Source organism: Bacillus sp. MUM 13, from assembly GCF_001866725.1.
Taxonomy (GTDB): Bacteria; Bacillota; Bacilli; order Bacillales; family DSM-1321; genus Peribacillus.
Genome location: NZ_MLYQ01000003.1, coordinates 57672 through 115342, shown reverse-complemented (window position 1 = coordinate 115342; position 57671 = coordinate 57672). Strand labels below are relative to the sequence as shown.

Genomic DNA, 57671 nt, shown 5'->3' with positions numbered 1-57671 from the left:
TCTTTTGCACTACTAAAAAATGAAGCAGGAGGAGATCGAAATGGTAAATCTGCTGTTGGCCGGTGCATGGCATGTGCACACAAAGGGCTTTGTCAAAGAAGCTCTGCAAACAGGAAAAGCTGAACTCAAAGCCGTCTGGGATAATGATGAAGTAAGGGGAAGGGCGGCGGCAGAGGAATTTGGTGTTCCCTTTGAAAGAAATTTGGCAGAAGTTCTGAAAAGACAGGATATAGAGGCAGTAATGGTTGAATGTGCTACCGCTATGCATAAAGAAGTGATCTTAATGGCCGCCCGCGCTAAAAAACATATTTTTACTGATAAAGCACTTGCCCTCACAGTAGAAGACTGTTTAGAAATACAAACTGCCATTGAAGAAAATGGCGTAAAATTTATGATTTCCCTTGAATCAAAAACAATAGGTGCCTACAGATATGCTAAAAAGCTCGTTGATGAGGGAATGCTCGGCAAAGTGACATCTGTTTATTTCAGGCGGGCCCATCAAGCTGCCATCGATAAAAACATGCTCCCTTCCTACTGGTTTGATTCTTCGGAGACAGGCGGAGGAGTTACCCTCGATTTAGGATGCCATGGTCTTTACCTTCTTCCCTATTTTTGCGGGGATCCGGTTAAAATCACTTGCCTAATGAACGAACTTTATGGGACTGGCAGCGATGAAATATCCACGACTGTAATCGAATTTGCAGGAGGAGCAATTGGTACGGCCCACACCTCTTTCGCTTCATACCGTCTGGATAATATGCTGGAAATCATTGGCACAGAGGGTATTTTAGTCATATCCGGCCATAATGAAACCAGTATGCGAGTGTTCCTGCAGTCCAAATCACTGCCTGGACACGAAAATCTTTCGCCTGTTGACACAGCTAGCCTTTTAAGAGATGCTCCTCTTCCGAGCGCTCAGTTCATCGACTTTGTTATAAATGAAAAAAAAGCACCTGAGTATGATATGGTTCAGGCAATTATGCTGACACGTCTGATAGAATGCGCCTATGAATCCGCTGAAAAACAAAAAACAGTTTTATATTAAGGCTAAAAATAAAGCAGAGCAAGGAATCTATTACAGGATTCCTTTTTTCCTGTTTTATTTGTTTACATAATCATATTATCGAACCTTATAGCATAACGGAATTTCAAAGTCTGCTTAAAAGCCGTTATGATGAACATAGCCTGATATCATTCATATACTGAAACCAAAAGGCGGTTTTCGGGGGGGATAGGTTCTATGATTACAGTAAGGATCGGAGAAAAGGAGTGTTTGTATTATGGAAATCTTGAAAGTTATTTTGAAAAATTCCGCAGACACATCATAGGAAATAATAAATTGATAAACACTCCTTATGGAAAGAAAAAACTAATCTATTCCGATTGGACCGCAAGCGGAAGGTTATATCGGCCGATTGAAAAAACAGTAAGCGAAAGATTCGGCCCCTTTATGGCAAACACCCACACAGAATCAAATTCTACTAGTTCAGTCATGACCCTGGCATATAAAGAGGCTCAAACTATCATCAAAAACCACGTTCAAGCCCGAAAAGAAGATGTCATTATTACCTGCGGATCCGGAATGACCGCTGCTGTGAATAAATTTCAAAGACTATTGGGTTTGAAATTTCCGGAAAGATTTATAAATCAAATCAGCATCCCGGAAGAAGAGCGCCCAGTTGTATTTATTACACATCTTGAACATCATTCTAATCATACGTCTTGGCTTGAGACAGTTGCCGATGTTGAAATAGTCCGGCCGTCGAAGAATGGAAATGTTGATATCGATCACTTGAAGGAGCTTCTTGATTGTTATAAAAAAAGGAAACTGAAAATAGGATCTTTTTCTGCCTGTTCTAACGTCACAGGCATTATGACTCCATATCATCAATTGGCCAGGGTAATGCATGAATACGGCGGTATCTGTCTTGTTGACTTTGCGGCATCAGCTCCTTACACAGATATCAGCATGCACCCTGAGGATGAGATGGAGAAGCTCGATGCAATCTTTTTTTCTCCCCATAAATTTCTGGGAGGACCAGGCACAAGCGGCGTATTGATATTTGATTCCGCTCTCTATCAAAATTCTGTTCCAGACCATCCTGGTGGTGGGACGGTTATCTGGACCGATCCCTGGGGACAGCATAAATATTTTGACTCGATCGAACTGCGGGAAGATGGAGGCACTCCAGCAATCCTGCAAACCATCAGAATTGCCTTGTGCATTAAACTAAAAGAACAAATGGGGACCGATTTTATTTTAAAAAGGGAAAAAGAAATTTTGGGTATTCTCCTGCCTGGAATACAGAAAATAAAAGGAATCAATGTATTGGAAAAAAATGCAGCAGAAAGGCTCGGCATTATTTCTTTTCAAGCAGAAAACATACACTACAATCTTATCGTCAAGCTTTTGAATGACAGATTTGGCTATCAAGTCAGGGGAGGGTGCTCGTGCGCAGGAACCTACGGGCATTATCTGCTGAAAATCAATAAGACTGCCTCAAAATCCATTTTTCAGGAAATTGAAAAGGGAGACATGTCTGAAAAGCCTGGGTGGGTACGGGTTTCCGTCCATCCGACTATGTCGAATGAAGAAGTTTATGGATTCCTGCAATCCATGAAGATGATTATGGAAAATATTGATGAATGGAAAAAAGACTACAGTTATGACAAAGGCACAAATGATTTTCAATTTATTGGGGAAGCAAGAAACATGACATATAAAATGTTCCAGCTTGATAATCCATAAAGTTAATTGTTCACGGCTGTTTAAAGAACAGCCGTTTTTGTACTTAAGGCTTTGTTAAAGTGCATGGTTGATTTCTGCACTTTGTTGATGGAAGCGGATTCGCTTTCCTCCTGGGGGATTAGCGTTACAGGAGAGACCCCGCAGGAGCCAGCGTGGCCATTGAAAAACTATATGTTATGGAAAAAATGATTCCTTACCTCTTATCATCGCTTAGAAGCGATCCTAGAGCTTCTTTTTTGTACATCGTTTGATATTCTTAAAATTCCTGACTTTTTCAATGGCCTCGAGCCAAGCTGTGAGGAGGCTCGGTGAACGCTCTCGGGAGTCTTGCGTCTGAAGCGGAAATCAAGAGGCAGGTTTAAACGGAGCCAACATTTAAAAAAATATATATTTAGCCTATTTTAATCCAGCTATAAATTCTGGCACTCGATTTCTTAAATCTGGAATGATGGCTGCTTGAATCTCATTCCAGAAAAAATTTCTGAAAATTTAGTTTGCTGATTTCAATATTTTGGTTACAATGATATTAGAGGCATGTTAAAGCAGTGAGCGGTGTCTTCCTTCCAGAGGGGAGGGTGAGATTATGGACCTTGCAACTGCAACATTTGTTGTGGTGTTATTTGGCGTTATTGTTCAAATTGCATCGGCTGTAAAAAAATAACCCGCCCTGATACGCGGACGGGCGGATTTAAATAACTCTGTGCATAAGGCAGCGCTCACTTGCGATGCATGTTTGGCCGCAGTATTGGCAGTGCTGCGGCATTTTTGATCAAGCGCAAGAGAGTTTAAGGCGCTTGTTTTTTTATTATATTCAAGACTTTAAAAAAATACGAAAATCATGAAAAAATAATTTAACCTTGTCCTATATTATACCATGAACCATGGATAAGTAGTCAGATAAAATTCCGATAATTTTCTTCGGCTGATTTTAACATAAAATGGAGGACAAGTTTCTTAATGCTAAATTAACCCTTTTCTGGCAGCAGAAAGCTTGTGTGTCCCACTAAAAAGGAAGAATAATACTGAAACAGCACCTTAATTAAAAAATCGTAACTACTTAGGTTAATAAAATGTTTAGCGATTTATAAAGCGGTTACTTAACGACAACTTATAAAACAGTGGAAAGTGAGTTGGTTACTCATGAATTAAACTGCTAAACAAGTTGAACAAATAAGTGAAAGTAACCCTTCTGAAATTGCTCAGTTTATTACTGCTCTTCTGTTGCCCAAACTGCCATAAGAACTAACAAGCTGCATTCCCGGAAAACGTCAATGACCCTTTTCAGTATGGTGATAGCTCTTATTTAAGTACATATCAGCATCTTCAGAATGGCCTTGTGCCTTTTGATAACAATCAGGCAGAGCGTGATATCCGAATGGGAAAAGTGAAAGAGAAAGTATCTTGTTCTTTTCGCACGGAAATAGGTGCTGTACAGTTTGCACGCATGCGTGGATTCATTTCGACTGTTTGAAAACAACGAAGGAATCTGCTTAATTCTATTATGTTAGTTGGTAGAGCTCAGTTTTCTTTCAACTGACCTAAGTAGTTACGAATTAGAAGAAATTAATTTGGTAATTCATTTTTTTATATGCATTATTGATTTCCGGACGGTTGTTGATTCTTTCCTTGCATGCCAGTCCCCATTCCCATCATGTTAGAGGCAAGTGGCATCATATTTTTCATTTTTCCGCCATTTCCACTTAACAATTGATAAGCAGCAATACCTACTCCAACTGAAGCGAAAACAGGTAAAATTTTATCCATGCTTGTCTTCATCTACATCACCTTATTTTATTAAATTTTTGTTCATTTCCTGAACCTTAATATCTTGGGTAAAAAAAACTTAAAAATTCAAGGTGTTTGTTACCAAAACAATTAGTAATAAAAAAATGATATAAAGGAAAATAAGAAATAAAAAATTTAATAGGGATATATGATAAGTATTCATCCTCCTGTACTTACAAGCATGACTTTCAAATACCAAAAAGAGGAATTATCCCAAAAAAATTTCGGGTTATTTCTTTTGATATTAGAGGTCACGGAAGTAATCAGTATTCAAACCCTCCAGTAACCTATCCGCTGATTGAAGAAGATATCGAACATCTGTTGGATCATTTAAAAATTAAAATAGCGATTTTTCAGCAAGGGGAGAAAAGATGAAAAGCGGGAAAGACATTGTTACTTTAGTTGAAAGAGATTCCTGGATGCTTAGCGTACTGCAGGCTGCAGGGCAGCTTAACCTGCCTGATTGGTGGATATGTGCAGGCTTTGTCCGCTCAAAGGTTTGGGATGTGCTGCACGGCTATACAATAAAAACAAAGCTTCCTGATATTGATGTGATTTATTTTGATAAAACCAATATACAAGAAGATTATGAAAAAAAGCTGGAGCTAAGGCTTGGCGAAATTCTGCCTGATTTACCCTGGTCTGTTAAAAATCAAGCCAGGATGCATAAAGTGAATCACATGGAGCCATATTCCTCATCATATGAGGCCATGTCTAATTTTCCTGAAACAGCCACTGCCCTGGGAGTCCGATTCAATGAAAAAGGCAAAGTTGACCTGGCTGCACCATGGGGTGTTAACGACCTGCTGGCACTAGAGGTGAGGCCCACCCCCTTTTTTTCCAAGTCTGGCCCATATCATCAGGTATACAAGGATCGCAGGGCTAAGAAAGGCTGGGATCATACATGGCCAGAAATTAAGATATTTGCTGAATAAAACACAGGAAAGCAGGGAGCCATGAAAAGGAATTATTCTTTACAACTTTTTTTTAGTATGCTATCTTAGATTCACATTAAGAGGTATTATAAAAACCTTCTTTATGAAAAACTACATATGTACGAATTTCACTAGGGGAGCCAATGGCTGAGACTGAACACTCGTTCTACACCCTTTGAACCTGATCTGGATCATACCAGCGGAGGGAAGCTGAAAGAAACGTTTTTGTCAACATTTATATTGGCATTGCTTTTCCGCCCGCTCCCTATATCAGGAGCGGGCTTTTTCATATTTCAAAATGATGGAGATGTATATAACATGGACTGCGATTACAGCGAATTAGCCAGCATCATTTCACAAAAAGCTGAAGAAAAAACCGAGGAACTGCTTCAGCTTTTAAGCCGGCTCATAGCTTTTCCGACAATAAGCCCCCCTGCCAGAAACACAGCCTGCATTCAGGATTATATGGACAGCTACTTAAAAGAACTCGGCTTTCAAACAGAAAAGTGGGAGCTTTATCCCGGCGATTGGAACGTTGCTGGCATCTTGCCGGGAAAATCAAGCAATACATATAACAGCTTAATTATTAATGGGCATGTGGATGTGGCGGAAACAGGGGATATTAGCAGATGGGATAATAATCCTTTTACTGTAAACCAGAAAGGGCCGTATTTATATGGCAGAGGGGCCGCAGATATGAAAGGAGGTATCGCTGCCTCCCTGATGGCCATTAAGCTCCTAAAAGAGCTTGCCATTCCCCTCAATGGCAATCTTCAATTTCAATCTGTTACTGGTGAGGAGGCAGGAGAAACTGGCACACTTTCCTGCATCAAGAGGGGCTATACAGCAGACTTCGCTATTGTTGCTGATACAAGTGATATGCACATTCAGGGACAAGGAGGTGTTATAACGGGCTGGATAACCATTCAGGGCAAAGAAACTTTTCATGACGGACTCCGGTCAAGGATGAATACTGCAGGCGGAGGGATTTTCGGTGCAAGTGCCATTGAAAAGATGATGAAGATTATTGAAAGCCTTCAGGAATTGGAACGCCACTGGGCTGTGACAAAGTCGTATGCTGGTTTTCCTCCCGGCTCCAATACGATAAACCCTGCTGTTATTGAAGGAGGACGGCATGCCGCATTCATTGCAGATAGCTGTTCACTCTGGATAACCATACATTTCTATCCAGATGAAAATCATGAAAAAGTCACAATGGATATAGAGAATCATGTAAGGCGTGTGGCTGCTTCTGATCCATGGCTTAGTGAAAATATGCCCGTTTTTAAGTGGGGAGGAAAATCCATGCTTGAGGAGAGGGGAGAAATTTTCCCTTCACTGGAGCTTGATCTGAATCATAAAGGAACTAAAACTCTAATCTCTTCATACAACGAGCAACTAGCAGAGAAACCGCGTACCGGTATGTCTTCGTCTGTAAATGATGCTGGCTGGTTTGGCTATAAAGGTATTCCTTCAGTCATTTTTGGACCTGGAAAACTTGAAGACGCACATGCGGTAAACGAAAAAATTGAAATTCGGCAATTAATCGATTTTATGAAGGTCATGGCATTATTCATTTCTAAATGGTGCAATACAAAAAAGGAGGGTAAGGAATGACATTTACTCAAATACTTCATGGCAAAGTCCGGGAAATTTGGACAAAAACACACCACCATCCTTTTATTGCTGGTATTGGCACCGGTGAGCTGCCTAAAGAAGTCTTTATCAGATATATGAAGCAAGATTATATCTTTTTAATTGAGTACAGCAGACTTTTTGCACTAGGGGTTTTAAAAGCCCGGGATGTTCAGACGATGAGTGCGTTTTCTGCCATCCTGAATGAAACACTGCACAGTGAAATGGAGCTGCACCGGAAATACGCGAGAGAATTTGCAATAAGCAGCCGTGATTTGGAGGATGCCTCACCCGCCCCAATAAACCTTGCATATACAGGGTACATGCTGAATGCGGGACAAAAAGGATCACTTGCAGAATTAGCTGCCGCCCTTTTGCCATGCATGTGGAGCTACTGGGAAATCGGAAACATGCTTAAAGAAAAATATCCTGGTTCTGATACTCATCCATTATATGGTGAATGGGTCACAATGTATGCTTCCGAGGAATTCGGCAAGTCTGCAAAGTGGCTGATCAAGCTCCTGGATTCTCTGGCAGAAGGACAGCCAAAAGTGGAAATTGAGAACCTAACTAATCATTTTATAACATCCTCACGCTTTGAATATTTGTTCTGGGACAGTGTGTACAAAGGAGATGATTGGCCTGTCTGACTATATGCTGTTAATAGAAAACCTGTCATTTTCCTTTCCCGCTGAAAAAGGCAAAAATCCTATTTTTATGGATTTGTCCATGAAAGTAAAGCAAGGAGAATTTGTTTCGGTCATAGGTGCCAGCGGTTCAGGAAAAAGCACTCTGTTTAAACTGATCTCAGGCTTGCTTCAGCCTGATAATGGAAGTATTGCTATAACAAGTGTGGTATCTAAAAAAATTCTTGGCAAGGTAGGATACATGCCGCAAAAAGATCTCCTCATGCCCTGGAGGACATTGATGGGGAATATGCTTCTGCCAGCGGAACTTTCCGGGTCAGATAAAAAACGAAGCACAAAACAAATCAAGGAATGGATTGACAGGTTTGGACTATCAGGCTATGAAAAGGCTTATCCTCATGAGCTTTCAGGGGGGATGAAGCAAAGGGCTGCCTTTTTAAGAACAATCATGACAGGCAAAGACCTATTATTGCTTGATGAACCATTTGGCGCACTTGATTCAATGACAAAACGCAAAATGCAAAGCTGGCTGCTGGAGCTTTGGGAAGGGCTTGAAAAAACTGTTTTATTTATCACACATGATCTTGAGGAAGCGATATTGTTAAGCGATAGAATTTATATACTTGGTAAAAAGGATGGCAGTCTTAGGGAAATAAAAGTAGAATTTCCGAGGCCAAGAACTCCGGATCTTATTTACGAGCCGCTTTTTTTGAAGAAAAGAAAAGAACTGGAAAGGCTGATTCAGCATGAAGAGCAAATGGAAACAATGGAGCAATAATTATGGTTTATTCATACTTGCTGCAATCATTTTTATCAGTCTGTGGGAGTTGATTGTGAAAAGGGGTGATATTCCTTCATTCATTCTTCCGGCTCCCTCAGCCATTTTCATATCGCTTAATGAAAACTCCTCGATTTTGCTGCAGCATGTGACTGTCACTCTGCAGGAGGTGCTAATAGGATTCATTCTTTCTGCAGCAGGAGGGATTTTGCTGGGTATAGCCATGCATTTTTCAAAAGTGCTGGAAAAAATTTGTTACCCTTTTTTGGTTATATCGCAAACAGTTCCCCTTATTGCGATTTCTCCCATTTTTATTATGTGGTTTGGGTATTCCATCTGGGGCAAGGTAGCTGTAACCATCTTGACAGCATTTTTCCCTATTGCCGTCAGTACATACGATGGATTAAGGCTTGGACAAAGTTCATACAGCGATTTGCTTAGAACAATGGGCGCCGGGAGATTTCAAATTTTCAGGAAAGTGCAGATACCGCTTGCATTGCCCATGTTTTTATCAGGCATGAAAATGGCGGCCGTGTACAGCGTGGTGGGAGCGACGATTGGCGAATGGCTGGGGGGAAGCGCGGGACTTGGATATTTTAGCCGCAGAATGTCAGGAAACCTGCAGGCGGATGCCGTTTTCGCTTCTGTTTTTCTTCTTTCCCTGCTTGGCATGATCTTCTTTTTTCTAATCACAGTTATTGAAAAAAAAGTACTGAAACATCATTTTCATACAGACAGCTAATTGAATGAAAGGAAACGATATTGATGAAAAAACTTTGTATTCTTTTTTTGGTTCTAACCCTTACCCTGATGAGCGGCTGCTCAGGTGACAATCAGGCAGGAAAGAAGCAGTCAAATAATCATTTACAGAAAGTGAGTCTTATGCTGGATTGGTATCCAAATGCCGTTCACTCATTTTTATATGCAGCAAAAGAGAAGGGTTATTTTAAAGAACAAGGGCTTGATGTGGATATTAAAATGCCGGCAGATACAAACGATCCATTAAGGCTGGTCGCCGCAGGAAAAATGGATTTAGCAATCAGTTACCAGCCAGAGGTCGTTATAGCCAGGTCAGAAAATATACCGGTTAAATCGATTGGCGCAATAGTCAGGCATCCATTAAATACACTGCTGGTGCCTGCAGGCGGCAAGGTGAATTCTCCAAGGGATTTAGAGGGGAGATTGGTTGGCTACCCATCTATCCCGCTGGATGAAGCAATTGTTCATACAATGGTAAAAAATGATGGAGGGAATCCGCAGAAGGTGAAAATGGCAGACGTCGGCTATGATCTTATCCCGGCGCTAGCAGCCAAGAAAACGGATGGCTTGATTGGCGGCTATATCAATCACGAAAAATTGCTTCTGGAAAAAGAAGGACACAACGTGAGAAGCTTTAATCCTTCAGACTATGGAGTTCCAGATTATTATGAGCTGGTGCTTGTAGCCAGTGATAAAGGGCTAAAAGAAAGAACGGGTGTATATAAAAAATTCATGTCAGCCATTAATAAAGGGCAGGAATTTGTGCAAAAACACCCTGATAAGGGATTATCCATTTTATTAAAGCATGAAGAAAAAACTTCTCCGCTTGAAAAAGATATTGAAACCAAAAGCCTGAACATTTTATTGCCTTTGATGGATGCGAAAAAACGGCCGTTTGGCTATCAAGAATCCTCATCCTGGGACAGAGTGGCAAAGTGGCTTCATGACAGTAAAGTAATAAAATCAAATATCAAAGCAAGCGATGCATTTAAAAACATATAAAACGGGAGAGAGCAGAATGAATACAATAGAAAAAGTTAGAATGGACAATCCTCTAATTCATAATATTACAAATGCTGTTGTTACCAATTTTACCGCAAACGGCTTATTGGCCATTGGAGCCTCACCTGTCATGGCACATGCACATGAAGAAGTTGCCGATATGGCGAAAATATCCAGCGCCGTAGTGTTAAACATGGGGACACTTGATGAAAAGACAGTTAAGTCTATGATCATAGCAGGAAAATCTGCCAATGAACATGGTGTGCAGGTTGTCTTTGATCCGGTTGGGGCAGGAGCAACGCCTTATCGCACAGAATCAGCAAGAAAAATCCTTCAGGAAGTCCAGGTGACGATACTTAGAGGAAATGCAGCTGAAGTTTCCCATTTAATTGGTGAAGAATGGAGCATAAAAGGTGTCGATGCAGGCGAGGGAAGAGTGGACGTTACCAGCCTGGCAAGGAAGACTGCCCGGAAGTTTGGCTGCATCACAGTGATTACAGGCAAAGATGATGTGATTACAGATGGAAAAACTGCCTACCTGTGCGGGAATGGACATCCTATTTTAACAAGGGTAACAGGGACAGGCTGCCTGCTTAGCTCTGTAACGGCGGCTTTTGCCGCCTCATCAAGCAATCTTTTAAAAGCTGCTGCAGAGGCCTGCGCTTTTTACGGGGTGGCAGCGGAGCTGGCTGCCGAGAAAACGCAGGAAACTGGTCCAGGAAGTTTCCAAATTGAATTTCTCAATCAGTTATCAAAGGTTTCTATAAAAGAACTGGAAGAAAAACAAAAAATCCGTGTAATCGAGTGAAGGGAGAGTAAAAAGATGACAAGATATAAAGCTTTAACAATTGCAGGTTCTGACAGCAGCGGCGGGGCAGGCATTCAGGCTGATATCAAGACCTTTCAGGAGCTTGGAGTCTATGGTATGTCTGCCATAACAGCTGTAACAGCGCAAAATACATATGGAGTCCAGGCAGTTTATCCTCTTCCACCCCGCGCAGTCAGTGATCAATTAGACTCCATTGCATTAGACATGGGAGCTGATTCCGTGAAAACAGGCATGCTATTCAGCGGTGAAATTATTAAAGAAGTTTCGGAAAAGGTGAAAGAATATCAACTGAAAAACCTTGTGGTTGATCCGGTAATGATTGCAAAAGGAGGAGCATCTCTATTGCAGCAGGAAGCAGTTAATGCCCTGGAAAATCACTTGATTCCACTCGCAAAGGTAGTTACTCCTAATATTCCCGAAGCGGAAGCATTAACCGGTAGCACAATTGCTTCTTTGCATGAACGGGAACAAGCTGCAAAGAGGATTTTTGAAATGGGGGCTGAATTTATCGTCATCAAAGGCGGACATGATGAGTCAGGGGGTAAAGTGATTGATTTGCTGTATGACGGGCTTAATTTTATCTATCTGGAAAGCAGCAGGATAAACACCAGACATACACATGGAACGGGCTGCACATTTTCATCCGCAATTGCCGCTGAGTTGGCCAAGGGCTCAAATGTTATAGATGCTGTCAAGACAGCGAAATTATTTATCCAGGCGGCAATTGAGGAAACTCTTTTCATTGGCGGAGGGCACGGTCCTACAAATCATTGGGCCTATCAGTATAGAAAGAGAGAACAAGATTATGATAAAAAAAGATATTAAATCGATACGGGAATATCTGAAAGTTTATCTGATTATGGGCAGCACAAATTGCATGAAAGATCCGGAAGAGATTTTAGCGGAAGCAATCGAGGGCGGGGTGACCCTTTTTCAGTATCGTGAAAAAGGAATAGGTTCATTAAGCAAAAAAAGCAAAGTAATGCTTGCGGAAAGATTGCAGGCAATCTGCAGGGAAAATGACATTCCGTTTCTCGTAAATGATGACATAGAATTGGCTTTGAAAATTAATGCTGATGGAATACATATCGGCCAAGATGATGATTCTGCTGAAGCTGCAAGAGCACGGATAGGAAAAGACAAATTACTGGGTGTTTCTGTTCACTCGTTAGAAGAAGCGGAAAAAGCCATCCATGATGGAGCAGATTATTTAGGAATCGGCCCCATTTATGAAACAGCCACAAAAAAAGATGCAAAAGCCGCAAGGGGAACAGAATTAATCAAAGCTATCCGAAAAAAAGGGATTTCTCTCCCGATTGTAGGGATTGGGGGGATCCGTCCGGGAAATGCCGGGAAAATTATTGAAGATGGCGGTGATGGGGTCTCTGTCATCACGGGGATCACTCATGCAGTGTCTGCAAAGAAAGCTGCCGAAGAGTTGCGGAATGAAGTAAACAGTGTAAACAATCTATAAAAGGTAAGACAAAGGCAAAAGCAGTTAATTCAGGAGTTTGCTGCTTTTGCTCTTTGAAATTTGGCTAACCTAAAGCAGCGGCTATTCCTTCCTTCAGAAAGTTCTTTACGTTATATTTAGTACTAGAGAGTGAAACGGGTTTCCGTCAGAACTCCCATCAAACATTTTTATCAGCAAAAAAACATAAAGGATGATACGGAGAGGAATATGAAGCCATTCACTGAAAAAGTCATAACGATTATTCAAAATATCCCGGCAGGAAAAGTCATGACATATGGTCAGATTGCCAGCCTTGCAGGAAGTCCGAGAGGAGCAAGGCAGGTCGTCCGGATTCTTCATTCGTTATCCAGGAAGCATGGCCTTCCTTGGCATCGTGTATTGAATGTCAAAGGGGAAATAGGATTTAAGGATTCTTCCCAAAGCAATGAACAGCGATTAAACCTGGAATGTGAGGGTGTTACATTTATTGCTCCGAATACAATAGATTTAGAAAAACACAAATATAATCCCTTTGAACATTTTTAAATGTTGTTAACCTTGCAAGGTTTTAACTATTCAAAGCAGTGATAAAGAAACACATGGCTGTCAGAAATGATAATGGTGTCATGACAAGCTTCTCCTTTTTACTTTTTGACATCCCATTCAAAATCGTATTTATTAATAAATAGCATGCAAAAAAATAACAGGCTCCTTTAGCCATATTTTTTGGAATATCCGCCGAGATGATATCGCCTGTCTTAAGTAAAAACACGATAGCAGCCAATTGAACTAATGCTGAAAAGGCACATGCAGCTCTCATTTTTTTAGGCATTACTTTATGCTTTCCGCCCATGGCCAAATTTCCGAATGGGAAACCGAGAGCTAACAGCATGTATAATAAGGCGACAGCAAAAAAAGCGGCACTTCCAATAATTGCTGTGATCACATTTCCACCACCGTTTGAAATTTAATTTATTACTGAAGCTAAGTTAATGCGTTCTGAAATCCAAAATGACTATAAACATAAAAATAAAGGCATAGGAATTCGCAGAATTTCTATGCCTTTTTACAAATATTATGATATCAGATATTATTTTTCCGGCTCTGTTCCGTAAGGATTACAGCTTATATTCGCCCTGATAAGCGGTGTGAATTCCATTATTATAGTTGCTGGGGATGTATTAGAATCCACAATCAGGGTTCCGCTTCCATCATAATAATTCGGCTTATCTTCCAAGTTTTTCAGCTCCATCTTATTCTTTTTTACGAAACAATCTTACTTTTTGCGGCTGACTCAGATCTGCTTGTTAAGTTCTTCAGCACATTTAAGGTGAAGCAAATGATCCCAAGGCTCATAACTGTTGCTCCGGCTGCAATGAGAGGCTCTACTGAGGAATTTCCCGATTCCAGCCATATAAGACCAATCATCATAACCGGAAGTCCGATATTATGAAGCCAAAAGTGAAGTGTAGCGAGCTTTTTTTCTGAAAGTGCAGGGTACAGTGCATAAATAAGGCCAGATAATGCCAATGAAGTCCACCCCAACAAATTTATATGCGCATGTGACGGGGCATATTGAAACTTATGGGATATAGACATAAACATGCCAAAGCCAATTCCAATTAAGAAGTAGATGACCGAGATTTTCAAAAATCTGATGCCCATTAAAACACCTCCAAATGTCCTAGGATAATTTGATTATATGATTTATGTTCTTTAAAAATCAATATTTTCTGAAAATTTGTTTAATGGGCAACAGCGAATGAAAACTGATTACATGCTGGAAGTCTGTTTAATTAAATACTGAAGAAGAGATCGAAGCTTTTGTTTTTTTGGTTCATTTAATTTAATCATGCCATTTCCTTCTTCATTCCTCGGATTGCCTAAAGTCACCGTATGCTGCATGAGTAAATTAAAAATTTCCGGCTCTGTGATCTTGCGTTTCCAAATAGTTTCGAACTTGTCAATAATAAGCGCTGCAGCTCCGGATACATGCGGAGCCGCCATTGAAGTGCCAGACAGCACTCTATAAGAGTTTACAGGATAGGTTGATAAAATCTGCTCGCCTGGAGCCACCAAATCTACTTCACTATTAGAATTGCTGAATGAGGAAATTTTCTGCAGCAAATTAACAGAGCCCACTTCCACAACCTCCGGGTATGCTCCTGGATAGCTGTATTCATCTATTGAAGCAGATCCATCTCCCTCATTTCCCGCTGCACAAACCACCAGTATATTTTTCCTGATGGCATGTTTTATTGCCGCGTGCACGATAGGATTATCATCAGGGCCTCCTAAAGACATTGAGATGACCCTAACTTTTTCTCCAGCCGGACCTGTCCAATTAACAGCATATTTTATAGCTGCAGCAATATTTTCATCGGTACCTTCTCCATTTGCGTCCAATACCTTCAAAGCCAAAATTTTCGCTCCAGGTGCAGCACCCGATACACCAAATGAGTTTTTGGCAGCAGCAATTGTGCCGCTTACATGTGTTCCATGACCATTATTATCATTGTAATTTGCGGGAGACCCATTATAATCGCTTGTAAAATTGTAGCCATCGATAACTTGTCCGATTAAATCTGGATGTGAAGCCTGGCATCCTGTATCAATGACAGCAACAACAATATTTTTTCCAATATATCCTTCCTTCCAGAGAGAAGAAGCCTTTATTTGTTTAATTCCTGGAGGCACTTCGAAAACGTCCGTTAAATTTCCTTCCTGACTGAAGGGAATTAATTTATAAAATGACACTTTATTCAGCTCCTTTTGTCCACAGGACAGTAAACCAAGTAAAAGCATTCTGTCCAAATGGCATTAAATATGAAAACAATCAAATCGAGCAAACACTCATTGAAAGTTCATCTATTATGCTATGAAGCAAAAAGAGTTTTGGACATCAATGTTCGTCTATCTTTGCTGGAGGTATTACAAAACTTGTCCATTAGTTAGGGAGGGGAGCAAAACTACTGAAATTCTGTAAAAATTTTCAGAATATATTGACACCAAAACAATCTAGGCAGTAAGATTGCAGTAACATAACGGAAAAATAATCAACGGATAAAAAACGTTATATAATTATGTAAGCGTTTACTAAAAGAAGGCGGAGGATGCTGATGATTATCCATGCAATCGAAACGGCAGACCGGGAATGCATCGAAGAACAGCAGCTGAAGGGTTTGAGGACAACACTATCGCATGTATTTAAAAACATCCCATTTTACAGGGAGGCATGGGAGGGTAGGGGGCTCCATCCCAGCATGATTCAGGACTTCTCCGATTTAAAAAAGCTTCCATTTACAGAAAAAAAGGATTTGAGAAATCATTATCCTTTCGGGATGATGGCGGCTGAAAAAAAAGATTTATTGAGGATTCATGCATCTTCAGGCACAACAGGAAAGCCCACTATAATCGGATACACCTCAAAAGATATAGAAAGTTGGGCGGAAATCGTATCACGTGCGATAGCTGCTGCTGGCGGAAGCCCTAATGATATCCTTCATAATGCTTATGGATATGGGCTATTTACCGGCGGCCTTGGTATTCATCATGGATCAGAAAAGCTCGGAATTGCCGTAATCCCGGCCTCAGCAGGAAATACTGAGCGTCAAATCACACTTATTGAAGATTTGAAGCCTGATATTCTTTGTGCGACACCATCATATGCGCTGAATATCGCGGAAAAAATGCTTGAAATAGGAAAAAACCCTAGGCATACTTCATTAAAATACGGAATATTGGGTGCCGAGCCATGGTCAGAGGAAATGAGAAATAAAATAGAAAATATTCTGGATATCAAGGCCTGTGATATCTATGGCCTTAGTGAAGTAATAGGTCCAGGAGTTGCGATTGAATGCCATGAAGCGCAAGATGGCATGCATATCGCAGAGGATCATTTTTATGTAGAAGTAATTGATCCAATCACAATGGAGAATGTAGCAGACGGAGTTGACGGTGAGCTCGTTTTTACCAGTTTGCAGAAGGAAGCCTTTCCGATTATCCGCTACAGGACAGGGGATATTGCTTCCATTACAAGAGAGGCATGCAAGTGCGGAAGAACAACCATGAGAATGTCCCGAGTGAAAGGCCGGATAGACGATATGCTCATTATCAGGGGAGTTAACGTTTATCCTTCTGAAATTGAGCACTGTCTGATGCAATTTAAGCAGGCTGCCCCGCATTACCAGCTGGTTATCGAACAAAATGGATCGCGCCAGGACGTGATTTTGTATGCTGAAATCACTGAGGACACCTACTTGGAAATGAAGGGAAATCTGAACTGTACAGCCGCTGAGGATTTAACGGAGGCCATTCAGCTCCGCTTAAAAAACTACTGTCTGGTAAACATGGAGGTAAAAATATTGTCTCCAAAAACCATCCCAAGATCTGAGGGAAAAGCTGTCCGGATTGTTGACTTAAGAAATAAGGAACTGATCAGCCAGCCCATACAAAAATGAATAATTTAAGTGAAAACTGCTTGGAAAGGAGAAATCACATGGAGGGAACAGCTCATTCTGAAAGGATTTCCGAAGAGGATAAGTTTCATAGGTTCATGAAGAAAATTGAAAACGGGGAAAAAATAGAAGCAGACGACTGGATGCCTGATGAATACCGGCACACACTGATAAAACTGATATCCATGCATGGAATCAGCGAGATTATGGGTGCCCTCCCTGAAAAGGAATGGGTTCCAAAAGCGCCAACATTAAGAAGAAAGTTAGGAATTATGGCCAAGGTGCAGGACGAGATGGGACATGGCCAGATATTGCTTAGGGTTACAGAGGATTTACTGGTCCCTCTTGGCAAGAACCGCAGTGATATTATGGAGGACTTATTCAGCGGGGATCTTAAGTTTCACAATGTCTTTCACATGGAAGCACCGACATGGGCAGATGCCGGAATTATTGGCTGGCTTGTTGACGGGGCGGCCATCATTACTCAAACGAATATGCTCGGAGCCTCCTATGGTCCGTATGCGAGGGCACTTCAGCGTATTTGTGCGGAAGAAGTGTTTCATGCCCAGCACGGGGAATCGATTATTCTGGCTATGACAGAGGGAACCAAGGAGCAAAAAAAGATGGTCCAGGATTCCTTTAACCGGTGGTGGCACCCGCTGCTTATGTTCTTCGGGCCAGCAAGTGCCGATACAACAGGGACTTCAAAACAGGATGTAACTATTAAATATAAAATCCGCACCAAAACGAATGAACAACTGCGCCAGGACTTTTTCACTAAATACATTCCAAGGGCTCTGTCAATTGGTTTGAAACTGCCTGATGAAACCATGAAATTTGATGAAGCAGCAGGGAAATGGATTTACCGGCAGCCTGATTGGGAGGAATTTAAGCAAATCGTCAAAAATAAAGGTCCCAAGTCTCAGGACAGGCTGCGCTTAAGGAAACTTGCCTATGAAAACAACAGCTGGGTACTGGAAGCAATAAAGACAGAAAATCAAAAGGCACAATAAATAGGAGGGTCACAGTGGAGGGAAAAGATAGTAATGCCTCAGCGTTTTATGAGGTCTTTGAAATATTCAGCAAAAGAACACCAAGCTCTAATATGCAGCATCAATTTAGTTTACTGGCTCCAAATCATGAAATGGCCCTCATTTTGGCCAGGGAAAACTTCATGCGCAGAGAACCTGCTGCAGACATCTGGGTTGTCAAACGCTCCAGTATAAGAAAAATGACCGAAGAAGAAAGGGAAGTTCTGCCGCGCCTTGATAATAAAGATTACCGGACGGCAAAGGGATATGGCTATCTCAAGAAAAAATGGCGGGGCTATGAACAAAACATGCTGGATGAAAAAGAAATACTGTCCTGGGGTGATAATAAAGAATGATTATAAAGACAGCAGAAGATGCCAAAAATGATCAAAGCTATCACAAAGCCCTTAATGAATTGCTGCTTGGGCTGGCAGACGATGATTTTATTCTTTCCTACCGGGGATCAGAATGGCTCGGGCTTGCTCCACATATCGAAGAGGATGTAGCTTTTTCATCCATCAGCCAGGATTTGATGGGGCATGCAGTCTTGTATTATCAGCTGTTGAGCGAGCTTGGCGCCGGCAGCATAGATGCCCTGGCACACGAGAGACCTCCGGAAGAAAGGAGGAATGCCATTCTTTTAGAGCTTGTGAACGGAAGCGGCACATATCTGGAGGAACCAAGGTTTGACTGGGCGTTCACTGTAGTCCGCCATTATTTTTATGACATGTACAAAAAAATCAAGCTGGAGTCACTTATACATTCATCCTATCAGCCTTTATCACATGCAGCTGTAAAAATTAAAATGGAACAGCATTACCATATGATGCACTGGGGCATTTGGTTTAAACAGCTGACAATGAGCGGCGGTGAAGCAAGGTCAAGAATGATTGCAGCTGTCAGCAGGGTGTGGAACGAACTTGAAGGTTTGCTGACACTTGGCCCATTGGAAGGTCTGATGGTCCAATATGGCTTGATTGAAAGTAGTACCATATTGAAAAACCGGTTCTCAAAGCAAGCTGCTAAATCTCTTGAAGAAGTGCACCTTGCCCATGGAAATTCTTACGGGATGATATCCGGAAATGGACGTGAAGGAGAGCATACAGCCGATATGGAGAAGGCATTAGTTACACTTTCAGAGGTTTACAGAATGGATGAGAAAGCTGTGTGGTAAGGCAAATACCCCAGCAGGAGGCAATGATGCTATATGACACGGGCAAACAATTGTATGGAAGAAAAAATTTGGGAAGCTATGAAGTTTGTGTATGATCCAGAAATCCCCAATGTAAGCCTGCTGGATTTAGGTATGATCGAAAGTGTTTCTTTTAATGATGGAACAGCCAGAATCGAAGTTCTTCCAACCTTTTCAGGATGTCCAGCGCTTGAAATTATTCGAAAGAACATTGAAAAAGCAATCCTGAAGTTAAATGGCGTGGAAAAAGCATATGCAGAATTTATTTTCCATCCTCCCTGGACAACAGACAGAGTCTCACTTTCCGGAAGGGAGAATTTGAAGAAGAACGGAATTGCCCCTCCCCCAGAGTATTTGAAAGAAGATGGCACTTGGCATGTAAATTGTCCATACTGCAGCTCGCCTTACATCACCATTGAAAATATTTTTGGTTCAACTGCCTGCCGCAGCATTTTATATTGTAAATCTTGCAAAAATCCTTTTGAAGCAATGAAGTTTATTTCTGTAAATCTCTAAATTTATAAACGATAAGGGAGAAGATAATATGTTTAAAATGATGGCTTTGTTCAAAAAACCTGAAAACCAAGAAAGCTTTGATGAGTATTATTTTGGCACCCATATCCCTTTAACTAAAAAAATTCCTGGGCTTCAGGATCTCCGCATTACTAAAATTACCGGTTCACCAATGGGTGAAAGTGATTTTTATTTATTATGCGAAATGTACTATGAAAGCAAGGAAGCCTTTAAAGAGGCCTCACGGACAGAAGAGTCCAAGGCTTCAGGCAAAGATGTCATGAAGTTTGCCGGGGACATTGTGACATTTATGTTCGGTGAAGAAAAAAATGATTAATGGCGAATTTATTGAAACAGAGATACGGGGAAGCTTGGGCATCGTAAAGCTTAATAGGCCAAATGTACTTAATGCCTTGAACACCCGAATGGTCTCTGAAGTGGCACAAACCTTCCTGGAATTCGAGAAGAATGAAAGAATTAAAGTCATTGTGCTGACTGGAAACGGCCGGGCTTTTGCAGCTGGTGCGGATATTGCAGAGATGGCGGATAAAGATAGCATTTCACTTGAACTCTTAAATCAATTCAAGGATTGGGACCATATCATTTCCATAAAGAAGCCTATAGTCGGTGCAATCAATGGTCTTGCTTTGGGCGGGGGATTCGAGCTTGCACTTTGCTGTGATGTTCTATTTGCCGCAGAGGATGCAAAGTTTGGTTTTCCTGAGGTAAACCTGGGTGTGATGCCTGGTGCGGGCGGGACCCAAAGGCTTACGAAAGCGCTGGGGAGGGCACAGGCCCTTCAATGGCTATGGACTGGTGACATGATGAGCGCACAGGAAGCCTATTCATATGGGCTTCTTACAAAAATAATGCCAGGTGAGCTTTTGATGGAAGAAAGCTTGAAATTTGCTGAAAAGATTGCAAAACAGCCCATTCTTTCCATTCGTCTGATCAAGGAATCTGTAAACAAGGCCATTGATTATCCGCTGCAGGAAGGCATGCAGTTTGAACGTAAAAATTTTTATATGCTCTTTTCAAGTGAAGATCAAAAAGAGGGCATGAAAGCATTCATTGAGAAACGAAAGCCTTCTTTTAAAGGAAAGTGAGGGTAAGGTATGTATGAAAACATCATGTTTGAAAAGAGAAGCAATGGCGTGGCATGGCTGACATTAAACAGGCCCGAGCGGCTGAATGCATTTACTGAAGAAATGCATATGGAAATGCTTCAGGCCCTGAAGGAAACCTCACGGGACGGGAATACCCGCTGCCTTGTCATTACTGGAGAAGGCAGGGCATTTTGTGCAGGAGAAGACATACAAGGACTGGGTGAAGAAACCGATCATGGAGAAATACTGAGAAAAAGGTATAATCCCATAATTTCTGCCATTGCCAATCTTGAAAAACCTGTCATCGCGGCCGTTAACGGTATTTGTGCCGGTTCCGGATTCAGTTTGGCGCTTATCTGCGATTTTATGCTAGTTTCAGAAAAAGCCAGCTTCGTTTCTTCCTTCATGAATATCGGCCTTGTCCCTGATTCCGGGCTGCTGTATCTTTTGCCGAGAATGGTGGGGAGAGCGAAGGCGATGGAAATTGCTGTGCTGGGAGAAAAAATATCAGCTATGGAAGCCAAGAGCCTGGGAATAGCAGGAAGGCTTATATCTGAGGATTATTGGAAGAGTGAAATAGAGGAGTTTTCTGCAAAGCTGGCTTTGATGCCAACCCTTGCCATCGGGCTTGTTAAAAGATATATGAATGAAAGCTTTTCTGTCACACTTGATGAAATGCTCTCAAAGGAAGCCTCAGCTCAAAGGATTGCAGGGCTATCAAAAGATCACAGAGAAGGAGTGGCTGCCTTTTTCGAAAAAAGGAAGCCGCACTTTCAGGGAAGATGAACAAAAGGCGAGCAGAAAATCATGGGTAAATGCTCTGCTTTTACAACCCTCTTCCTTTAAATGAAAGGAGAGTCAGATGATTGAACACATTGCGGTTATAGGCTCAGGTGTCATGGGGAGGGGAATTGCCTGCACAGCAGCAATTTCTGGTTTTACTGTCACGCTTGCGGATAGTAAGAATTCAGCCTTGGAAAGTGCGAAAAGAGAGATAGAAGCGATTTTTTCCAAAGGAATTGAAAGAAAAAAAATTTCCGAAGCTGAAAAATCTTCTGCTTTAGAGCGCCTGTTTTTTCAAGCCAGCATTGAAAATGCAGTTAGAAATGCTGATCTGATCATAGAAGCAGTTACGGAAGATCTGGTAATAAAAAAGAGGGTATTTGAAGAAATGGAAAAGTTTGCGAAAGATGAATGCATCTTTGCAACGAATACATCTACGATGAGCCCTACTGAAATAGCGGCTTTTACTAAAAGGCCAGATAAAGTAATTGCCATGCATTTTTTTAATCCTGTGCATAAAATGCCTCTTGTTGAAATTGTAAAAGGGCTGGAAACAAGCGATGAAACAGCGGAAGCAATAAGAAGAACTGCTGAGGGGATGGGAAAGGAAACCGTTGTCGTGAATGAATTTCCCGGCTTTGTTACAAGCCGCATCAGCGCCCTTGTCGGCAATGAAGCATTTTTGATGCTTCAAGAAGGAATCGGGACAGCTGAAGAAATTGATAAAGCAATAAAATTGGGGCTGAACTACCCGATGGGACCGTTCGAACTGGGAGACCTGGTAGGGCTTGACACACGCCTCAATAACTTGAATTACCTTCATAGCAGGCTTGGTGAAAAGTTTCGTCCTGCACCTCTTCTCATTCAGTATGTAAAAGCGGGAAGGCTGGGAAGAAAATCAGGAAAAGGGGTATTTGAATATGGAAGTGACGGTACAAAAATAGAGCGATGAAAAGAAGGTGCGGATCTTGGAAGAAGCGGTAATTGTCGATGCAGTAAGGACTCCAATAGGAAGATATAAGGGCGCCCTTAAAGATGTCCGCCCGGACGATCTTGGGGCCATGGTGATTAAGGCACTGGCAGACAGAAATCCCCTGGTTCCTCTGGGTCAAATTGAAGATGTGGTTCTTGGCAATGCAAATGGTGCTGGAGAGGATAACCGGAATGTGGCACGAATGTCCGCCCTGCTTGCCGGATTGCCGGTTGTAGTCGCTGGCACTACAATCAATCGGTTATGCGGTTCAGGTCTTGATGCATTCAATTATGCTTCACGTGCCATTAAAGCAGGTGAAGGCGATATATTCATTGCCGGAGGGACTGAAAGCATGACAAGGGCACCGTTTGTCATGGCTAAACCAGATACAGATTTCCCGCGCGGAAGCTTTGAAGCACTGGATACAACCATTGGCTGGAGATTTATTAATAACAAGCTTGCAAAGATGTACGGTACAGATTCAATGCCGCAAACTGCAGAAAATGTGGCGAAAAGGTACGGAGTGACAAGGAAAGATCAAGATGCCTTTGCGTATCAAAGCCAGCAGAAAGCTAAAGCAGCCATCCTTCAAGGCAAATTAAAGGAAGAAATTATCCCTGTTACATATAAAAATAAAAAAGGCATTGAACAAACGGTAGATCAAGATGAGCATATCCGTCCTGACACGACCCTGGAGAAATTGGGCATGCTTCCGCCAATTTTCAAGGATGGCACAGTAACTGCCGGAAATGCTTCCGGGATTAATGATGGTGCGGCCGCCCTTCTCGTAATGAGTGCTTCTAAAGCCAGGGAACTTGGCATTAAGCCAATTGCCAAATACAGGTCTTCTGCAGTGAGCGGACTTGATCCATCCATAATGGGACTGGGACCTGTAGCTGCTTCCAAAAAAGCACTGTTCCGTGCATCACTATCAATGAAAGAGATTGGCTTAATAGAACTGAATGAAGCATTTGCCTCTCAATCTCTTCAGTGCATAAGGGAGCTCGAAGCAGATATAAGCAAGGTAAATGTAAATGGAGGCGCCATTGCATTCGGCCATCCGCTAGGGGCCAGCGGTGCAAGAATCCTGACAACTCTTGTACATGAAATGAAAAGGACAAATACAAAGTTTGGCCTTGCTGCCATGTGCATAGGTGTTGGACAGGGAATTGCGACCGTAATTGAACTGATATAGTGTAAGCTTTAGTTAATGAGTCATGAAGGATTACAAAAGTATCGATGTCTACTGCAGCTGTCACGAGTATTGACTGGTGTGATTAATCCATGGGAAAATGTAGAAAAGAGTAATCACATCAACTAAAAGGCAGTGAATGAAAATGAATGGGAATTTGAATACCAGATCCATGATTTTTACAATATATGGTGATTATATACGTCATTATGGCAGCGAAATCTGGATAGGCAGCCTGATTCGTCTTTTAAAAGAATTCGGCCATAATGAGCAGGCTGTACGGGCAGCAATTTCAAGAATGAGCAAACAGGGGTGGGTAATGGCCCGGAAGGAAGGAAATAAAAGCTATTATTTCCTGACAGAACGCGGTGCAGACAGAATGGACGAAGCGGCAAAAAGGATTTTTAAATTAAAACCGGATAAATGGGATGATGAATGGCGCATGCTTATTTACTCCATTCCGGAAGAAAAGCGGCATTTAAGGGATGAGCTGCGGCAAGAACTGATTTGGAGCGGGTTTGGCAATATATCCAACAGCTGCTGGATTACACCGAACTCCTTAGATAAAGAGGTAAACAGCCTTATTAATAAGTATGGAATCAGTAAATATGTCCACTTCTTCACCGCTCGATATGAAGGACCTGAGGAAAATGTACGGCTTGTCAGGAAATGCTGGGATTTAGCAGGAATCAATGAAAAATATCAGCAGTTTCTTTCTGAATATCAGCAAGAATATTATGAAGCAAGAAATAAATTTCAAAATAATGGTCTTTCCGATGCAGAATGCTTTGTGCAAAGAACCAAGCTTGTGCATGAGTATAGAAAGTTTTTATTTATTGATCCGGGACTTCCCGAAGACCTGCTGCCTGAAAAATGGCTGGGCTCACCAGCAGCTTCACTGTTCAGTGATTATTATAAGCTATTGGCTGAGCCGGCAAGCCGATTCTTTGAAGAGGTCTTTCAGGAAGGAAATGAGCTCGAAAATAAAAATTTAGAATATGATTTTTTTCAGCATCCGCTTCTTATAGAGGAATGATAAAGGGCAAGGGATGTGCTGAAATGCGGTCAGTGTTATACTTTTTGAAAAAGGCACATCATTTTAGAGAAAACTCTTCTTTAAACTTTCTCCCTTTTTGGAAATATGTATCAATTGTTATAGCAATAATGGTTTTATCCTGTTCTGTTAACTCCCTGGCCACCTTGCCTGGTGAACCGAGTACAAGGGAATGCGGGGGAATGATTTTGCCGGCCGGAATAAATGTATTTGCCCCGATCAGAGATCCTTCACCAATGACTGCTCCATCCATAATGGTGGAGCCCATACCAATCAGAGCTCCTTTTTTCACATGGCAGCCATGAAGGATCACATTGTGGCCGACTGAGACTTCATCTTCTAGAATCAAAGGAAACTCTTCATAAAGATGCAGTGTGCAATTATCTTGTACATTGCATTTTTCCCCAATGGAGATCGGTCCTTCATCACCGCGCAGAACTGCATTGAACCAGACGCTTGAATCTTTGCCGATTGTTACATTTCCTATGATTCTAGCCCCCGGCGCAATAAATACCGAGTTATCAATAATAGGTGTTGTTCCATCAAAAGAATAAATCATACATTCCCTCCTTATTATAAAGAAAGCGCTACCAATCTATTATATCATAATAAAGGGAGGTTACTGACAAATGAATAGACTTTGCAGGATATTGAATATTAGCGTTCCCATCATCCAGGGAGGAATGGGCAATATAAGCTCACCGCATCTGGCAGCCGCAATTTCAAATGCCGGGGCTCTGGGGATGATCGGAGCAGGTACGATGTCACCGCCAGAGGTTGAAGCAAAGCTAAAAACCGCGCTTGAAATGACAAACCGGCCCATAGCATTAAATATTGCTGTCAGTGTTTCTCCATATACAAAAGAGCTGATTGATTTGGCAATTAAGTATAAACTTCCTTCTGTTTCGCTGTCAGCCGGAAATCCTGCTCCATATATAGATTTTCTCCACAATAATGGAATAAAAGTGATGGCCGTGACAGGAGCAGTTAAACATGCAAAAAAAGCCGCAGCAGCAGGCGCTGATATTATAGTCGGCGAGGGTTATGAGGCTGCTGGCATCAATTCACCGCTGGAAATCACCACTTTAGCTTTGATTCCCCAGCTGGCAGATGCGGTAGAAGTGCCTGTCGCTGCAGCAGGAGGAATTGGTGACGGAAGGGGGATAGCCGCAATGATGGCCCTTGGTGCAGAAGGTGTCCAAATGGGAACACGTTTCATAGCTGTAAAAGAAGCGCCTTTTTCGGAGACGTACAAACAAAGGGTCATAAATGCAGGTGACCAGGAAACAGTTGTCATTGGAAGAAGTGTTAATAGAATACGGCGGGTATTGAAAAATCCATTTATTAAAGAGCTTTCTGATAAGGAAGAAAAAGGCATGTCACTTAGTGAATACAGCCGATTAACAGATGAAGAGCACCATATGATCGGAGCAATTTTGGGTGATGAAGAAAAAGGCTTTTGCAACAGCGGTCAAATTGCCGGCCTTATCAAGCGGGATTCCAGTGCAGAAGAGCTCATTAAAACAATGATTGGCGAAATGTTTCAAACCATTGACCGTCTTAAGAACTTAAAGGCTCTATGAGTATATGAAAGACATTGACCTTTTTTGCTGCAAAATGATAATATAACGTTAAATAAACGTCATTTTTTTTTGCGGCATGCTATTTTTAATAATATAATGTAAGCGATTACAAAATACGGGGTGCTGATAAAAATGAAACCAGGAATGGAGGCAGGACAGCAAGCTGAATACCAATGTGCTGTTACGAAAGAAATGTTTCCCTGTTTTGAGGGAGAAGTCATTCACCCTGTTTATTCAACTGTATCCATGGTGCATCATATGGAATGGACGGCAAGGAAACTGATTCTTCCTTATCTTGAAGAAAACGAAGAGGGGATGGGGACTGCAGTCATCATGAAGCATCTTGCTCCAGCAGCTGAAGGCAGTGTGATTACACTTCGGGCGGCCATAACTAAAATAACAGGCAGCCTGGTGACTGCTGAAATCAAGGTATATAGCGAAACACGTCTTATCGGTGAAGGCAGCGTCGTCCAAATTATTCTTCCGAAAAATGAGATTGCCAGAATTATAGACAACAGCAAAAATGGCTGACGCAATAAGAGCAGGGTTAGAACGCTGCACCCTGCGGCAGGACAATTAAAGAGAGAGCGCCTGCTCACGATTAAATAAAGGGAGGCATTCCTTGCCATTATAAGAAAAGGAGCTTACATAATGGATATATTTACCAGTATGCACGAACATGAACAGCTTGTGTTCTGCAATGATCCAGGTTCAGGACTGAAGGCTATCATTGCCATACACAATACAACACTGGGTCCGGCGCTTGGCGGCTGCAGGATGATGCCTTATCAAAACTTTGATGCGGCGCTTAATGATGTGCTCCGTTTATCAAAAGGAATGACATATAAATGTGCAGCGGCCGATGTAGATTTTGGGGGAGGGAAATCAGTTATTATTGGAGACCCGGTCAAAGATAAATCACCTGCATTATTTAGGGCATTCGGCCAATTTGTAGAGTCGCTGAAAGGCCGTTTTTACACTGGCACTGATATGGGAACAGCACCGGAAGATTTTGTGCACAGCAAAAAGGAAACCAATTGCATTGTCGGAATACCGAAAGAATATGGAGGAAGCGGTGACTCATCCGTTCCTACAGCTCTTGGTGTAATCTGCAGCTTAAGAGCTGTAAATCGGAGACTTTGGGGCAGAGATTGCCTGGAAGGCAAAACAATAGCGATACAGGGACTCGGCAAAGTCGGTTCCAAAGTAGCACATATGCTTTTAAAGGAAGGGGCGAGCTTATACGTAACAGATATCAATGAACACTCCGTGCATTCATTTCTTGAATCCTGCAAAGAGTTCTCAGGATCTGTTAAAGCAGTTTCCGGAGAGGATATTTACACTGTCCCTGCCGACGTTTTTGTGCCCTGCGCCCTCGGGGGGGTTATTAATGACCATACACTTGAAGTTCTGAAGGTAAAGGCCGTAGCCGGATCTGCGAACAATCAGCTGCTTTATGCACGGCATGGGGAGGCCTTAAGAGAACGGGGAATTTTATATGCACCCGATTATATTGTAAATGCCGGCGGTTTAATCCAGGTTGCCGATGAGCTTTATGGCCCAAACAATGAACGGGTTCTCAAGAAAACTCAAGGAATTTATAAATCTTTGCTAGAAATATTCGAAAATTCGGATAATAATTCTATCTGCACAGCAAAAGCTGCCGATCTGTTCTGCGAAAAAAAGATCCAATCAGGAAAGAATAGAAGCAGTTTTTTCTCTCACTATAAAAGGCCAAAATGGGATATTCATATTTAAAACTTAAACAGAGGAGGAAAACCGATGGATTGCCAATTCCCCATAATACAAATTATGGATGAAAATGGAAGCTTGGTTCTAGATGAGTTCAAAAATCAGATTTCCGGCGAATTTGTTAAAAAGGCCTATAAACAATTGCTTCTCGTCAGGAACTTTGACAGAAAAGCCATAAACCTGCAGCGGCAGGGGCGCCTTGGGACCTATGCGCCTTTTGAGGGGCAGGAAGCGGCACAGGTAGGGAGTGCGCTTGCTCTTTCAAATGATGATTGGATGTTTCCGACATACCGGGACCATGCTGCAAGCATCACATTCGGGCATTCACTTCCTAACGCGCTTTTATATTGGAACGGTCGCCTGGAGGGATGCCTCGCGCCTGAAGGAAAACATATTTTTCCTCCAGCTGTGCCTATAGCGACCCAGCTTCCCCATGCCACTGGAGCAGCTTTAGCAGAAAAACAGAGAGGTACAAAAAACGCTGCCATCGCTTATTTTGGGGATGGAGCAACTTCTGAAGGGGATTTTCATGAAGGAATGAACTTCGCCAGTGTATTTAAAGCGCCAGTAGTGTTTTTTAATCAAAATAATCAATTTGCTATTTCTGTACCAATCCGTAAGCAAATGAATTCAGAAACCATTGCCCAAAAATCAGTGGCCTATAATATTCCCGGCTACAGAATTGATGGGAATGACATTTTTGCCGTATATTTTTATACAAAAAAAGCGCTTGATCTGGCAAGAAATGGCGGAGGGCCAACACTGATTGAAGCAGTAACCTGGAGATACGGTGCCCATACAACAGCGGATGATCCAAAAAAATATAGAAACCAGGAAGAAAGCAATTTAAAAAGAACAAGTTTCGACCCAGTCCTGAGGCTGGAGCGCTATATGAAAAAAACAGGATTATGGGATGAAAGGCTGCTGCAGCAGGAGCTAGAGGAAATACACAATCAAATTGAAGATGCAGTGAAGGAAATGGAAGCATTTCCACCGGCAGATGTTAATGATCTGTTTGATCATGTTTTTGAAACAGCACCATGGAATATTCAGGAACAAAAAAATGGATATTTTAATCATTTAAGAGGTGAGACAATATGACTCCTGAAACAAAGATTACAGCAAACAAACTGACAATGGTTCAAGCGGTTACGGCCGGGCTGCGGATCATGCTTAAGGAAAATGAGGAAGTTGTAGTCCTTGGAGAAGATGTCGGGTTAAATGGCGGTGTATTCAGGGCTACAGAAGGCTTGCTTGAGGAGTTTGGAGAAGAACGTGTTATGGACACCCCCCTAAGTGAATCTGGTATCATCGGAGTTTCCATTGGCATGGCTGTTAATGGAATGAAACCTGTTGCAGAAATTCAGTTTCTTGGTTTTATTTACCCTGCCTACGAACAAATCATGACCCATGCCACCCGCATCAGAATGCGGACAAAAAGCAAATACACCGTACCCATGGTTATCAGGGCCCCGTATGGCGCCGGAATTCGGGCACCGGAAATCCATTCAGACAGCACTGAAACATTATTTACTCATATGCCGGGGATTAAGGTGGTTTGTCCCGCTACTCCTTATGATGCAAAAGGGCTGCTGATTGCAAGTATAGAAGATCCTGATCCAGTACTGTTTCTGGAGCCTTTAAAACTTTACAGATCAAGCCGCGAAGAAGTTCCGGAGGGGAAATACAGGGTGGAAATAGGCAAAGCAAAGGTAGTGAGGGAGGGACATGATCTGAGCATGATTGCCTGGGGAGCAATGGTTCCCCTGTGCTTAAAGGCAGCCGAAGAATTAATGGAAAAGGGAATCTCATGTGAAGTACTGGATCTCCGGACTCTTTATCCGCTGGACAGGGAAGCAATCGCAGCTACCGTCCAGAAAACAGGAAGAACCGTTATCGTCCATGAAGCACATGCAACTGGCGGCGTTTCAAATGATGTAATGGCCATCATAAATGATACATCATTTTTATACATGAAAGCACCAATCGAGCGTGTAACGGGCTTTGATGTTCCTGTACCGATGTTTGCCCTCGAGGAGCATTATTTGCCGACTACAGGAAGGATAATAAAAGCGGCAGAAAAGGCGGCACATTTTTAGTGAAAAGGAGGAATGTTGAAATGCTGGAAGTTAAATTGCATGATATAGGAGAAGGCATGACAGAAGGGGAGATCCTCCATTATTTTGTTAAAGCAGGTGAATCTGTACAGAGTGATCAGCCGCTTGTTGAGATTGTTACCGATAAAATGACAGCAGAGCTGCCTTCTCCAGGTTCCGGTATTATTAAAGAAATTTTGGTTCATCCTGGAACAACCGTTAAGGTAGGAACTACTTTAATGCTTATTGAAGGCATTGAAGATACAAAGGATAATGAAGGCAAAATGGAGGCTGGCGAAAAACATGCAACACAGCCCGCACCACTTAAACAGCTGGCAGAAAGTAAGGGGGACAGAATATTAGCTGCCCCGTATACAAGGAAAATTGCAAGAGAAAATGGAATCAGCCTCAAAGAAGTTTTAGGCACAGGTCCGGCAGGCAGAATTACTGATAAAGATGTATACATGTTTTTGCACAAAAAAGAAGAGAGAGGAAACAACTCTGAAATTGAAGAGTCTGTGTTTCAGCCTGTGCAAGAAAATACCCCTCAGCCAGCAAAACACCACTTGAAAAAAAGCATCCCATATAAAGGACGGCGCAGGCAAATTGCACAAAAAATGGCGCAATCACTTTATACCATTCCTCATGTTACTCACTTTGAAGAAATTGATATGACAGAGCTCCTTAGTTTATCTAAAGAAATTAAAAGTCTTGGCCAATCAGTATCAATACCCGCATTTTTTGTAAAAGCTGTATCACTTGCCCTTGCTGACTATCCTGTATTCAATGCAAAACTTGATGAAGAAAATGAATCAATAATTCTGGAAAATGAATATAACATTGGAATAGCAGCAGATTCCAAAGAAGGCTTGATTGTTCCTGTCATTTTGCATGCAAATAAAAAAACTATTAAAGAAATTGACACTGAGATAAAGAGTTTGACCAAAAAAGCACAGGAAAACACCCTTAAAATCAATGAATTAGCCGGGGGGACTTTTACACTCAGCAATGTTGGCCCGCTTGGCAGCATTGGAGCAACTCCTATCATTAATTATCCGCAAACCGGACTTTTGGCTTTTCATGCAACAAAAGAAAAACCGGCGGTTATTGGCGGAGAAATTGTAATCCGTTCCTTAATGAACATCAGCATGTCCTTCGATCATCGCGTGGCTGACGGAGCAACTGCGGTGGCTTTTACCAACCGGTTTAAGGAACTGATAGAGCACCCTATTCTTTTAGTATTGGAGCTGGTGTAATGGTTGTAGGGGAGCTGGCGCATGAACGGGATTTAATCATAATCGGCGGCGGCCCGGCTGGATATACAGCTGCCATTCGGGCTGCCCAGCTAGGCAGAGAAGTTACTTTGATTGAAAAAGAGGTGCTTGGCGGCATTTGTCTGAATAGAGGGTGCATTTCATCAAAATTTTTCTCCCACTTGGCTGAAAAAGTTGAAGAGCTAAAGCATAACAATGATATTGGCATTATAATGAATGGGTTTTCCCTGGATTATGATCAGTCTTTAATTTATAAAAAAACGGTCATATCAAAGCTGCAAAGAGGGGTGGAATCATTATGCCGTGAAAATAAAATAGAAGTAATATTCGGATCCGCCTCCTTTTTAGCCGCCGACAGAATTGGCGTCGAAAATGGAGATGACTTTGAAATTTATACGTTCCAGAAGGCAATTATTTCAACAGGAAGCAAAATAATAAAAAGTCATGACATAGATGGACTTAATAATATTTTAGATGCAAGGTCACTATACGAAATCAAAGATATACCGAAGGACATTGTCATTAATGGCGATGACTATATCGCCATTGAGGCAGCATTCAGCTACAAAGCGCTAGGAACTGATGTATACCTTGTCATTAGCGGAGAAAATTTCCCCCATCTGGATGTATCTATCAATAAAGAGCTAATAAGGCAGCTAAAGAAAGCAAAAATTAAACTTTATAAAAATTTTTCTATTGTATCCGTTACCGCGATCGGCGACAGGCTTTTAACAGCGTTTAAATCTAATAGAGGGGATAAGGCAGGGATAGAGGCTTCCCATGTGTATATCCAGTCAGTATTAAAGGGGAATACTGAAAATATGGGGCTTGAAAGAATTGGCATCAAGATGGATAAAATGGGCTTTATCACCACAGATAAAGAATGCAGGACCAGTATATCGAACATTTTTGCATGCGGCGATGTTACCGGTGGCAGACAGCTTGCGTCTAAAGCAATTAAACAGGGAAAAACAGCTGCCGAAGCTTGCGCTAATAAGCCAACAGAATGGAATGATATTTTAATACCGCACATTATACACAGTCAGCCGCCTATTGCCTATGTAGGTTTAACGGAGCAGGAAGCCGCCTCTCAGGGTTACAGGCTGAATATCGGACAATTCAGTGCTGCAGCTAATGGCTATGCGGAAATTACCGGCAATAAAGATGGATTAACAAAGGTTATCACTGATCAAGAAACTGACTTGATTCTGGGTATTCATCTATATGGCAAGCAAGCTTTTGATTTAATTGCTTCAGCAGCGGCAGCTATGGAAATGGCTGCAAGGGATGAAGATATTAAATTTCCAATATACCCGCATCCAAGCGGCAGCGAGGGGCTGCTTGAGGCAGCAGAATCCCTGATTCACCAGGCGATTCACCAGCCTCCTAAAAAAGAAAGAGTAAAAGGATAATTACAAAGGGGCTCATCAGCTGATGAGCCCCTTTTGTTAATATTTTATACTTCGAAATCATAAAGAAAGCACCTTGAAAAGGTTTTTTCCTGTATTAGCCAGAATAATAAGTTATAAATCAAAAAAGTTAGGAGAAATCGAAATGAATGCATTTGTTTATGCATGTATAACCCCCCATGGCGGAGAAATCATTCCTGAATTAAAAGGAGAATTTCCGGAGAGAATGTCAGTTACCCGCAGCAGTCTATTTACGTTAGGGGAAGAAATGGCACAAGCAATGCCAGATTCACTCATTGTCTTGACACCCCATGGAACAAGGATAAATGGTGTCTTTTCTATCAGTGATTCTGAGTACATGGAGGGAGTTGTTGAAGAAAATGGATCATCTTTTTCCATGAAGATTACCATTGACAGAGACCTTGCAAAAAACATTGCGAAAAAGGCTGCCGAAGCTGGAATTAAAGCAGGAACGATAAATTTTGGAACATCTGCAGGCCCTTTTTCATGTATACAGCTTGATTGGGGTGCGATTGTACCTCTCCGATTCATGCCTGAGGTTCCGGCTGTCATCATCACGCCTTCGAGGGAATTGGCATTTAAAGATCACTTGGTGTTCGGAAGGGTTTTAAAAATGGCGGCACTGGCTTCAAAAAAGAAAATTGGACTAATTGCCAGCTGTGATTGGTCGCATACGCATCAAATGAGCGGGCCATACGGATTTCATGAAGATGCTGCCAAGCTTGATGAAGAAGTCAAATCATTGTTAGAAAAGAATAAAATTGAAGAAATGCAGGAATTCAGTACAGAACTTATTGATAATGCTAAACCGGATGGCATATGGCAGACACTTATTTTGGCAGGAGCAATCCCGTCAAATGAAAGAGAAATTAAGGTTCTATCATACGAAGCACCTACGTATTTTGGTTTAATCAGTGCAGCAATATATCCTAAATGATTCAGGGTGTATAAACAGACATCCCCGCTGGCATTACTTCATATCCAGCAGGGACTTTTGCATAAGATCAGATTGCATGAAGCGGCATCCGTATACTGAAGGCAGTAAGATCATCATTTGACGTGCAGGCGATTATACCGCCATGTTTTTCTATGATTTTTTTACAGACGAAAAGACCAATCCCTGTACCCAGTTCCTTGGTCGTAAAAAAGGGTTCGAAAATTGTTTTTATGTGCTCTGCGGCAATGACAGGCCCATTATTGGAAATAATAATCATGCCTTCCTTTTCTTCAGAAAAACCCTTCACCAGAATGTTTCTGGGCTTTGTCTGAGTTTTCAGGGCATCAATGGAATTTATGAATAAGTTAAGAAGAACCTGTTTCAGCTCTTCTTCATTGGCCTCTATCATCAAATGCCTGTCAATATCGATTGATACATTAATATCGTTATCTGCAAGACTTGGGTATGTGAGCATCTGTATATCTTTAAAAAGATCCGCAATAGAGATGGTGTCTCTTGTATTTTGGTTAATTTCTGCTTTTGATGTATGGAGAAATTGGGTAATCCTGAAATTGAGCTGATTGAGCTCATGCTCAATAATATCCAGGTATTTAATGTCCGGATGCTCATTTTTCAATATTTTATTAAACCCCATTACAGCTGTAAGCGGATTTCTGAATTCATGAACGAAGCTTGACGAAATCTGGCCGAGAACTGCCAGCTTATCTTTATGGTTTTCACTGATGAAAAGATTTTTTTCTTTAAGTTCCTGATTTTGCAGATTAGTATAATAAGAAACAGCATGATAGCAGAATAGATTAAAAAGATGATTAATTTCATCAATAATTTCCTGTAATTCAGCAGCAGATATTTCTGATCGGATAATATTCTTTACTATAATGCTTCTACCCAGGTCAACGTTATAAACGAAGTCCCCGATATTAACATGTGCTTCAAGACGTTCGTGGGCCACTTTATTAGCAAGGTCTTTAAGTTCATTCTGCGACAGTTTACCGGAAATGCCGGCTACGATAATTTGATACATGCTTGATCCGTTTTCCAGGATTTTTTCAAGATAGGGATCGTGCTCATCCTTCTTGGCAGATTCAAACCACTCGGATAAAAAAACATCCTGCTGTTTTACCAGGTGCAGCGCAGCCAACTGATTGTAATCCTTTTTTCTTGAAGACGACTCCATTTTCTCCACCACTTCCCCGAAAAATACGATCGATAAATAATATAAAGGTATTCGACAAACTTTTTAATTATCCTTCAAGTCAAGATGCTTTTTAGATAATTAAATAGGTAAATAGGCAGAAAGCTGGTCTGGTTTACTCCATTATGGGGGTTCTGTTGATTGGAGCATTTTTTTAGGCTGTTTTCGTAAACCTTTTTTGTTGTGGAACAAGCTGGTTAATTTCCGCTTCAGGACGCTCCAATCAACCTGACTTAACAATGAGATCACCTCACAGAACACATAAAAGAACAATCTTTAAGAAAAAGCCCTTTTAATAATCCTCCATGACAGCAGCTCTCGATTTTGTTTTTGAATGCCGGGAATGCAGACTGCATATTATGGTACAAAGCACAAGATGGAGGAAGGGAGATATGGCTTGAAAAGTAAACGAAATGTTTCGGTGCTTCTATTTATAGTCTTAATTATGGCCCCTGCCTTTTATTTAGAGAATTCCTCTTCTCAAGAATTGAAGTCAAATCCGTTATTGATTGGCCAGGGAAGCGGTGAAGCTGCTAAAACGGCTGCGGCTGTCCCTGCAGAAAAACATTTGAAAAAGAACTATATCATGGAATTGGATGAAAGGCTGGTAAACACAAGCCAAGAAGCCGGCTACAGGGTAGAAACTTACCGGGAATATGAAATATATAAAAATCAGCAAGGGGAGGTTAAAGAAATCGTACCTACTGCACATTATGAGTATATCCGATATAAAATTTATAAGTAAAGCTGGCTGAAAAGCCAGTTTTTTTTTGCTGATATTCCAGTATTATTATCCGGCATGCATTTAAGTTCTTCCTTGTCTCGCAGCAAGAGGGCTTCCTGCCTTAACAAGCTTTTAGAACAAATCGAAAAATAGTCCTTATAATATAGCAGAAGCGAACTTGCAACATTTATACTGAAAACGATCTTGCTATATACATAGTATCCAAATAAAAGTCTGAATCTTTTTACAATTTGTTTAATGAATGTTTTTCCTTATTCTTTATAATTAAACTAATTTAAGCATCCTGTATACGAAATTATTGAAGAAATCGTTTTCTTTGATTGCCAGGAAAGGAGGGTATAATCTTTAGCGGAAATTTCAGATTCTAATTTTGAATTAGAGGAGGCGAAGCCATGAAAACACAAATTGAGCATAACGGCATTGTTACTTTGACAAGTGAAGCTGCGAATGAACTCCAGGGGAGCAGCTTATGGAATGATGACTTGAGGCCTACCACTGCTAAGGAACATTCCTGGAAAGGAATAAACTTTGCTACGTTATGGATAGGAATGTGTTTATGCATTCCAGCCTATACGATGGCCAGCGGCATGATAACGCTGGGAATGAACTGGTGGCAGGCCATTGGCACTATTTTCCTCGGCAATGTTATCGTTCTTATACCCATATTGCTTAATTCTCACGCAGGTACAAAGTTCGGAATTCCATACCCTGTATTTGCAAGGCTTTGGTTTGGAGATAAAGGGGCACACATCCCTGCACTGGCACGGGCCATTGTAGCTGCAGGCTGGTTTGGCATCAATACTTGGATAGGCACCGGTGCCATTGATACATTGCTTTCTGCATCATTCCCTGCATGGGCAAATCTTTCAGGCCATACCGCCATTGTGTTTGCTCTTTTCTGGGCTTTGAATGTTGGAGTTGCCTATAAAGGCCCTCAAACCATGAAACTTTTAGGAACCATTGCAGCGCCTGTTGTGGGAATATCAGCTATCATCCTTTTAATCTGGGCTTTTACTCACGCAGGAGGCTGGGGCCCCATTCTTGATAAACCTTCAAAGTTCACAACAGCTTCCTCGTTCTTTAAAGTTTTTTTCCCTGCATTGACCGGTGTAATTGCATTTTGGGCAACACTGGCACTTAACATCCCGGATTTCTGCAGGTATGCGCGAAGCCAAAAATCACAAATGATAGCCCAAACGGTATCCCTTCCCTTAACAATGACCATTTTTTCATTCATAGGAATTGCAGTCACTTCCGCTACTATCGTTGTATTCGGTCAGGCAATATGGGATCCTGTCTCCTTGATTGCCAAGTTTCCTCCCTTCGTGATTTTACTGGGAACCATTGTTATTGTGCTGTCTTCTTTAACCATTAATGTAGGCGCGAATGTGGTGGCTCCTGCCCGCGCCATAGAAAACTTGTATCCTAAACGAATAACATTTGGCATCGGAGCCCTTATTACAGGATTGTTTGCCATTTTGCTGCAGCCCTGGTATATCATGTCGAATTTCGGCAATTATATTTTTGGATGGCTTGGTACCTATGGCGCCCTGCTTGGCCCGATAGATGGCATTGCAATCGCGGACTACTGGCTTGTCCGGAAAAGGAAGATGGCGCTGACTGAACTATATCAGAAAAATGGCAGATATAATTACCAGTCAGGCTATAATAAAAATGGCATATATGCTCTCTTAATCGGAGTAGCGATTCCTGTTCTTGGATTGTTGATACCTGGCCTCAGGTTTTTATGGGATAATGCATGGACTTTCGGACTCTTCATATCCATTTTTGCATATACCCTTTTAATGAGAGGAGACCAAAGTATTCTTCGAGCAGAAGAATATGATAATATGACAATTTACAAAAGAGGGATAGAGGCAGGCAGCAGTACTGAACAAAATGATTCTGTTATCAGCAAATAAATGAAGTGAATAAAAAGGGGGTACGGAATGTTACCATTTCGTACCCCCTTTTTCGGCAATCTGAAGCATTCTAATAAAGGTGCTTTTATTCATTCATATAAAGAGAGACTTGTAATTTTTATCCTTATCAGGAGCTGGATTTTTGTCTACCAGTGCCAATTCGGCCCGGGATGACAGCATGGTATATGTCTTGGTCCGCAGATAATATGCTCATGGCAGCAAACATTCATACAGGATTCGGTATGCGGGAAATAATGCTGATGCATAAAAACCTGCTTGTTTACTGTAGTAGTATGACTTGGGTGAATATGCGGCACAATATGCGGATATATATTTGTATTTACATAGTTTTGAGCGGGATCATAAATTGGCGGATCCTCTTGGGCAGGGGCTATATGCGGCGGGCAATACACCGGCCCACATTGAGCATGATGCTGGTGACATTGATCGTGATAATACATGGGAACAACACCCTTTCTTTATCGTTTGGGTTTTACTTACAAAAACAGCATATGTGGCTGACTGTACGTCTGCTCTGATAAAAATGCCTAATTGTGTGTGCAGAAAGCCATTAATTTTTCTTCCTATGGGTTTCCCGCAAGTAGCGGAATTATAATTTTTACGTTAATTTTCTATTAAAATCGTTCCTATAATACGAATAATTCAAATTGGTATAAACCATAATAAACTTAACAAAAACTTGCAGGATAATACTAAGAGAACATGGAACATAAATAGTAGAGTGGAATTTTGGCTGCCTGAACTAAAGGTTTATGTCTCCAATCCGTCGAGTGAAAGTTAAAAAACGCAAAAAAGGGCTCATATGCCTAATAAGAGGAGTGTCACATAAATGTTTTCAAAATCAGATCTTTTAAAAGTTTTGGAAGGAAACAGGAGGCTGACGGTCCGTACCATAGAATGCTTTCCTGAAAAAGATTTATTTCATTTTTCAGCGACAGAAGGAATGCGTCCTTTTTCAGAGATGATCATCGAAATTTTGGGTATTGAACAAGCATATGTGCGAGGTATCGCTTTAGACAAATGGGAGTGGGAACCAGGCAGCCTTAAAACTTCTGCAAAAGAAGAACTTTTATCTGCATGCCATAAAATCAGAAGTGAAACGCTCAAGCTTTGGGAGGAGATCACAGAAGAGCGGCTTTCCACTGTAGAAAAAGATCCCTTTTTTGAAGCTCCGCCAACAAGCCATTTAAGCCGGATGCTATACAGTCTTGAAAATGAAATCCACCATCGCGGGCAAGGATTTGTTTATCTAAGATGTCTTGGCATTGAACCTCCAGCTTTTTATGAACGCTAAAAATGGATATATAAAAGCACAGCGAATAGCCCGCTGTGTTTTTATATGCTCAAATCATGCAAGTTAAAAGCTAAAGAGTTCGTTTCCATTTCCCAATGATTTCTTTTAACTGGCGCATATTCTGTTGTAACTGCCTGAAGCGATGCCCATTGGCCCCTGAAGGATGCGGGAAACCATACATATAAAAATGATTGGGCAATTTTTTCTTATTCGCCAAGTCTGTAATCACAGCTTCAGCCGCTTTTCCAAGAGGTATAACCAGAAGCTGATGTTTCAGCGTTTCTAATTCGTTTGGAAAGCAGTTAAAGGCATATGCTGATAACACGGAGGAACTGGAAATCTTCGGGATATGCCCTGTATAATTTTTATTCCGGTAAAATGCAGGGTGCTTAATTACTGATGTGGTGTGGAGAAGGCTTCTATTTTCATGAAACAGGGAAGATGACGCATCTAATTCCACTGCTTCGGGAATACCGCAGTCATCGAGCATGGTGATTAAATTTCGTCTCATTGAACCAGAAAAACTAGCAGCCATTTTTACCTCTTGAAAAATCTGCATGTCTTCCATTCCTTCAGAAACCCTCAATTTAGCTTCCTGAAAGGCTGTTTTCATTTGTGTCCAGCCAGGTGTTATGCCAACAATTGCAATTTTGGCTTCTATATTGATAAATTCATTATGGGGGGAATAGTAGATTTCCAGGTCCCGATCCTTATGGAGAAGAAATTGCTCAGTAAGCAAGTCTTCTTTTGTGAATGTTTTATCAGATGGCAGAGCATCAATTTTTGATAGAAAGTTCATACCGCCTATCCCCCTAATAGTCAAGAAAAGCTATAAATAAGTTATACCACTGAAATAGGGGACATATACCTTAACGCCCAAATATCTATTTAAGGAGAAATGATAATGAAAAAACCCTTTCCTGTTTTAGAAACAGATCGCCTGATATTACGGCAGGTAATAGATAGTGATAAGAACGATATGTTTGAATATTTGTCTGATCCCCGGGTGATGCAATATTACGGAATGGAGCCATTCACTGAGAGTAAAAGCATTCAATCAGAAATAGATTGGTATTCTTCTATTTTTAGTGAAAAATCAGGAGTGAGATGGGGGATTTGTTTAAAAGATGATGGAAAGATGATTGGCAGCTGCGGATTTCATAACCGTGAGAGTAAACACTTCCGTGCAGAAATTGGCTATGAGCTGCATCATGACTATTGGGGAAAAGGAATTGCAAAGGAAGCACTAACCGCTATACTTTTATATGGTTTCACTGAACTGAAACTAATGAGAATACAGGCATTCATTGAGCCCGCAAATGATTCTTCCCGCAGTTTGGTAAAAAAACTTGGTTTTAAAGAAGAAGGTTTATTGCGGAAATATGAATATACGGTCGGAAAATTTGATGATTTATACATATATTCACTTTTAAAAGGTGAAATGTAAAAGAATGAAATAATGTGTAGTGAAGATTTCTCCCTTTTTCAGAGGAGTATTAATAAATGCAGTTACCTGTTCCTGCTGCATACTTTTTTTAATATCTGCGGTATAGAAGGTCAGGCAACCTGTATATATAGCTGTAAACAGATACAGATTACGGGATTACGGGTGTAAATGTATTTTTAATGAATCAAAGAAACGGAAAAATTTCTGGTCATAGAATATAATAAGAAGATCGAGAGATGCAAAATGAATATTAAAAGAGGGATATATATGGACCATGAAACTACTTTATCTTTTGAAATGCAAATTGGCAGGCAAAAGCCCAGCACAATAAGAAATAAACAAACATCTTGCCCATTTTGTAATACATCTGATTTGGAAAATATTATTGACAGAGAAGGTGACATTATCCTTCTAGAAAATAAGTTTCCAACTCTGAAGAACACTTTCCAGACTGTGCTCATTGAAACGAACCAGTGCGATGGGGAGTTTTCGGATTATCCTAGAGAACATTTACATAAATTAATGAGATTTGCTTTCAGGAAGTGGGAGGATTTCGAGCAATCCGGCAATTATAAATCTGTCCTATTGTTCAAGAACCAGGGACCTTATTCCGGCGGTACCATAAGCCATCCGCATATGCAGATTGTCGGCTTAAAGCATGTTGACTATAAAGAAAATATTTCAAATAAAAATTTTGAAGGTACAGCCATCTTGAAAACTGAGGATGTTGAATTTAATATTTCCACTAATCCTATTATGGGTTTTTACGAATTTAATGTTTCTATTCAGGATATAAAACATGTTGAAAAAATGGCAGATTGTCTGCAAAAAGGCGTTCACTATTTAAAAAATCACTTTCGCTCTAAAATAGAGAGCTATAATTTATTTTTTTACAAGATAAATGGTTCGTATAAGGGTAAAATTGTGCCCCGTCATGTTGCATCGCCTTACTTTGTCGGTTATAAAATCCCTCAGGTTTCGGATGATATTGAACTAATCGCCAACCAGGTTACGGAAATATATTTTCAGGGTGAAATTTAATCCATTAAACTTATTAAGGAAGTGTTATCATTAAAACTGATGTTAATATAAAAAACAACGGGAAAGAAACTATAGATTCGAAATACATACAGCAGCATTTAGCAAACGAGCGGACTTATCTTGCTTGGGTCAGAACGAGCATTACAATTATCGGTGTTGGCTTTCTAATTACGAATTTGCATTTTTCCACGCTTTCAAAACTGTTAATGGGAGACGTTTTTGCTGCCATAATCGGAATAGGCTCAATTACAGCGGGAATAGCTGTATTAATTCTCTCGAGCTTCAGCTATTTTAGAAAAGGGAAAGACATTAATCAGCAGACCTTCCGTTTTTCCAATAAACTTATCATTTTTCTTTCAATTTCATTGTTAATCATTTTTCTTTTATTTTGCGCCTATTATCTGGTTGCGTGGGGACTGCTGTAATTACATGATTTACCTGATGTGACAGAGTAATTAAGCAAAGGAGGCGCACCGCCCCCATATTGGGGGAAAATCAGCCCCTTGTTCAATAGCAAAGGAGGAGAGTTAGTGATAACCTATCCAACATTGAAAAATAAAGGAGTTATTGGGATTACTGCTCCTTCATCAGGCATCAGCCAGGATTTGCACAAAATGTTTCAGCAATCAGTGAGACGGCTAGAGGAACAAGGATATAATGTTATATGCGGAGATACGGTTTGGACACAGGAAAAGGCAAAATCTGCATCTGCATTAAAACGCGCTTCTGAATTTAACAGCATGATGATGGACAATGGCATTGATATGATTTTTCCTCCCTGGGGCGGGGAGCTTCTGATTGAGATTTTGGAACATGTCAATTTTGATCAAATGAAGAAAAAATGGATTCTCGGCTATTCGGACACTAGCGCCTTGCTTTTAGCAACCACCTTGTCAACAGGTATTGCGACTGCTCATGGTACGAATTCTGCCGACCTAAGGGGACAAATTTGGGACGATACTACAGCAATGTGGGAGAAAGTGTTAGCTCTGGCACCAGGTGAAAGTATCACACAGTTTTCCTCGGAAAAGTATCAGAAAGCATGGCAGCATGAAAATCCTACAAAATGTGTATTTCACCTGGAAGAAGAAACTCTTTGGAAAACAACTCCAAATAAAAAAGCTGAAGCGGAGGGGCGCTTGCTGGGAGGATGCATAGATATTATCAGGCATCTGGTTGGAACTCCCTTTGGAAATGTCGCAAATTTCAGGAAGAAATACACTAATACTGAACCCTTGCTGTGGTATTTCGAAAATTGTTCATTATCTGCAACAGATCTCAGAAGATCTTTGGTACAAATGAAGCTTGCAGGATGGTTCAACGATTGTTCAGCTATTTTATTCGGAAGAAGCGCTGCAAATGCTTCAGTCGATAATTACACAGCCAAAGATGTCTATTATGACCTTTCAAGAGAGCTAGACATTCCAATTGTATATGATATAGATTGCGGGCATATGCCGCCTCAATTGACCTTTATTAATGGTGCCTATGCGAGAATTGAATCAGAAAGCGGTAAAGGAAAACTTGTTCAGCATTTTATTTAAACATCCTTTTTACTGGCTGAGTAGAAATGTTTACTATTTATTCTCAATATATGGACAGTGGACCATTCTATTTAATAGAATAATAGATGAGGAAAATGAAAGATAACCGGAAATATAAAAACTGAGAATAAGAGGCAGGAACAAAAAGTTCCTGTCTCTTATTTCAGGGAACATCATACTTAAAAGAGGGGGAGTAACATGATACGCTTTGGGATTGTGGGTACCAATTGGATCACAGACAAATTTTTAGATGCAGCTAAAAGCGCTGAAGACTTTATCCTCACAGCAGTTTATTCAAGAACTCAGGAACGGGCTGATGAGTTTGCCCGAAAATACGGAGCAGAACACACATTTACGGATCTTGCAGCCATGGCGAAAAGCGATGTAATAGATGCTGTATACATTGCGACTCCAAATTCACTTCATGCAGATCAAGCCACGCTATTTATGCGTAATAAAAAGCATGTCTTGTGTGAAAAACCCATTGCTTCTAATGCATTAGAATTACAGAATATGATTGAAACAGCAAAAAAATATGATGTCCTTTTAATGGAAGCCATGAAGTTTAGTTTTCTTCCAAACTTTCAGGCACTAAAAAAAAATTTACATCGAGTTGGCAAGGTAAGAAGGTATTTTGCGAATTATTGCCAGTACTCTTCCCGGTACGATTCTTATAAAGAAGGAATCGTATTAAATGCATTTGACCCTGCCTTTTCAAATGGGGCGTTAATGGACATAGGAATTTACTGCATTTATCCAATGGTTGCTCTATTTGGCCGCCCAATGCAAGTCATAGCAAATGGCCTGCTTCTTGAAACAGGTGTAGATGGCGAGGGAAGTGCCATGTTCAAATACAATGAAATGGATGCAGTCATCATGTATTCAAAAATTACAGATTCTTCTTTGCCTTCAGAAATTCATGGAGAAGAAGGCACCATAATCATTGACAGAATATCTACACAGGATAAAATTGAATTCCATTCCAGAAGCAATCTTAAAGTAGATATTTCTGCAGAACAAAATAAGCATACGATGTATTATGAGATTCAGGAATTTATTAATCTCATTAAAAATGGAAAGCATGAATCTGATAAAAACACCTTTGAAAATTCTTTGATTACAATGGAAATTTTAGATGAAATCAGAAAACAAATTGGTGTCATTTATCCGAGTGACAAGTAAATTAGCGGGAAAATAGATGAGCTTTTTATGACACTTTTTTTGCTTTTATGTTTGAGTTAGTACGATCGGCGGAGGGCTGGCATGAAAGAGCCTTTAAGAACGATTTCAGCAGGGAATTTCATCAGAAGAAATAAGGACCTGGCGGGATTTGAACCCGCAAGATGCACGGCAGTTATATCAGGATAAGTGCGGGCTGCTCTTCCATTTGAGCTACAAGTCCATATTGATAGCTTGCTCAATGCAACTGAAATATATTCACGAATAGAATGTTCGAAAAGGATTTTTCTTCTTTAATTAAATGAAAATGAAAGTAAATTTGATGATTTTGGAGCGGGGAGTATGGCATCAACAATACCTGAAAAAATACAGCATATCGCTTCACCAGGTGACCGGAAGTTTTTTCATACATTAAAAGATGTTTTGCCGGATGATTATACCATATACTACAAAGCAGAAATTGGGGATAGACTTTTTGACTTTTTAATTATTGGCCCTCACTTAGGAATACTGGTTCTATCTACAACCGGTATTACAAATAAATCCCTTCTATCAGTGGGGGATGATCAATGGCATTATCTGGACGCATCAGGACAAAAAAAAATTATGGAAAATCCGATGACACAGGCAAGAAGCCAGATGGATGAAATAGTAAGTTTGTTGAGCAAGGATAATAACTTGCTTCATCTTGAAGGTAAGTACCGCTTTCAGCTGAAAATCCCATATGGCTGCGGTGTTGTTTTTACCAAAATGAATGAGCATGATTTTATGGCAGCCGGACTTTATTCACTGATGGATCCTTATTTGTGCTTTATGAGTGAAGAACTTGATAAAGATGAAGCCGGATTCTCCATAGACAAGTTCACGGATAAATTGTTTGATATGATTACAGTGTCTTTTCGTCTGTCAAAACCGCTGAAGAAGGAAGAAATCGGGGCAATTTCATACCATTTATTTCCTGAATTGAAGGAGTATGTGCAGGGAAATGATTCGCCTGATGAAACTCTTTTTCTATCCCCGCACACTATTAAAAACCCGCTATCAAAACAGAAGAAAAGCAGGAAAAAGGAAAGCGTGCCTTTTGACATCTGTGAATATACAAAAAATTTATCCAAAAATTATCCTCATTGGAATATCCTTATCTTGGCTTTTAATAGAAAAACTGCTCAAAACCTGCAGCAGCAAATGAATATTATCCTAAATGAACCTGAAGATTTATTTGATTTTGATTTCACCACCCAGAATATTGAGAGTCCTAAAAATCATCAGAACATTAAAGTCCGGCATTTTCATTCTTGGATGAAATCCGAGTTGAAGGCCAATGAAGCAATAGTGTTCAGCTCAAAAGAAATTTTGCTTCAGTTTAAAAAAAATTTTCCAGAATATGATGCTATTTTTATTAAAGAAAGCCAGCTATTTAAAGCAGAACAAATTGAATTCATTAAAATGCTTGCAGGAATTACTCAAGTGTAATAAAAAAGGAAAAAAACTGAACCCGTAACGCTCAGTTTTTTTCCTTCTTAAAACGTTCATGAATGTTGTTATATTTCATAGTTCCTGCTTCACCGAATTCGTAAAGTTCAAGAGACAGGGCGAGGTAGCGTTTTTCCATTAAAGAGGAAAAATGTTTTTTCATAATTTCAAACATATCCGCACAAACCGCCTTTTTATCTTCCTCGGACCGTCCTGATCCTATTTTACATACAGCATGCACAAAAGCATAGTCTTCCTCGCCATCTGCAATAAGATATTCTTTTAGTTCAATGGCCCTCAGGCGGATACCCCCAACAGGGAAGATGGATGCTCTAGCTATCAATGACTTACTGATTTTCTCAAGCAGGAAGGGGATATTCGCTTCTTGTTTGATGTTATCTGTGTATTCAATAATAATATGCGGCATTCGCTCCTCCTATTAACGTTCGGCTATTTCCTTTTCCTTTACAATCGTGTTTAACAGTTTTCCAATTCCCTCAATTTCACAAATGACTTCATCTCCGGCTTTAGTATCGACAGATCCTTTTGGTGTTCCTGTCAGTATCAGATCGCCGCAATTTAATGTCATAAAACTGCTTAGATATTCAATTAATGCCGGTATTCCGAAAATCATATCCTTTGTGGAACCTTCTTGTGTAACGGAGCCGTTTACATAAGTCCGCAGCGTGAGGTTCTCAGGGTCTTCGATATCCATGGCATCTACGATCCAGGGACCAAGGGGTGTGCAGGTATCACGATTTTTCACAATCAGGTTTGGTCTGTAGTAATTTTCAAGATAGTCACGAACGGCATAATCGTTCGCAATAGTATAGCCTGACACATAATTGTAAGCATCACGGGCTTTAATATTCTTTCCCTGCCTGCCAATGACGGCTGCAAGTTCACATTCATAATGCATAAAGCTGACATTGTCCGGGCGAATGGTAATTCCCCGGTTCCCGATAAAGGTATTAGGGCCTTTAAGAAAAATAAGCGGTTCTGAAGGAGGTTTAAAATCCAGCTCCATGGCATGATCCGCATAATTCAGTCCCAAAGCAAAAACAGTGTTCGGCACGATTGGCGGGAGCCATACCACATCCTGCTCAGAAACAAGGCTGCCGTCCGGCAAAACTAGATAGCCATCTTTATATATAGCTTCATGAATTTGTCCTTTATAGGCAACACGCGCTCTTTTCATTGTGACCCCTCCTTTTGAAGAGAGTCATCCGGCTGCAGCATGTTTTCAATAAACCCAATTTTCTCGATGGAAATTTTTACTATGTCGCCTCTTTTTGCGATAGGAGGATATGCAGGAACACCGGCAAGCAAAACATCACCCTGATACAGTGTCATGAAATTTGTAACATCGGCTAATAGCTGTGAAATGGGACGGACTAATTCACTTGTGTGATTTTGCTGCTTGAGTTCACCATTTAAGTAAACGGAAATGAGAAGGCTGTCAGGATCTTCAATGTATTCCCTGTCAATGACCCAGGGGCCGGCAGGGCAAAAACCATCCTGTATTTTCTCTTTAATGGCGGGTCTATAAAAGCTTTGATGGGGGATGCTGACATCGTTCACAATTGTGTATCCTGATATATATTCATAGGCTGTTTCACGTGATATTTTATAAGCTGTTTTTCCAATAACAATTCCAAGAGCGGCCCCCATGGAAAGCCCATCCTCACCATCTGGAAAAGGTATCGGCGAATTACAGGCTATCAGGGTATTGGCAGGCTTAATATATAGCACGGGAGCTCTTGGAGGTATGCCGTAAGGAGGAGCGGAGGTGTTTATCGAATTCAGGTCTTCATGGTAGTTGAACATGGTTCCATATACAGTGCCTGTTATCGGCACGTCTAACGCTGTTTGTTTTATAGAAAGAGATTTACCATTTAAGAATATTGTGCCGGATTTGGGATCGGCTTTAACCTTTTGCCGCTGTTTCATCCCTGAGAATTTCACTTCTGCACATTTCAAAGAATTCACATCCTTTTCGAAAAGACTTTTCTACATTGAATACGGATAAAAAGCCCGCTTTGAATTGAAAGTTGAATGGGTTTCGGAAAAGTTTTTTTCTTTGGCTGTTTTCGTAAACTTTGTTGCTATGAAACAAGGGGTTGATTTCCGCTCCAGGATGCTTCGCTCCAATCAACCTGCTATTACAATGGAATTGCCTCGAGAACTATTTAAGTAACAAAGTTCTTTAAGAAAAGAGCCTTTTCTTTTTAATATAATGCAATACCGTTTAACATTCAAACTTTTCTAAAAACTCTTTATCTGTGTTGACTGGCAGCAGTAGATTGCAAGAAACTTTTCAATTTGCTCTTTCTAAAAGATTGTTGTTTTTTAATGAGTTCTGTGAGGCGGTTCCATGTTTAATCAGGTTGATTAAAGTAAGCATGTGGAGCGCAAATCAGCCATCTTGTTCCAAAGCAGCAAGGTTTACGGAACAGCCTCTGCTCTTGGTATCCCCGAATGGATTATTTTCGAAAGACTGAATAAGATGCCAGGCGCTCTTTGAAAGATAGCGATTTTCAAGCCAGATTACAGCAGATTCTGATATAAGAGGTGTATCTTTTATCTTCATAATGTAAAGATTCTCCATTTTTATGGACTGTAAAGCGGATTGCGGGACTATAGTTGCTCCGACTCCGCTTGCAACTAAGGATAAGATCATGAAAGGGTCGGGACATTCACAGATAATATTCGGATGTAGCCCTTTTTTTATGAATTCATTCAGTACCAATTCATACTGGCCTGTGCCATTTATTCTATGCAGCAATAGGAGGGGAAAGGCAGAAATTTGTTTTAATGTAATGGATTCTTCGGTTGGGGCCCGAGTCTTCCATTCTTGCGGAAGAACGAATATATAAGGCTCCTTTGGCAGATGTATCATTGAGAATCCTTCGCCGGCTATCGGGAGCCGGACGACAGCGAGTTCAATTTCTCTTTCTTTTAAAAGCTCGCCGATTTGATAGGTATCTCCCTCTCTCAGCTGAAAGCTTACTTGAGGATAATTTTCCCGGAAGGAACGGATACGGGAAGCAAGGTGGGAAAAGCAAGATTTATTGGCGCCGATGGTTAGGACTCCTTTGAAGCCCTTGGACATTTCCTTTACCTCTAGAATGGTATCGGAAGCCTGTGAAAGCAAATGTTTGGCTCGCTTGTAAAGGAGTTTGCCAATAGAAGTTAATTCCATTTTCCTTCCATTACGTTCGAATAATTTTACATCAAATTCTTCTTCAAGATGCTTGAGCTGCTGGCTGAGGGGCGGCTGGGCCATATGAAGTTTATTGGCAGCGCGTGTGATTTGGCCTTCTTCCACAATGGTACAAAAATAGAATAGCTGTTTCATGTCCATTAAATCACTGCCTTTATATATTTTTTTCATATGCAATGCCAATGATTTTAATATTTTTTATATAGAATAGCACATGGTACATTATTTATGAAAGGGTTTTCACGAAAGTTTTAAAATACATCAATCCTAAAATACTGGAGTGATCTTCTTGTCGAAATTTGATGAAGTCAAGGCCATTCTCAGGGGATCGATTGCCCCTGTTGTAACTCCTTTTTATGAAGATGAAACGATTGATTATGATTCTTTTAAGCACTTAATCAACTGGCATATTAACAGCGGGACACATGGCATTTCTGTAACTGGAACTACCGGAGAGCCCAGCTCGCTGACTGCAGAGGAACGTGTTAAGGTCATGGAAACGGCGGCTGGAGAAATTAAGGGGAGAGTTCCTTTTGTTCCTGGAACAGGTTCAGTAAACCACAATGAAACTCTTTATCTTACAAAAAGGGCACAGGAAATAGGTGCCGATGCAGCCCTTATTATTGTTCCGTATTATAATAGGCCTTCACAGCATGCATTATATAAACATTTTAAAACCGTTGCCGATTCTGTGGATATTCCAATCATTATTTATAACATACCCGGCCGGACAGGAGTCAACTTGCACATTGATACACTGGCAAGAATAAACGAAGACTGCACAAATGTGATAGGAATTAAAGAGTCCAATAAAGACTTCGAGCATGTAAACCGTGTCTTGGCAAAATGCGGCAGGGATTTTCTTTTGTACTCCGGTATAGAACTGCTTTGCTATCCTATGCTTGCAATTGGAGGAGCTGGCCATATCAGTGCAACTGCCAATATCCTTCCAGACAAGGTAGCTGAAATTTATAATGCATGGACCAGAAAGGACTTAGACCTTGCCCTGGACCTTCACTATGAGCTAATGGAGCTGAATGATGTTTTATTTAAGGATACCAATCCTGCGCCATTAAAAACAGCACTTGGCATGATGGGGAAAATTAAGCCCGTATTAAGAAAGCCGATGGATATTCCGGAAGTTTCTCTTCAGGCTGAAATCCGCCAGGTGCTGAGAAAGTATGTAAAGCTGCCAGACAGCGTGAAGCAATAAAGCTTCAGAATAAGAGATTGTCCAAGACTACATGGAAGTAAACTTGCCTGAGAAGACTCGTTCCTTCATGCCTTCTCAGGACAGCTTATTCAAACTTCACTATGTCAGTTCTAAAAAACTGGGGAGAGGGGTGAACGTATGCCAGCCAAACTTACAGATCAAAAAATCGAAAGCATCATATCAAGTATCGAAAATATAGAACTTTATATTAATGGAGAATTCATCCCATCATATTCCAATTCTTCCTTCATTAATATCAATCCTTTCACAAACCAGAGAATTAACAGCGTAGCGGAAGGCCGCGAAGAGGATATCAAAAAAGCCGCAGCTGCAGCGAAGGAAGCCTACAAAAATGGCCCTTGGGGCAAAATGAAAGTTTCTGAGCGTATGAAGTATTTGTATAGAATTGCAGATATTATAGATCAGGAAATAGAAAAAATTGCAGTTTTAGAAGCTTTGGACACCGGGCTTCCAGTATCCCAGACAAAAAAACAGACTGCCCGGTCTGCTGAAAATTTCAGGTTTTATGCAAGGATGGCTGAGACCAGGCTTCATGGAGAAGCCTATCAGGCTGACGGTGAGTTCATTAATTATACAATTTATAATCCTGTAGGGGTTGTAGGGCTGATAACTCCATGGAATGCTCCATTCATGCTTGAAACTTGGAAGGTTGCTCCTGCACTTGCAGCCGGCAATACGGTGATATTAAAGCCGGCTGAGCTGTCGCCGCTAAGCGCGCATATATTGGCACAGGTCATTGATAAAGCCGGACTCCCAAGAGGTGTATTCAATGTAGTTCATGGATTTGGTGAAAGGGCCGGAGCCTCACTTGTAGGAAATCCCGATGTGAACGCCATTTCATTTACAGGGGAAACGTCTACAGGCACAGTAATTCTTAAAAATGCAGCAGATACACTGAAGAGGACATCTATGGAGCTTGGCGGAAAGTCACCCCTGATCATATTTGAGGACTGCGATTTTGACCGTGCACTGGACGCTGCAGTATGGGGCATATTTTCTTTTAACGGTGAGAGATGCACCGCAAACTCACGGGTTTTTGTCCATAAAAAAATCAAAGAACGTTTCGTTGAAGCATTGAAAAAAAGAGTTTCAAACATTAAAATTGGCGATCCGATGGATACTGTGACAGAGCTTGGCCCGCTGATAAATAAAGAGCATGCCAGCAAAGTAAACTCCTATATTGAATTAGCAAAAAAAGAAGGCTGTGAAGTTTTTCAAGGCACTGTTTCTCCTGAAGCAAAGGCAGGGAACTTTGTTCCCCCGACTGTTTTGCTTCATGCAAGAAATGAAATGAAGGTTTGCCAGGAAGAAATCTTCGGGCCTGTGATGGCTGTCATTGAATTTGAAGATGAACATGAAGTAATTGCTGCAGCAAATGATGTGAAATATGGGCTCGCAGGATATGTATGGACCAATGATATCAAACGGGGCCATAGAGTTGCACAGGCAGTGGATGCAGGGATGATTTGGATTAATGCTCAAAATGTGCGCGACCTCCGCATCCCATTTGGAGGGACCAAATCAAGCGGAATCGGCAGGGAGGGAGGTCATTATGCCCTGCTTGAATTTTACTCAGAGCCAAAGGTTATTCATGTAGCTATCAATGACCATCATATCCCCCAATTTGGAAAATAAGGAGGAGAAATTATGCCAGCCAAGACGGGGAAAGAATATTTGGACCGGCTGAAGAAAGCAAATAACAATATTTATCTCCACGGCAAAAGAGTGGATGATGTTACAGGCTATCCTGGACTTAAAGGCGTTGTGAAATCAATGGCGAAGCTATATGACCTGCAGTATGAAAAGCCTGAAATAATGCTCTTCAATTCACCCACCTCAGGAGAAAAAATAGGGATCACATTCATGCAGCCCAAAACCATTGATGAAATCATCCAGCGGCGCCAGGCCATTCAGGAATGGGCGATCACATCATGCGGGCTGATGGGGCGCTCGCCGGATTATCTAAATGCTGAAGTAATGGCAATGGGGGCATCCAGCAGTTTTTTTGCCGAGGGAGACCCTATGTTTGCTGAAAATGCAAAATTGTACTATGAATATGCACGGGAAAATGATATAAGTTTGACACACACGCTGATCCATCCCCAGGTGAACAGGTCTAAAGCGCAGCATGAACAAGAAGATGCAAATGTGGCTCTGTGCCTGACTGAGAAAAGAAGCGATGGGATCATTGTAAACGGGATCCGTCTTTTGGCAACACAGGGGGGAATAACAGATGAAATTCTCGTGTTTCCTTCGACCGTAAAAAAAGCTGGAGAAAAAGATGATGCTTATTCTCTTGCATTTGCCATTCCCAATAATACTGCTGGACTTAAATTTATCTCAAGGGAGTCATTTGACTGCGGTAAAAATGAATGGGATCATCCATTATCATCTCGTTTTGAAGAAGGAGATGCAATCGTTTCTTTTGAGAATGTATTCGTTCCGTGGGACCGTGTTTTTGTCTGCGGAAATTCATCCATCTGCAACCGTACTTTCAGGGAAACGAATGCAGTGGTCCATATGTCTCATCAGGTAGTTTCAAAAAACATCATCAAAACAGAGTTTTTGCTTGGTGTTGCCCTGTCGATCATGGATGCGATTGGAATTGATCAGTTTCAGCACGTTAAGGAAAAAGGAACTGAAATTATGCTGACGCTTGAAGCAATGAAATCACACTTATACCGGGCTGAACATAATGCCAAACTTGATAAATGGGGGACAATGACACCAGAATACGCAGCCCTTGACGCTGCAAGAAATTGGTATCCCAAAATGTACCCGCGCCTGGCCGAAATCATACGTATACTTGGTGCATCTGGATTGATGGGCATCCCGACCAAGGAAGATTTTGATTCAGAGGAAATAGGTCCCCTCATTCAAAGGGGATTACAAGGCAAGAGTCTTGATGGTTATGAAAAGGTGCAATTATTCCGGCTGGCCTGGGATTTGACGCTAAGTTCCTTTGGGAGCAGGCAAACGCATTATGAATACTATTTCTTTGGAGATCCAATAAGAATGGGAATGACTTATTTTGATAACTATGAAAAAGACTATGTTAAGCAAAGAGTGCAAGATTTCCTTAAAAGCGCGACGAAACATGACATTTCAGCCATTTAAAAGGAGGCAGCCATATGGCTTTTAACATTCTTCGTGCCGCAAGGGCCATTCTACATGTAAAAGACTTACAAGCATCTCGTGAATTTTATGTAAAAGGTCTTGGCTTCATTGTAACTGAGGAAAATGATTCAGCCATATATCTAAGGGGGCTTGAAGAGCATTGCCATCATAGTCTGCTATTAAAAAAAGCAGAAAGAAGCTGTGCTGAAGTAATGAGCTATAAAATGCAGTGTAATGCTGATCTTGATAGGCTTGCGTCATTTTTTGAAAATAAGGGCATGAAAACATTGTGGCTCGAAAAAGGAACTCAGCATGCAATCGGACGTGCTTTAAGGGTTCAGGATATATCTGGCCTTCCTATTGAGTTTTTCTCGGAAATGGACCACACAGAAAGAATGCTTCAGCGGTATGATCTGTATCAGGGGGCCAAAGTGCAGAGAATTGACCATTTCAACTGTGCGGTAACTGACGTGGAAAAAGCTTGTGAATTTTATATGAAGGATCTGGGTTTCCGGTGTTCTGAGTACACGGTTACAGAAGAAGAAAATATATGGGCAGCATGGCTTTTCCGGAAACCGGGAGTGCATGATATTGCCTTTATGAATGGAAATGGCCCCCGTCTGCATCATGTTGCCTTCTGGCTAAGTGATCCTATGGCTCTCATTCAGGGCTGCGATGTGCTGGCATCGCTCGGATATAGTGAAAACATTGAACGAGGGCCTGGGCGGCATGGTCTTTCAAACGCATTTTTCCTGTATTTAAGAGACCCGGATGGACACCGGATTGAATTATATAATGGAGATTATTTGACCATTGATCCTGATTTTAAGCCTATACGATGGGATATCAATGATAAGAGGAGACAAACCTTTTGGGGGGCTGCTGCACCTGACTGCTGGTTTAATGAAGCATCGAACGTTATGGATGTTCATACCGGCGTACTGCTGGAAACTTCAAAGCCATCTCTTGAACAGCATAAGCCAACTTTCATTATTTAAAATTAGCAGGTATCCATTTATGGATGCCTGTTTTATTATCCCGCTATTATTATATTAAACCCCATATCCCTAAAAAAATTGAACTATCCATGTCAGTTAAAATGGGATAAAATATTTTACAAATAAAAACAATTGAGTAGTGGAGGTATTTTAGTGAATATCAGGCTTTTAAACCAATCTGATGCAGAAGAGTATAAAAAAATCAGGCTTGAAGCTCTAAAAGATAGCCCAGAGGCTTTTTCATCCAGTTATGAAGAAGAAAAGAGCAATTCTATTGAACATTATCAAAAAAGAATAGAATCCTATGAAGCCATGATTTTTGGAGCGTATGAAAACGGAGAGCTGACTGGAATTGTTTCATTGGTAAAAGAAAGCAAGATAAAGCTCAGGCATAGAGCAAATATTTATGGAATGTATGTATCAAAGGAAAAAAGAAATAGAGGCTTAGGCCGTGAGCTGATGAAAAAGACAATCAGCAAAGCAAAACAGCTGAAGGAAATAGAACAAATATACCTTTCAGTGACAAAAAAAAATGAGCCTGCTAAAAGGCTCTATGAATCTTTAGGGTTTGAAGTGTTTGGAATGGATAAAAATGCCTTGAAAATAGAAGAAGCCTATTTGGATGAAGACCATATGGTTCTATTTCTTTAAAAACAGAGCAGCCAAAGTTTATGGCTGCTCTGTTTTCCTTTCACTTTTCGACTTCGCTAGGTATTTCGCATATTGGATTGTATTCCTTGCAACATCCAGCTCACCATTGAAGATAACTGGGATTCCCGGCCTCCAGTTTACCTCGAATATCCAGAACTTCTGATTCTTATCGATCCCCACATCAATGCCAAATTCGTCAAACGATATATTATCATATAAAGCGGCAAAGTGCCTGGAGAATAGAACAGCAAACTTCTCTAGACTTCTCTTTATGTTATACCAGTAATCCTCAAATTCATTTTTTAAGAATTCATCAAGCAAACAGGAGTATCCTCCGCTGCTTATATTGGAGGTTACGCTGCCGAGAGGGCCTATTCTCGGATAAATGGAGGTTACGTTCCATTCCCCTTCACCATCCCTTTGAACGTGCAAGCGAAGGTCATATACATGCCCGGATTTAATTTTACAGGTAATAAAGGGCTGAATTAAATAATCTCTTTCTTCTATCCTTTCTTTGATTGCCGTCTGCAGCTGAGATTTACTGAAGTTAGATAAACTGCCTGCCTCATTAACTTTGTAACTATTTTCATCTTCTTTTTCAATGTAAAGAATTCCTCCTCCCTGGCGTCCAGTTACAGGCTTAAAGATAACCTGTGTATAAGTATCAACCACATCAAACACTGTTCGGGCATTATTCGCTTCTATGGTAGGTATCAGGTATTGAGAGAAGTTCTTTCCACTTTTAATCCGGTTAAAGACACTCACTTTATTCCCGATTGAATGGCTTGTAAAAGGAATTCTTTGGGCGAGATATTCATAGATTTCAGAAGCCTTTTCGCTAATGGGGGGACTTGCGTTATAAATAACTTCAGGATATGGAAATTCCTTTTCAATCCATTTCCCGTTTTCATAAGTTTTCCCTGTAATGGTTTCTGTAGAAATATTTACCTTACCAGGCGTAAAGTAAAAAAAATCTGCACCCTCAGCCTTTGCAACTGCATTATAGGCATAAGCTTTTATTACCTTCTCGGGATTTTCTCTATGATGAAGCATGCCAATTAAAATCATTGCATTTTCCCTCCGCTCTAAAAGACTTTACTCAGTAAAATATTAAGTGGGGCTTTTCCACATTCCCATTTCTTCTCAATTCGAGAACTTTTTTTGCAAAATCGTAATATTTTATTTTATAAGTCTGATTGAAAATCTGTAATGTAGGTGGGATTAAGCAAATAATGGACACAATTGTTTTTGTTGCTACAAGTAAATCAGGATCGAGCCGGGAAGCTATCAAAGCGGCAGACCGACTAGGATATTTCACAGTGCTATTAACAGATAGGATACAATTTATGGAGCAAAGAATGGAATTTCCTGATGTTCACCAAATGATCTTTGCGGATTTATCGAATGTCAGCTCTATAAAGGGAATAATAGCTGATTTAATCAAACAGGGAAAAGTCATTAAAAATATCTTTAGTTTTATGGATCCGCATGTTCATACGGCAGCGGCATTGGCTGAGGAATTCTGTACAAGTGTGGTCTCGTCTGATCCAATTCTTCAAATGGAGGACAAAGTACTCACACGCACCAAGCTTAGGAAACTTCCGGTATCACCATTCTTTTCTATTTATAGACCTGGAAATTCATTAAAAGATTTTATATCGGAACATAAATCCAAGCTGCCTTTAATCATTAAATCACCGGTATCCGCAGGCTCAAAGGATGTGTTAATGGCCAATAATAAAATTCAATTCAAGAAAGCTATGAAAAATCTTATCCGTAAATATGACAATAAACCAATATTGATCGAGGAGTTTTTAACCGGTCCGCAATTCCTGGTTGAAACCTTGGTTCATGATGGAAAAGTGCATATAGCGGCCGTGATAGAACAGGAAATCACCTTCCAAAAACGATTTATTGTAACTGGATATATTTTAGATCCCTTTTTAAATAATGAATTTTATGAAAATATTCAGAAAACCGTTTATTCCATTGTAGATGCATTCGGTATGAAAAATGGTGCCTGCCATATTGAAATGAGACTGGTAAATGGACAATGGAAGGTCATTGAAATTAATCCCCGTATTTCGGGAGGCGCTATGAACAGAATTATAGAGGTAGGATATGGCATAAACTTAGTTGAAGAAACCATTCAATCTTTTCTAGGAAATAAACCAAATCTTAAAAGAAATCATAAAAAATTTGTATATGTTCACTATTTGACCGTAAAAAATGAGGGCAAACTCATCAAAGTAACAGGAGCCAATGCAGCTGCTAAATTACCGGGGATAGAAGAGGTATTTATAAAACCCCGAAAAGGAAAGTATTTAAGAACCCCAATATCGATGGGAGACAGGTACGGGTATGTGATGGCATCTTCACATAGCAAAGAAGATGCAATGAGAATCGCACATAAGGCCGCAAGGGAAATTAAATTTCATCTTGAAAGCAGCCAGAATTCTTAAATCCAAAAGAAGGGAGAGAAGTAAAATGAATGAGGTTAAGTCATTAAAGAACGTGGTGCAGTATGCTGGATTGCCAAATGTAGCTGTTAATAAAAAATTAATAAGTAAACTGAGGAAACAACTGAATATAAGGTTTGGAAGACTCCATACTTTCACGTC

61 protein-coding genes, 1 tRNA gene, 1 pseudogene and 1 riboswitch are annotated in these 57671 nt (G+C 40.8%); of the genes and pseudogenes, 48 read left to right on the top strand and 15 right to left on the bottom strand.

Features of this window, described 5'->3' with window-relative positions:
• Nucleotides 1–40 precede the first annotated feature (40 nt).
• The 3 genes and pseudogenes from BIV59_RS01865 to BIV59_RS22640 all read left to right on the top strand — a co-directional run.
• Nucleotides 41–1045, top strand: coding sequence for a Gfo/Idh/MocA family protein (locus BIV59_RS01865; RefSeq protein ID WP_071349731.1), 1005 nt, complete (start codon nt 41–43; stop codon nt 1043–1045).
• Nucleotides 1046–1240: 195 nt separating this feature from the next.
• Complete coding sequence (locus BIV59_RS01860) at nt 1241–2749, top strand: aminotransferase class V-fold PLP-dependent enzyme (RefSeq protein ID WP_071349730.1); 1509 nt, start codon at nt 1241–1243, stop codon at nt 2747–2749.
• 1315 nt (nt 2750–4064) lie between these two features.
• A pseudogene (locus BIV59_RS22640) lies at nt 4065–4217 on the top strand (IS66 family transposase); the annotation flags it as partial.
• Nucleotides 4218–4342: 125 nt separating this feature from the next.
• Here the strand turns inward: BIV59_RS22640 and BIV59_RS01855 are convergent.
• Nucleotides 4343–4525: a hypothetical protein gene (locus tag BIV59_RS01855; protein WP_071349729.1), complete on the bottom strand. Its 183-nt coding sequence runs from the start codon at nt 4523–4525 to the stop codon at nt 4343–4345.
• Nucleotides 4526–4905: 380 nt separating this feature from the next.
• Between BIV59_RS01855 and BIV59_RS01850 the strand changes: the two genes are divergently transcribed.
• The 10 genes from BIV59_RS01850 to BIV59_RS01805 all read left to right on the top strand — a co-directional run bounded on the left by BIV59_RS01850 (nt 4906) and on the right by BIV59_RS01805 (nt 13118).
• Complete coding sequence (locus BIV59_RS01850; protein ID WP_071349728.1) at nt 4906–5469, top strand: nucleotidyltransferase family protein; 564 nt, start codon at nt 4906–4908, stop codon at nt 5467–5469.
• Between the two features lie 123 nt (nt 5470–5592).
• A riboswitch (TPP riboswitch) is annotated at nt 5593–5695 on the top strand.
• A gap of 92 nt (nt 5696–5787) precedes the next feature.
• Nucleotides 5788–7086, top strand: a complete 1299-nt coding sequence (locus BIV59_RS01845) for an acetylornithine deacetylase (RefSeq protein ID WP_071349742.1) — start codon at nt 5788–5790, stop codon at nt 7084–7086.
• Nucleotides 7083–7754 (top strand): thiaminase II, encoded by a 672-nt coding sequence (gene tenA / locus BIV59_RS01840; RefSeq protein ID WP_071349727.1) that lies wholly within the window; start codon nt 7083–7085, stop codon nt 7752–7754. The genes BIV59_RS01845 and tenA overlap by 4 nt, the downstream gene beginning before the upstream one ends.
• A complete protein-coding gene (locus tag BIV59_RS01835) occupies nt 7738–8529 on the top strand; it encodes an ABC transporter ATP-binding protein (protein WP_240501833.1) in 792 nt (263 codons plus the stop codon). The genes tenA and BIV59_RS01835 overlap by 17 nt, the downstream gene beginning before the upstream one ends.
• Complete coding sequence (locus BIV59_RS01830; protein ID WP_071349725.1) at nt 8498–9271, top strand: ABC transporter permease; 774 nt, start codon at nt 8498–8500, stop codon at nt 9269–9271. Before BIV59_RS01835 ends, BIV59_RS01830 begins: the two co-directional genes overlap by 32 nt.
• A gap of 23 nt (nt 9272–9294) precedes the next feature.
• Nucleotides 9295–10290 carry an ABC transporter substrate-binding protein gene (locus BIV59_RS01825; protein ID WP_071349724.1) on the top strand — a complete coding sequence of 332 codons (996 nt, stop codon included), beginning with the start codon at nt 9295–9297 and terminating at the stop codon, nt 10288–10290.
• A complete protein-coding gene (gene thiM / locus BIV59_RS01820) occupies nt 10271–11098 on the top strand; it encodes a hydroxyethylthiazole kinase (protein WP_481747406.1) in 828 nt (275 codons plus the stop codon). Before BIV59_RS01825 ends, thiM begins: the two co-directional genes overlap by 20 nt.
• Before the next feature lie 15 nt (nt 11099–11113).
• Nucleotides 11114–11944 (top strand): bifunctional hydroxymethylpyrimidine kinase/phosphomethylpyrimidine kinase, encoded by an 831-nt coding sequence (gene thiD / locus BIV59_RS01815; RefSeq protein WP_071349722.1) that lies wholly within the window; start codon nt 11114–11116, stop codon nt 11942–11944.
• Nucleotides 11925–12593: a thiamine phosphate synthase gene (gene thiE, locus BIV59_RS01810; RefSeq protein ID WP_071349721.1), complete on the top strand. Its 669-nt coding sequence runs from the start codon at nt 11925–11927 to the stop codon at nt 12591–12593. The genes thiD and thiE overlap by 20 nt, the downstream gene beginning before the upstream one ends.
• Nucleotides 12594–12800: 207 nt before the next feature.
• Nucleotides 12801–13118: an MGMT family protein gene (locus BIV59_RS01805; RefSeq protein ID WP_071349720.1), complete on the top strand. Its 318-nt coding sequence runs from the start codon at nt 12801–12803 to the stop codon at nt 13116–13118.
• A gap of 22 nt (nt 13119–13140) precedes the next feature.
• Here BIV59_RS01805 and BIV59_RS01800 read toward each other — a convergent pair whose 3' ends face one another.
• From BIV59_RS01800 to BIV59_RS01790, 4 genes are all read right to left on the bottom strand, one after another.
• Complete coding sequence (locus tag BIV59_RS01800; RefSeq protein WP_083391995.1) at nt 13141–13518, bottom strand: hypothetical protein; 378 nt, start codon at nt 13516–13518, stop codon at nt 13141–13143.
• A 144-nt stretch (nt 13519–13662) separates the two neighbouring features.
• Complete coding sequence (locus tag BIV59_RS23450; protein ID WP_170846066.1) at nt 13663–13809, bottom strand: hypothetical protein; 147 nt, start codon at nt 13807–13809, stop codon at nt 13663–13665.
• Between the two features lie 26 nt (nt 13810–13835).
• Complete coding sequence (locus BIV59_RS01795; protein ID WP_071349719.1) at nt 13836–14237, bottom strand: cbb3-type cytochrome c oxidase subunit I; 402 nt, start codon at nt 14235–14237, stop codon at nt 13836–13838.
• Between the two features lie 108 nt (nt 14238–14345).
• Nucleotides 14346–15377: a S8 family peptidase gene (locus tag BIV59_RS01790; RefSeq protein WP_083391994.1), complete on the bottom strand. Its 1032-nt coding sequence runs from the start codon at nt 15375–15377 to the stop codon at nt 14346–14348.
• Nucleotides 15378–15691: 314 nt separating this feature from the next.
• On the opposite strand from BIV59_RS01790, the gene BIV59_RS01785 reads away from it, so the two are divergent.
• The 11 genes from BIV59_RS01785 (at nt 15692) to paaX (ending at nt 24855) form a co-directional block, all read left to right on the top strand.
• Nucleotides 15692–17032 carry a phenylacetate--CoA ligase family protein gene (locus BIV59_RS01785; protein ID WP_071349717.1) on the top strand — a complete coding sequence of 447 codons (1341 nt, stop codon included), beginning with the start codon at nt 15692–15694 and terminating at the stop codon, nt 17030–17032.
• A 38-nt stretch (nt 17033–17070) separates the two neighbouring features.
• On the top strand, nt 17071–18042 hold the full coding sequence (gene paaA / locus BIV59_RS01780) for a 1,2-phenylacetyl-CoA epoxidase subunit PaaA (RefSeq protein ID WP_071349716.1): 972 nt from the start codon (nt 17071–17073) through the stop codon (nt 18040–18042).
• A gap of 14 nt (nt 18043–18056) precedes the next feature.
• Nucleotides 18057–18416, top strand: coding sequence for a 1,2-phenylacetyl-CoA epoxidase subunit PaaB (gene paaB, locus BIV59_RS01775; protein WP_071349715.1), 360 nt, complete (start codon nt 18057–18059; stop codon nt 18414–18416).
• Entirely contained in the window at nt 18413–19234 is an 822-nt protein-coding gene (gene paaC, locus BIV59_RS01770) for a 1,2-phenylacetyl-CoA epoxidase subunit PaaC (protein WP_071349714.1), read from the top strand. The genes paaB and paaC overlap by 4 nt, the downstream gene beginning before the upstream one ends.
• 33 nt (nt 19235–19267) lie before the next feature.
• Nucleotides 19268–19768 (top strand): 1,2-phenylacetyl-CoA epoxidase subunit PaaD, encoded by a 501-nt coding sequence (gene paaD, locus BIV59_RS01765; protein ID WP_071349713.1) that lies wholly within the window; start codon nt 19268–19270, stop codon nt 19766–19768.
• Nucleotides 19769–19796: 28 nt separating this feature from the next.
• Complete coding sequence (locus tag BIV59_RS01760; RefSeq protein ID WP_071349712.1) at nt 19797–20102, top strand: EthD family reductase; 306 nt, start codon at nt 19797–19799, stop codon at nt 20100–20102.
• Nucleotides 20095–20871 (top strand): enoyl-CoA hydratase-related protein, encoded by a 777-nt coding sequence (locus BIV59_RS01755; RefSeq protein WP_071349711.1) that lies wholly within the window; start codon nt 20095–20097, stop codon nt 20869–20871. Before BIV59_RS01760 ends, BIV59_RS01755 begins: the two co-directional genes overlap by 8 nt.
• A 9-nt stretch (nt 20872–20880) precedes the next feature.
• Nucleotides 20881–21657, top strand: a complete 777-nt coding sequence (locus tag BIV59_RS01750; protein ID WP_071349710.1) for an enoyl-CoA hydratase-related protein — start codon at nt 20881–20883, stop codon at nt 21655–21657.
• A gap of 76 nt (nt 21658–21733) precedes the next feature.
• Nucleotides 21734–22606 carry a 3-hydroxyacyl-CoA dehydrogenase gene (locus tag BIV59_RS01745; RefSeq protein ID WP_071349709.1) on the top strand — a complete coding sequence of 291 codons (873 nt, stop codon included), beginning with the start codon at nt 21734–21736 and terminating at the stop codon, nt 22604–22606.
• Between the two features lie 13 nt (nt 22607–22619).
• On the top strand, nt 22620–23822 hold the full coding sequence (locus BIV59_RS01740) for a thiolase family protein (RefSeq protein ID WP_170846068.1): 1203 nt from the start codon (nt 22620–22622) through the stop codon (nt 23820–23822).
• A gap of 154 nt (nt 23823–23976) precedes the next feature.
• The gene (paaX, locus tag BIV59_RS01735; protein ID WP_071349740.1) at nt 23977–24855 is read left to right on the top strand and encodes a phenylacetic acid degradation operon negative regulatory protein PaaX; all 879 of its coding nucleotides are present in this window, start codon (nt 23977–23979) and stop codon (nt 24853–24855) included.
• A 58-nt stretch (nt 24856–24913) separates the two neighbouring features.
• On the opposite strand, the gene BIV59_RS01730 is transcribed toward paaX, so the two are convergent.
• A complete protein-coding gene (locus BIV59_RS01730) occupies nt 24914–25432 on the bottom strand; it encodes a gamma carbonic anhydrase family protein (protein WP_071349707.1) in 519 nt (172 codons plus the stop codon).
• Nucleotides 25433–25502: 70 nt separating this feature from the next.
• Between BIV59_RS01730 and BIV59_RS01725 the strand changes: the two genes are divergently transcribed.
• From BIV59_RS01725 to BIV59_RS01690, 8 genes are all read left to right on the top strand, one after another.
• Nucleotides 25503–26456, top strand: a complete 954-nt coding sequence (locus BIV59_RS01725) for an NAD(P)H-dependent flavin oxidoreductase (protein ID WP_071349706.1) — start codon at nt 25503–25505, stop codon at nt 26454–26456.
• 132 nt (nt 26457–26588) lie between these two features.
• Nucleotides 26589–26987: a thioesterase family protein gene (locus BIV59_RS01720; RefSeq protein ID WP_071349705.1), complete on the top strand. Its 399-nt coding sequence runs from the start codon at nt 26589–26591 to the stop codon at nt 26985–26987.
• A gap of 120 nt (nt 26988–27107) precedes the next feature.
• Nucleotides 27108–28214 carry a Leu/Phe/Val dehydrogenase gene (locus BIV59_RS01715; RefSeq protein ID WP_083391993.1) on the top strand — a complete coding sequence of 369 codons (1107 nt, stop codon included), beginning with the start codon at nt 27108–27110 and terminating at the stop codon, nt 28212–28214.
• Between the two features lie 24 nt (nt 28215–28238).
• Entirely contained in the window at nt 28239–29309 is a 1071-nt protein-coding gene (gene pdhA / locus BIV59_RS01710; RefSeq protein WP_071349703.1) for a pyruvate dehydrogenase (acetyl-transferring) E1 component subunit alpha, read from the top strand.
• Nucleotides 29306–30307, top strand: coding sequence for an alpha-ketoacid dehydrogenase subunit beta (locus tag BIV59_RS01705; protein ID WP_071349702.1), 1002 nt, complete (start codon nt 29306–29308; stop codon nt 30305–30307). The genes pdhA and BIV59_RS01705 overlap by 4 nt, the downstream gene beginning before the upstream one ends.
• A 20-nt stretch (nt 30308–30327) precedes the next feature.
• On the top strand, nt 30328–31560 hold the full coding sequence (locus BIV59_RS01700) for a dihydrolipoamide acetyltransferase family protein (protein ID WP_170846065.1): 1233 nt from the start codon (nt 30328–30330) through the stop codon (nt 31558–31560).
• Complete coding sequence (locus BIV59_RS01695) at nt 31560–32990, top strand: dihydrolipoyl dehydrogenase family protein (RefSeq protein WP_071349701.1); 1431 nt, start codon at nt 31560–31562, stop codon at nt 32988–32990. The genes BIV59_RS01700 and BIV59_RS01695 overlap by 1 nt, the downstream gene beginning before the upstream one ends.
• Before the next feature lie 142 nt (nt 32991–33132).
• A complete protein-coding gene (locus BIV59_RS01690) occupies nt 33133–33945 on the top strand; it encodes a DODA-type extradiol aromatic ring-opening family dioxygenase (RefSeq protein WP_071349700.1) in 813 nt (270 codons plus the stop codon).
• A gap of 67 nt (nt 33946–34012) precedes the next feature.
• On the opposite strand, the gene BIV59_RS01685 is transcribed toward BIV59_RS01690, so the two are convergent.
• Nucleotides 34013–35143 carry a histidine kinase N-terminal domain-containing protein gene (locus BIV59_RS01685; protein WP_083391992.1) on the bottom strand — a complete coding sequence of 377 codons (1131 nt, stop codon included), beginning with the start codon at nt 35141–35143 and terminating at the stop codon, nt 34013–34015.
• Between the two features lie 415 nt (nt 35144–35558).
• On the opposite strand from BIV59_RS01685, the gene BIV59_RS01680 reads away from it, so the two are divergent.
• The gene (locus BIV59_RS01680) at nt 35559–35906 is read left to right on the top strand and encodes a hypothetical protein (RefSeq protein ID WP_071349699.1); all 348 of its coding nucleotides are present in this window, start codon (nt 35559–35561) and stop codon (nt 35904–35906) included.
• 392 nt (nt 35907–36298) lie between these two features.
• Complete coding sequence (locus tag BIV59_RS01675) at nt 36299–37828, top strand: NCS1 family nucleobase:cation symporter-1 (RefSeq protein ID WP_071349698.1); 1530 nt, start codon at nt 36299–36301, stop codon at nt 37826–37828.
• Between the two features lie 146 nt (nt 37829–37974).
• Here BIV59_RS01675 and BIV59_RS24180 read toward each other — a convergent pair whose 3' ends face one another.
• Entirely contained in the window at nt 37975–38289 is a 315-nt protein-coding gene (locus BIV59_RS24180; RefSeq protein WP_083391991.1) for a CotD family spore coat protein, read from the bottom strand.
• On the opposite strand from BIV59_RS24180, the gene BIV59_RS23445 reads away from it, so the two are divergent.
• Together BIV59_RS23445 and BIV59_RS01665 are read left to right on the top strand one after the other, a co-directional pair.
• Entirely contained in the window at nt 38196–38444 is a 249-nt protein-coding gene (locus BIV59_RS23445; RefSeq protein ID WP_071349697.1) for a hypothetical protein, read from the top strand. The two genes, BIV59_RS24180 and BIV59_RS23445, sit on opposite strands and share 94 nt — an antisense overlap.
• A 234-nt stretch (nt 38445–38678) precedes the next feature.
• Nucleotides 38679–39143: a DinB family protein gene (locus BIV59_RS01665; RefSeq protein ID WP_071349696.1), complete on the top strand. Its 465-nt coding sequence runs from the start codon at nt 38679–38681 to the stop codon at nt 39141–39143.
• A gap of 70 nt (nt 39144–39213) precedes the next feature.
• On the opposite strand, the gene BIV59_RS01660 is transcribed toward BIV59_RS01665, so the two are convergent.
• Nucleotides 39214–39942, bottom strand: a complete 729-nt coding sequence (locus BIV59_RS01660) for a hypothetical protein (protein WP_071349695.1) — start codon at nt 39940–39942, stop codon at nt 39214–39216.
• A gap of 105 nt (nt 39943–40047) precedes the next feature.
• On the opposite strand from BIV59_RS01660, the gene BIV59_RS01655 reads away from it, so the two are divergent.
• The 5 genes from BIV59_RS01655 to BIV59_RS01635 all read left to right on the top strand — a co-directional run bounded on the left by BIV59_RS01655 (nt 40048) and on the right by BIV59_RS01635 (nt 44357).
• Complete coding sequence (locus BIV59_RS01655) at nt 40048–40590, top strand: GNAT family N-acetyltransferase (RefSeq protein ID WP_071349694.1); 543 nt, start codon at nt 40048–40050, stop codon at nt 40588–40590.
• Nucleotides 40591–40857: 267 nt separating this feature from the next.
• Nucleotides 40858–41631, top strand: a complete 774-nt coding sequence (locus tag BIV59_RS01650) for a DUF4931 domain-containing protein (RefSeq protein WP_071349693.1) — start codon at nt 40858–40860, stop codon at nt 41629–41631.
• A gap of 26 nt (nt 41632–41657) precedes the next feature.
• A complete protein-coding gene (locus BIV59_RS01645) occupies nt 41658–42056 on the top strand; it encodes a YidH family protein (protein ID WP_346417293.1) in 399 nt (132 codons plus the stop codon).
• 105 nt (nt 42057–42161) lie between these two features.
• Nucleotides 42162–43175, top strand: a complete 1014-nt coding sequence (locus tag BIV59_RS01640; RefSeq protein ID WP_071349691.1) for a S66 family peptidase — start codon at nt 42162–42164, stop codon at nt 43173–43175.
• A gap of 198 nt (nt 43176–43373) precedes the next feature.
• Nucleotides 43374–44357: a Gfo/Idh/MocA family protein gene (locus BIV59_RS01635; RefSeq protein WP_071349690.1), complete on the top strand. Its 984-nt coding sequence runs from the start codon at nt 43374–43376 to the stop codon at nt 44355–44357.
• Between the two features lie 133 nt (nt 44358–44490).
• Here the strand turns inward: BIV59_RS01635 and BIV59_RS23440 are convergent.
• Nucleotides 44491–44577 (bottom strand) — tRNA-OTHER (locus tag BIV59_RS23440).
• 119 nt (nt 44578–44696) lie between these two features.
• On the opposite strand from BIV59_RS23440, the gene BIV59_RS01630 reads away from it, so the two are divergent.
• Nucleotides 44697–45827 (top strand): NERD domain-containing protein, encoded by a 1131-nt coding sequence (locus BIV59_RS01630; RefSeq protein WP_071349689.1) that lies wholly within the window; start codon nt 44697–44699, stop codon nt 45825–45827.
• Nucleotides 45828–45858: 31 nt separating this feature from the next.
• Here the strand turns inward: BIV59_RS01630 and BIV59_RS01625 are convergent, their stop codons facing one another.
• From BIV59_RS01625 to BIV59_RS01610, 4 genes are all read right to left on the bottom strand, one after another.
• Entirely contained in the window at nt 45859–46254 is a 396-nt protein-coding gene (locus BIV59_RS01625) for a 5-carboxymethyl-2-hydroxymuconate Delta-isomerase (RefSeq protein WP_071349688.1), read from the bottom strand.
• Between the two features lie 12 nt (nt 46255–46266).
• The gene (locus tag BIV59_RS01620; protein ID WP_071349687.1) at nt 46267–47025 is read right to left on the bottom strand and encodes a fumarylacetoacetate hydrolase family protein; all 759 of its coding nucleotides are present in this window, start codon (nt 47023–47025) and stop codon (nt 46267–46269) included.
• Nucleotides 47022–47816, bottom strand: coding sequence for a fumarylacetoacetate hydrolase family protein (locus BIV59_RS01615; RefSeq protein ID WP_481747405.1), 795 nt, complete (start codon nt 47814–47816; stop codon nt 47022–47024). The genes BIV59_RS01620 and BIV59_RS01615 overlap by 4 nt, the downstream gene beginning before the upstream one ends.
• Before the next feature lie 427 nt (nt 47817–48243).
• A complete protein-coding gene (locus BIV59_RS01610; protein ID WP_071349686.1) occupies nt 48244–49191 on the bottom strand; it encodes a LysR family transcriptional regulator in 948 nt (315 codons plus the stop codon).
• A 148-nt stretch (nt 49192–49339) separates the two neighbouring features.
• Between BIV59_RS01610 and hpaI the strand changes: the two genes are divergently transcribed.
• From hpaI to BIV59_RS01585, 5 genes are all read left to right on the top strand, one after another.
• Nucleotides 49340–50263, top strand: a complete 924-nt coding sequence (gene hpaI / locus BIV59_RS01605; protein ID WP_071349685.1) for a 2,4-dihydroxyhept-2-ene-1,7-dioic acid aldolase — start codon at nt 49340–49342, stop codon at nt 50261–50263.
• 138 nt (nt 50264–50401) lie between these two features.
• Entirely contained in the window at nt 50402–51919 is a 1518-nt protein-coding gene (gene hpaE, locus BIV59_RS01600; protein ID WP_071349684.1) for a 5-carboxymethyl-2-hydroxymuconate semialdehyde dehydrogenase, read from the top strand.
• A gap of 12 nt (nt 51920–51931) precedes the next feature.
• A complete protein-coding gene (gene hpaB / locus BIV59_RS01595; protein ID WP_071349683.1) occupies nt 51932–53401 on the top strand; it encodes a 4-hydroxyphenylacetate 3-monooxygenase, oxygenase component in 1470 nt (489 codons plus the stop codon).
• Nucleotides 53402–53415: 14 nt separating this feature from the next.
• Complete coding sequence (gene hpaD / locus BIV59_RS01590) at nt 53416–54399, top strand: 3,4-dihydroxyphenylacetate 2,3-dioxygenase (RefSeq protein WP_071349682.1); 984 nt, start codon at nt 53416–53418, stop codon at nt 54397–54399.
• Nucleotides 54400–54552: 153 nt separating this feature from the next.
• A complete protein-coding gene (locus BIV59_RS01585; protein ID WP_071349681.1) occupies nt 54553–55050 on the top strand; it encodes a GNAT family N-acetyltransferase in 498 nt (165 codons plus the stop codon).
• An 18-nt stretch (nt 55051–55068) separates the two neighbouring features.
• Here the strand turns inward: BIV59_RS01585 and BIV59_RS01580 are convergent, their stop codons facing one another.
• Nucleotides 55069–56118, bottom strand: a complete 1050-nt coding sequence (locus tag BIV59_RS01580) for a YheC/YheD family endospore coat-associated protein (protein ID WP_071349680.1) — start codon at nt 56116–56118, stop codon at nt 55069–55071.
• A 164-nt stretch (nt 56119–56282) separates the two neighbouring features.
• Between BIV59_RS01580 and BIV59_RS01575 the strand changes: the two genes are divergently transcribed.
• Nucleotides 56283–57512, top strand: coding sequence for an ATP-grasp domain-containing protein (locus BIV59_RS01575; protein WP_071349679.1), 1230 nt, complete (start codon nt 56283–56285; stop codon nt 57510–57512).
• The last annotated feature ends 159 nt before the right edge of the window (nt 57513–57671 follow it).

Bases quoted from the DNA above. Each gene is read 5' to 3' on its own strand.
- BIV59_RS01865 (WP_071349731.1), top strand. From the start codon at position 41: ATGGTAAATCTGCTGTTGGCCGGTGCATGGCATGTGCACACAAAGGGC.
- BIV59_RS01860 (WP_071349730.1), top strand. From the start codon at position 1,241: ATGATTACAGTAAGGATCGGAGAAAAGGAGTGTTTGTATTATGGAAAT.
- BIV59_RS01855 (WP_071349729.1), bottom strand. From the start codon at position 4,525: ATGAAGACAAGCATGGATAAAATTTTACCTGTTTTCGCTTCAGTTGGA.
- BIV59_RS01850 (WP_071349728.1), top strand. From the start codon at position 4,906: ATGAAAAGCGGGAAAGACATTGTTACTTTAGTTGAAAGAGATTCCTGG.
- BIV59_RS01845 (WP_071349742.1), top strand. From the start codon at position 5,788: ATGGACTGCGATTACAGCGAATTAGCCAGCATCATTTCACAAAAAGCT.
- tenA (WP_071349727.1), top strand. From the start codon at position 7,083: ATGACATTTACTCAAATACTTCATGGCAAAGTCCGGGAAATTTGGACA.
- BIV59_RS01835 (WP_240501833.1), top strand. From the start codon at position 7,738: ATGATTGGCCTGTCTGACTATATGCTGTTAATAGAAAACCTGTCATTT.
- BIV59_RS01830 (WP_071349725.1), top strand. From the start codon at position 8,498: ATGAAGAGCAAATGGAAACAATGGAGCAATAATTATGGTTTATTCATA.
- BIV59_RS01825 (WP_071349724.1), top strand. From the start codon at position 9,295: ATGAAAAAACTTTGTATTCTTTTTTTGGTTCTAACCCTTACCCTGATG.
- thiM (WP_481747406.1), top strand. From the start codon at position 10,271: ATGCATTTAAAAACATATAAAACGGGAGAGAGCAGAATGAATACAATA.
- thiD (WP_071349722.1), top strand. From the start codon at position 11,114: ATGACAAGATATAAAGCTTTAACAATTGCAGGTTCTGACAGCAGCGGC.
- thiE (WP_071349721.1), top strand. From the start codon at position 11,925: ATGATAAAAAAAGATATTAAATCGATACGGGAATATCTGAAAGTTTAT.
- BIV59_RS01805 (WP_071349720.1), top strand. From the start codon at position 12,801: ATGAAGCCATTCACTGAAAAAGTCATAACGATTATTCAAAATATCCCG.
- BIV59_RS01795 (WP_071349719.1), bottom strand. From the start codon at position 14,237: ATGGGCATCAGATTTTTGAAAATCTCGGTCATCTACTTCTTAATTGGA.
- BIV59_RS01790 (WP_083391994.1), bottom strand. From the start codon at position 15,377: ATGCTTTTACTTGGTTTACTGTCCTGTGGACAAAAGGAGCTGAATAAA.
- BIV59_RS01785 (WP_071349717.1), top strand. From the start codon at position 15,692: ATGATTATCCATGCAATCGAAACGGCAGACCGGGAATGCATCGAAGAA.
- paaA (WP_071349716.1), top strand. From the start codon at position 17,071: ATGGAGGGAACAGCTCATTCTGAAAGGATTTCCGAAGAGGATAAGTTT.
- paaC (WP_071349714.1), top strand. From the start codon at position 18,413: ATGATTATAAAGACAGCAGAAGATGCCAAAAATGATCAAAGCTATCAC.
- paaD (WP_071349713.1), top strand. From the start codon at position 19,268: ATGACACGGGCAAACAATTGTATGGAAGAAAAAATTTGGGAAGCTATG.
- BIV59_RS01760 (WP_071349712.1), top strand. From the start codon at position 19,797: ATGTTTAAAATGATGGCTTTGTTCAAAAAACCTGAAAACCAAGAAAGC.
- BIV59_RS01755 (WP_071349711.1), top strand. From the start codon at position 20,095: ATGATTAATGGCGAATTTATTGAAACAGAGATACGGGGAAGCTTGGGC.
- BIV59_RS01750 (WP_071349710.1), top strand. From the start codon at position 20,881: ATGTATGAAAACATCATGTTTGAAAAGAGAAGCAATGGCGTGGCATGG.
- BIV59_RS01745 (WP_071349709.1), top strand. From the start codon at position 21,734: ATGATTGAACACATTGCGGTTATAGGCTCAGGTGTCATGGGGAGGGGA.
- BIV59_RS01730 (WP_071349707.1), bottom strand. From the start codon at position 25,432: ATGATTTATTCTTTTGATGGAACAACACCTATTATTGATAACTCGGTA.
- BIV59_RS01725 (WP_071349706.1), top strand. From the start codon at position 25,503: ATGAATAGACTTTGCAGGATATTGAATATTAGCGTTCCCATCATCCAG.
- BIV59_RS01720 (WP_071349705.1), top strand. From the start codon at position 26,589: ATGAAACCAGGAATGGAGGCAGGACAGCAAGCTGAATACCAATGTGCT.
- BIV59_RS01715 (WP_083391993.1), top strand. From the start codon at position 27,108: ATGGATATATTTACCAGTATGCACGAACATGAACAGCTTGTGTTCTGC.
- pdhA (WP_071349703.1), top strand. From the start codon at position 28,239: ATGGATTGCCAATTCCCCATAATACAAATTATGGATGAAAATGGAAGC.
- BIV59_RS01705 (WP_071349702.1), top strand. From the start codon at position 29,306: ATGACTCCTGAAACAAAGATTACAGCAAACAAACTGACAATGGTTCAA.
- BIV59_RS01700 (WP_170846065.1), top strand. From the start codon at position 30,328: ATGCTGGAAGTTAAATTGCATGATATAGGAGAAGGCATGACAGAAGGG.
- BIV59_RS01695 (WP_071349701.1), top strand. From the start codon at position 31,560: ATGGTTGTAGGGGAGCTGGCGCATGAACGGGATTTAATCATAATCGGC.
- BIV59_RS01690 (WP_071349700.1), top strand. From the start codon at position 33,133: ATGAATGCATTTGTTTATGCATGTATAACCCCCCATGGCGGAGAAATC.
- BIV59_RS01685 (WP_083391992.1), bottom strand. From the start codon at position 35,143: ATGGAGTCGTCTTCAAGAAAAAAGGATTACAATCAGTTGGCTGCGCTG.
- BIV59_RS01675 (WP_071349698.1), top strand. From the start codon at position 36,299: ATGAAAACACAAATTGAGCATAACGGCATTGTTACTTTGACAAGTGAA.
- BIV59_RS24180 (WP_083391991.1), bottom strand. From the start codon at position 38,289: ATGTATTATCACGATCAATGTCACCAGCATCATGCTCAATGTGGGCCG.
- BIV59_RS01665 (WP_071349696.1), top strand. From the start codon at position 38,679: ATGTTTTCAAAATCAGATCTTTTAAAAGTTTTGGAAGGAAACAGGAGG.
- BIV59_RS01660 (WP_071349695.1), bottom strand. From the start codon at position 39,942: ATGAACTTTCTATCAAAAATTGATGCTCTGCCATCTGATAAAACATTC.
- BIV59_RS01655 (WP_071349694.1), top strand. From the start codon at position 40,048: ATGAAAAAACCCTTTCCTGTTTTAGAAACAGATCGCCTGATATTACGG.
- BIV59_RS01650 (WP_071349693.1), top strand. From the start codon at position 40,858: ATGGACCATGAAACTACTTTATCTTTTGAAATGCAAATTGGCAGGCAA.
- BIV59_RS01635 (WP_071349690.1), top strand. From the start codon at position 43,374: ATGATACGCTTTGGGATTGTGGGTACCAATTGGATCACAGACAAATTT.
- BIV59_RS01630 (WP_071349689.1), top strand. From the start codon at position 44,697: ATGGCATCAACAATACCTGAAAAAATACAGCATATCGCTTCACCAGGT.
- BIV59_RS01625 (WP_071349688.1), bottom strand. From the start codon at position 46,254: ATGCCGCATATTATTATTGAATACACAGATAACATCAAACAAGAAGCG.
- BIV59_RS01620 (WP_071349687.1), bottom strand. From the start codon at position 47,025: ATGAAAAGAGCGCGTGTTGCCTATAAAGGACAAATTCATGAAGCTATA.
- BIV59_RS01610 (WP_071349686.1), bottom strand. From the start codon at position 49,191: ATGGACATGAAACAGCTATTCTATTTTTGTACCATTGTGGAAGAAGGC.
- hpaE (WP_071349684.1), top strand. From the start codon at position 50,402: ATGCCAGCCAAACTTACAGATCAAAAAATCGAAAGCATCATATCAAGT.
- hpaB (WP_071349683.1), top strand. From the start codon at position 51,932: ATGCCAGCCAAGACGGGGAAAGAATATTTGGACCGGCTGAAGAAAGCA.
- hpaD (WP_071349682.1), top strand. From the start codon at position 53,416: ATGGCTTTTAACATTCTTCGTGCCGCAAGGGCCATTCTACATGTAAAA.
- BIV59_RS01580 (WP_071349680.1), bottom strand. From the start codon at position 56,118: ATGATTTTAATTGGCATGCTTCATCATAGAGAAAATCCCGAGAAGGTA.
- BIV59_RS01575 (WP_071349679.1), top strand. From the start codon at position 56,283: ATGGACACAATTGTTTTTGTTGCTACAAGTAAATCAGGATCGAGCCGG.